Here is a 55444-nt window from a genome sequence, read left to right as displayed (position 1 = left end):
TCCGCCTCGACCACCATCCACTCGCCCTGACCCATCCGGGCGTTGGAGCCATAGGCATGGATGATCCCGCCGTTGATGACCGTGGGGTCGAGCTTGCCGGCATCCAGCAGCGCGGCCACCATGGTCGTCGTCGTCGTCTTGCCATGGGTGCCCGCCACGGCCACGTTGGACTTCAGGCGCATCAGTTCGGCCAGCATCTCGGCCCGGCGCACCACCGGGAGGCCACGCGACCGCGCCGCGTCGAGTTCGGGATTGCCCGGCTTGATGGCCGAGGAGATCACCACGACCTCCGCATCCTTGAGGTTCGCGGCGCTCTGCCCCTCGAAGATGCGCGCGCCGAGGGAGGCAAGGCGGTCCGTTATGTTGGATGGCTTCAGGTCGGACCCCTGCACCGACAGACCATAGGACAGCAGCACCTCGGCGATGCCGGACATGCCGATGCCGCCGATGCCGACGAAGTGGATGGGGCCCGTATGCTGGGGCAGCTTGGTGGGGTTCATAGGTTCTTGCTCGCGGTGTGTTCGGCCAGATCGGCCAGCCGTTCCGCCGCGTCGGGCATCGCGGCCGAAAGGGCGGCGCGGGACATCTGGGTGGCGCCGTTCGGGTTGGAAAGGATGAGGTCCATCTGCTCGGTCAGGGCCTCCGGCGTCAGCCGGCGTTCGGGCACGAGGATGGCGGCGCCCGCCTCGGTCAGGACGCGGGCGTTCGCGGTCTGGTGGTCGCCCGCGGCCACGGCATAGGGCACCAGGATCGCGGGCCGCCCGATGACCGACAGATCGGCCACGGTGGAGGCGCCCGCCCGGCAGACGACGAGCTGCGCGTCGGCCATTCGCGCGGGGATGTCGTCGAAGAAGGGCTGGACGTCGGCGGCGATGCCCGCCTCGTCATAGAAGGCGCGCACGCGGTCGATGTCTTCGGGGCGGGCCTGCTGCGCCACGCGCAGATGGACGCGCAACTCCTCCGGCAGGGCGGCGACGGCGGGGGGCACCACGTCCGACAGGATGCGGGCGCCCTGGCTGCCGCCGACGACGAGGAGGTTCATGGGATAGTCGCCCGGCGGAATGTAGGGCGCCCCCGCCCGCCCCAGGATCGCCGCGCGCACCGGGTTGCCGGTATGGACGGCCTCGGCCCCGTCGGGCAGGTCGGTGGGCCAGATGCCGCAGGCCACCGCATCGACGCGGGTGGCGAAGACGCGGTTGACGCGGCCCGGCACTCCGTTCTGTTCGTGCAGGATGCGCGGCAGCCGCAGCAGCACCGCCGCCGCCATCGCGGGAATGGCCGGATAGCCGCCGAAGCCCGCGACGACGGCCGGCCGGTCGCGCCGGAAGCCACGCAGCGCGCGCAGCACCCCGCCCGTCAGCTTGAACGGCACGCCTGCCTTGGCGCCGAGCCCGCCGCGCGCCGGGGTGGCGGAGGGGACGACCTCGATTTCGACCTCGGCCGGGAAGCCGCTTGCGTAGCGTGCACCGCGCACGTCGGTCGAGAGCTTCACCCGCCAGTCGCGGGCCAGCATCTCCTCGGCCAGGGCCTGCGCCGGAAACATGTGCCCCCCGGTCCCCCCGGCGGCGATGACGATGAGCGGCGAGGCCATGCGAGCCCTTTCAGCGGTATCCGTTCGAGAGCAGGTGATCCCCGATCTCGGCCTGCGGCCGGGTCCGGGTGAAGCACAGCAGCATCCCCGTCAATATCCCCATCGCGATGAGCGAGGACCCGCCGTAGCTGACGAAGGGCAGCGTCATGCCCTTGGCGGGCAGCAGGCGCACCGCCACGCCGAGGTTGATGAACGCCTGGCTGGCCAGAAGCACGGTCAGTCCGGTGCCCGCCAGGCGGATGAAGGTATCCCGCTCCACGCAGAGACGCATCAGGCTGCGCGCGGCGATGAAGGCGAACAGCGCCACCACGAACAGCACCATGACGAGGCCGTATTCCTCGGCCGCGACGGCGATGATGAAGTCGGTGTGCGCATCGGGCAGGATCCACTTGACCCGTCCCTCGTTGACGCCGGTGCCGAAGAAGCCCCCCTCGCGGATCGCGTCGATGGCATAGCCCATCTGCGTGCGTGGATCGACGTCGGGCGACAGGAAACCGTCGATGCGGCGGGCGAAGTGCTGGGAGTTGTTGTAGGCCACGAACCCCACCGCCGCGACGCAGCCCACCACGCCCGTCAGGAGCAGGATCGGCGCGCCCGCGACGAAATAGATGGCCGACCAGGCGACCACGACCAGCATCGCCTGCCCGAAGTCGGGTTGCAGCGCGAGGAAGGCGATGACGACGACGAGGATGGCGAAGCTGATGACCTTGCCCGGCGGGCCATTGGGCTCGGACGCCGAGGCCATCAGCCAGGCGGTCATGATGATGAACACGGGCTTGAGGAATTCGGATGGCTGGAGCGAGATGAACCCCAGCGAATACCACCGCACCGCCCCCTTGCCGAAGTCGGTGCCCAGCACCGGCAGCATCATCAGCGCGGCGGCCGCGACGAAGAAGCCGATCACCCCCAGCCGCCGCACCATGTTGGGCGAGAGCATCGAGGTGGCGAGCATCACGCCGAAGGCGAGCGTGCCGAAGACCGCCTGGCGATAGACGTAGTGGAAGGGCGGCAGGCCGTTGCGTTCGGCTAGGGGCACGGAGGCCGCGAACCCGAGCAGAAGCCCGACGGCGAACAGCAGGACCAGCGCGCCCAGCGTGCCCTTGTCGAGCGTTCTCCACCAACGGGAAACGATGGCCTCGCCCGGGAGGACGGCGACCGCGCCATGCGCGATTTCTGTCATTGATCCGCCTGCAACTTCTGACTGCCCGCCCGGTTTTCCGGGTCTCGTGCGGGCAGTCTAGCGCAGCCTTGCGAATCAGGCCAGAGGCTTTCCCCCGGCCCGGTGCAAAACCGTCCGGGCGTCAGCCCAGCACGGCGGCGATCTTGGCCTTGGCGCTTTCGGGGTCTTCCTGATAGGCGATCAGGTCGACGACGCGGCCCTCGTCGTTCAGCACGAAGATCGAGGCGTAGTGGTCGAGGGTGTATTCGTCGCCGCCCAGCGATTGCTTCTGCCAGTAGACGCGCCACGACCGGGCCATCTCCCAGACGTCCTCGGGCGGGCCGGTGATGCCGAGGATGCGGTCCGACTGCGGCTCCAGATATTCGCGCAGGAACTCGGGCGTGTCGCGCTCGGGATCGACGGTCACGAAATAGGCGCCCACGGCATCGGGGGCCACGTCGAGATCCCGAAGCCAGGTATCCATGTCGTAGACGGTCGTCGGGCAGACCTCGGGGCAATGGGTGAAGCCGAAGAACAGAAGGCTGGGCCGTCCGGTGAAGGCGGCTTCGGTGATCGTCTCGCCGTTCTGGTCGATCAGCGCGAAAGGCGCGCCCAGTTCGGTGCCGGTGACGGAGACGGTGTCGCGGGCGTCCATCAGCCAGCGCAGGCCGAAGCCCCCGCCGAGCGCCAGCACGCCGACCAGAACCGCCGCGATCCAGGTTGTCGTCCGGGTCATGGCCTCAGTTCCCCATCTTGCCGGCGTCCATCCCGGCCTCGCCGGTCGCGGCCCGGATTTCGGCCAGCGTCATGACCGGAAAGTCCATCGTGACCTCGCCCGCGTTCTCGAAGATCAGGGTCACGGGGTGGGACGTTCCCGCCTCCAGCGGGCCGGTCAGACCCATCAGCATCAGGTGCAGCCCGCCGGGCATCAGCGTGACCGTCGCGCCGGCCGGAATCTCGATGCCGCCGTCGACCTGCGCCATCTTCATGACGTCGCCGTCCATCTCCATCCTGTGAAGCTGGACCTCGCCCGCGATGCCGTCGATGGTGGCGGCGGAGATGAGCGTGTCGTCGGCCTCGCCGTTGTTCGTCACGGTCAGGAAACCGCCGGCCACCGGCGCATTGGGGGGCGTGTCGCGCAGCATCGGCGCATCGAGGGTCAGGTCGCCCAGCGTCGTCGTCTGGGCCCCGGCGGGCAGGGCCACGGCCAGCGTCAGGGCGGCGAGGATCGGGAAAATGCGCATGGGGAGTCTCCGTCACGCAGGAATGTGCAGCGGAGACATGGCACCTTCGACGTCCGGTTTGAAGCCCGACATGCCGTCGCACCCGGCGGCAGCCCGCGGGGATCAGCCGTAGGAGGGCAGACGCCCCGTGGGCCCGTTCGACAGGCGCCAGCATCCGGGCGCATGTTCGGGAAACAGGTCGCGCACCAGCGGGTCGTGGCCCGGCACGATCAGGCCGGGCGAGGACGCGAGCCGCCGCAGCGTGGCAAAGCCGTCGAGCATCTCGGTCACGTCCGCCACGATGGGAAACGGCTTGGCGGCCAGGATGTTCTCATAGTAATGCGCGGCGTCGGACGCGAGGCAGAGCCACCCCGCCCCGGTCCGGACCCGCACCGCCTGCAACCCGCGCGAATGGCCGCCGATACGGTGAACGGTGACCCCCTCGGCCACCTGCCCGTCGCCGTCGTGGAACATCACCCGCCCCTGATAGAGGCGGCGCACCGCATGGGCCACATGGTCGCCGGTATAGGGCATCCGCAGCACGTCGTGACACATGCAGGGGCCGGTGGCATAGGCCATCTCGGCCGCCTGCATGTGCAGCGTGGCCTTCGGAAACAGGTGCAGCCCGCCCGCGTGATCGTAATGCAGATGGGTGACGATAACCGTGTCGATCAGGTCGGGTGCGAGACCGAAGGGCTCCAGCGCCTCGCGCGGGTCGAGAAGGATGGGCCTGCCGCGCCGCGCGGCCTCCATCTGGTCGTAGCCGGTATCGACAAGGATCGTCCGGCCCGGTCGGCGCAGCAGCCACATGAAGTAGTCCATGGGATGCGGCGCGTCGTGGGCATCGTCGAAGATGAAGCTGTCGCCGCGTACACGGCCCTCGCGCTCGGCATAGCGCAGGGCGAAGACTTCCCAATCGCTGTCCATCAGGCGTGGAATTCGGAATAGGTGACGACGGACTTGCGGCGGATCATGTCGGCCGTGCCCCGGTCGAAGGTTGCGTAATGCGGGGTCTTGCGGTGCGCGTCGAACCCGGACGCGTCGTCGTAGAGCTCATAGAGGAAGACCTCGCCCGGTCGGTCCGGGTCGGTCGCGACGTCGAACCGCTGGCAGGCGGGCTCCGACACCGAGGCACGGGCGTTCTCCATGACCAGCGGCAGGAAATCCCGCCAGTGGCCGGGATGCACCTCGATGGTGACGGTGACGACGAACATCCTTCCCCTCCCCCATGGCACGACCTACGCTTGCGACACTGGCGCGAGGGGGGGCGCATGTCCAAGACTTTCAACATCGCGGTGTTTTCCGGCGACGGCATCGGTCCCGAGATCATGGCGCCCACCCTGGACCTGCTGCGCGGGCTGGAGCACGATTTCGCCTTCCACGATTGCCCTGCGGGGGCTGCGAGCTATCGCGAGTGCGGCTCCGACCTGCCCGAGCGGTCCCTCGCGACCGCCCGCGCCGCGGATGCCATCCTGCTCAGCGCGTTGGGCGATCCGGCGGTGCGGAAACCCGACGGCACGGAGCTGACACCGCAGATCGACCTTCGCATCGCGCTCGACCTCTATGCCGGGGTGCGACCGGTGCGGATCGTGCCGGGGATGCGGACGCCGCTGGCCCTGCCGGAGGGAAAGACGGTCGACTTCGTCCTGATCCGGGAATCGACGGAAGGTCTGTTCCATACCCGCAATCGGGGCAGGGTCGAGCCCGATCTGGCCGAGGAGACGCTGCGCCTGACGCGGAAATCGACCGCGCGCGTCTGCGACTTCGCCTTCCGCATGGCGCGGGAACGTCTGGCGGAGGGGCATCCGGGGCGCGTCACCTCGGTCGACAAGGCCAATGTCTTCCGCGCCTTCGCATTCTGGCGTGGCATTTTCGACGAGGTGGCCGGCGGATATCCCGACCTGACAGCCGACCACGCCTATGTCGACGCCATGGCGCTCTGGATGGTGATCCGTCCCTGGGACTGGGACGTGATGGTGACCGAAAACATGTTCGGCGACATCCTGTCGGACCTTGGCGCGGGACTGATGGGGGGCCTCGGGATGGCGCCCTCGGCCGATATCGGCGAGGACCACGCCGTCTTCCAGCCCTGCCACGGTTCGGCCCCCGACATCGCGGGGCGGGGAGTCGCCAACCCCTTCGCCATGATCCTGTCGGCGGGCATGATGCTCGACTGGCTGGGCCGGCGGTACGACGTGCCCGACCTGCTGCGCGACGCGGCGCGGGTGCGGGCCGCCGTGGACGGCTGCATCGTGGCGGGAGAGACGACCGGCGACCTTGGCGGCATGCTCGACACGCGGGGCGCCGCGGCTGCGGTGATGGCGCGTCTGTGACGCTGCGCGTGGGCCTGATGGGGTTGGGCTATTTCGCCGGGTTCCACCGCGAGGCCTGGGGCCGGATCGCGGGGGCGGAACTGGTCGCCACCTGCGACAGCGACCCCGCGCGAAGTGCCGATTTCACCACGCTGGAGGAGATGCTGGTTGCCGCCGCGCCCGACATCCTCGACATTGCCACGCCGTCACCGAGCCACGCGCAGGCCATCCGCACCGCCCTGCCCCACAGACCTCGCGCGATCATTTGCCAGAAGCCCTTCTGCACCTCGCCCGAGGAGGCGCTGGCCGTGACCGCGGAAGCGGAAGCGGCCGGCGTCCCCTTGATCGTGCATGAGAACTTCCGCTTCCAGCCCTGGTTCCGCACAATGAAGGCCGCACTGGACGACGGGATGTTGGGCCGCCCGCTGACCCTGTCGTTCCGCCTGCGCCCCGGCGACGGGCGGGGGCCAGACGCCTATCTCGCGCGGCAGCCCTATTTCCGCGACATGCCGCGCTTCCTGATCCACGAGACCGGGGTACACTACATCGACGTCTTCCGGTTTCTGCTGGGCACGCCCGACGGGGTCTACGCCGACCTGCGCCGCCTCAACCCCGCGATCCGGGGCGAGGACGCGGGGTATCTGATCCTCGACTACGGCGCTGGGGCGCGGGCGATGCTCGACGGCAACCGTCTGTCGGACTTCGATACCGACGACCCCCGCCGCACCTTCGGCGAGGCGCTGCTGGAGGGGGACGCTGGCGCCCTGCACCTGACGGGCGACGGGGCGGTGACTTTCCGCGCGACGGGCACGCGGGAGCGGCACGTCCTGCTGGCCGCGCGGAACTGGCCGGGGTTCGCGGGCGACTGCGTCCACGCATTGCAGTCTCATGCCGTGGCAGCGCTGGAGGGTCGCGGCGGGTTCGAGAACACCGCCCGCGATTACCTGACCGTCATCGCGCTGGTGGAGCTGGCCTATGCATCGGCCGGGTGCGGTGCGCGGCTTCCGTTCCAAGGTATCTAAAACCTTCAACGTTTTCCCGGCGACGGTACGCCCCGCTTAACCTCCGGTTGAGGGATCGCCGGCCATACCGCCCCCGAACGAAGGGGGTCCGATGACCGAGGAAGACTTGTTGATCCTGGTGCTCGAAGCACTGCACTCCGGCCCGGACGGGTTCCGGTCGGTCGTCCGCGACCTTGCCGCGTCGCACCCCGCGACGCCCGCCCGACGGCTCGAGGCGGCGTTGCAATCCGCCGCGCGCGAGATGGACGCCACGATCCGCCGCGACGGCTCGCCCACGAACGAGGCGCGGACCGCGCGGCGGCTGGCCGTCCTTCTGGGAATGGACATCGACCGGACGGGCGACAACGTCACGCTGGGCGAACTGATGGAATGGTGGAAGGGCACGGACGACTTCTTCATGCGTCTCTGAACAGGCGCGTGCATGCCGGGGCAAAGCCCCGGCCCCGGGGGCGGACGATCCCGCCCGCCCCCACCCGGTAGAAACCGTCACATGAAGGAGGCCCGCGATGACCGGCCTGCACCTTTTCCGATCCACCAGCCACGCGCGCGATGGCGAACGACTGGTCTTCGCGCTGCTGGCGCTCACGTTCCTCGCCGCCGTGACGCCGGTTGATCGCGTCCTTCCCATCGGTCCGGCCGTAGCCGCCGATGCGCCCCTGCAGAAAGCCACCACGACGTCCTGCATCCCGCCGCTGAGTGCCCAGACCGCCGCGTTCTGCGGCCTGCCGGTGCGTCAGGAAACGGGACGTGCGGCGGACCGGATGGCGCGGATGTTCCTGCCGTAGACGTCCGCATCGGCGACGGAGCCGCCGCGGAACACGGCCGACCCGGCGACCAGCACGTCGGCCCCCGCGGCCACGACCGACGCCGCCGTATCCGGGTCAATACCGCCGTCGGCCTGGATGTGGACGGGCCGGTCGCCGATCATCTGACGCAGTCTGCGGATCTTGTCCGTCTGGGCAGGCAGGAAGCTCTGCCCGCCGAAGCCCGGGTTGACGGTCATCACGCAGACCATGTCGACGTCGTCGAGCAGGGTCGCCACCGCCTCGGCCGGGGTGCCGGGGTTCAGCGCGACCCCCGGCCGTGCCCCCGACGCGCGGATCGCCTGAAGGGTGCGGTGGACATGCGGCCCCGCCTCCACATGCGCGGTGATGACGTCCGCGCCCGCCCGCGCGAAGGCGTCGATGTAGGGGTCCACCGGCGCGATCATCAGGTGCACGTCCATCGTGCCCCGGATATGCGGCCGGAGCGCCGCGCACATGGCCGGGCCGAAGGTGATGTTGGGCACGAAATGCCCGTCCATCACGTCGACGTGGACCCAGTCGGCGCCCTGAGCCTCGACCGCCTCGCATTCGGCGCCGAAGGCGGCGAAATCGGCGGCCAGGATCGACGGGGCGATCTTGAGGGAACGGTCGAAGCTGTCGGTCATGGAAACCTCCGTTGGACTGGGGGCGGGTTACACCTCCGCCCCGGTGCCGAAAACCCCGGCATCGGTCACGATCCAGGGCAGGGTGATGTCGTGGCGACCGGCAGGCACGGCGTCGATCCGCTGCGCCTCCAGCGCGAACCCCACGACGTCGGCATCGCGGAGGCCGGAGAGCGTCCGGTCGTAGAAGCCGCCGCCATAGCCCAGCCGCCCGCCAGCGGCATCGAACCCCACCATCGGCACGATGAGCAGGTCGGGCACGCGCCAGCCGCCGTCGGTGGGGACCGATACGCCGAAGGGCCCGGTCTCCAGTGCGCAGCCCGGCGTCCATTCGCGGAACCGCAGGGGTGCACCCTTGCCTGTCACCACCGGCACGCAGATGCGGTTGTCGCGCGACAGGACGCGCATCACGCCGGTGGGGTCCGCCTCCGACCCGATCGGCAGGTATCCGGCGATGGTCCGGCCGCGCAGGCCCCACATGCGTGCGAACAGGCGTGTGGCCGCCACCGCGCGCGGGTTCGGCCCCACGGCATCGCGCGCCGCGATGCAGGACCTGCGCAATTGCGCCTTGCGCGCCGTCAGACTAGCGTCATCCCCCATGACAGCCTTTGACCACTTCGCCATCGCTGCCGCAACGCTGGATGACGGCGCGGCCTACGTGACCCGGCATCTGGGCCAGCGGATCGGGCCGGGCGGCGGACATGCGCTCATGGGCACGCACAACCGGCTGTCGGGGCTGGGGCCGGGCGAATATTTCGAGGTGATCGCCATCGACCCCGATGCCCCCGCGCCGGGGCGCGCCCGATGGTTCGATCTCGACCGGCGGGCCGGGCCGCCCCGGATCGGCAACTGGATCCTGCGGACGGACGATCTGGACGCGCTGGTCGCGCGCTTTCCACAGGCGGGCCGGCCGCTCGAATTCGTTCGCGGGGCGTTCCGCTGGCGGATGGCGGTGCCCGACGACGGCATCCTGCCCTTCGACGGCTGTTTTCCCGCGCTGATCCAGTGGGACACGCCCGCCCCGAGGTTTTCAGACGAGGGACTTCGGCTGACAGGTCTGACCCTGCGTCACCCGAACGCGGAGGAACTTGGACCCATCGTGGCGGAATTGACTGACGATTCGCGGATCACGATCGAGACGGGAGAGCGTGCCATCGTCGCGTCGATCGACACCCCCGACGGACCGCGCCAGATCGGATGAGCGACTCCGGCGAAGCTCCCGACATCGAGGTGATCCGACGAATGGCGGAGGAGACGCGAGCGGCGTTTCCCGAGCCTTTCGCCGCACTTGCCGCCGAAGTGCGGCTCGTGGTCGAGGATTGGCCCGCCGACGCGCTGCTCGACGACATGGACATCGACGACGGCTATGACCTGAGCGGTCTCTACGAAGGCGTGGCCCTGCCGGAGCGGAGCGTGGACTGGCCCGCACCGCCGTCGACGGTCACGCTGTTCCGGCGGCCGATCCTGGACGAATGGGCCGCGCGGGGCGACGTGACGCTGCAGGCGCTCGTGGCCCATGTGACGGTGCACGAGTTCGCCCATCACTTCGGATGGTCCGATGCGGAGATCGCGTCGATAGACGAATGGTGGACTTGAAGCGTTACGCGAACGTCGGGTCTCAACCCGCTGCAACTGAAAAGGAGCGCCGGTGATGGCGCTCCGCTTCACATGGCGGCCAACCTGTCTCAGGCAGCGGCGCGCGACATCAGGATCTCGTCGACGGCCTTGAGCGCGCCGTCCTCGTCCATCTGGTTCACGGCCGCCAGTTCGCGGGTCAGCCTGTCCAGTGCGGCCTCGTAAAGCTGGCGCTCGGAATAGGACTGCTCGCGCTGTTCGTCGTTGCGGTGCAGGTCGCGGACCACCTCGGCGATGGCGATCAGGTCACCAGAGTTGATCTTGGCCTCGTATTCCTGCGCCCGACGGGACCACATCGCCTTCTTGACGCGGGCCTTGCCCTTGAGCGTTGCCATGGCCTTGGTCACGACTTCGGGCGGCGAAAGCGAACGCATGCCGACGTCGGTCGCCTTGTTGGTCGGCACGCGCAGGGTCATCTTGTCCTTGGCAAAGGAGATGACGAAAAGTTCGAGTTCGAGACCTGCGACCTCCTGCTTCTCGATCGACACGATCTGACCGACGCCGTGGGCCGGATAGACGACGAATTCGTTCGGGCGGAAATCGGATTTCTTGGACATGGAGAGCCTTTCGGTTGGCGCGGCGACCGGCTGCCGGCGGGCCGCAGAAGTGACCGGCCACGAACGGGATCGGGCCGGATCGGGTCACGCGTTGCTTGGGCCGTGGGCAGGAACGGTATGCCCCGGGCGCGGGTTGGCAGAGGGGCCGACAAAGCCGACCTTCCCGTGGATCATATCATAAAAACAGGGCCTGCGAAAGCGTCATGACTCCTGACCCAAATCAGGACGTCAGCCGCCCTCGCCCGGCGCCTCGGAGAACAGGTCCATCTTGCCGGGCTTGCCGTCCATCTCCTCTGCTCCGGGCAGAGGATCCTTCTTCGAGACGATAACGGGCCAGAGTTCCGAATACTTCCGGTTGAACTCGACCCATTTCTCCATTTCCGGTTCAGTGTCCGGGCGGATGGCGTCGGCGGGGCACTCGGGCTCGCAGACGCCGCAGTCGATGCATTCGTCGGGGTGGATCACGAGCATGTTCTCCCCCTCATAGAAGCAGTCCACGGGGCAGACCTCGACGCAATCGGTGTATTTGCAGGCGATGCAGGCGTCGTTGACGATATAGGTCATGGTCGGTGTCCCGTTCGAGTCGAGGGCGATGTATCCATCCCGCCCGCCGGGTTCAAGCAGTCGGTCCCTCCGCGCGGCGCGTCAGTCGGCCGCGCCGTCGCGGGAGGCATCGAGGCGGCGGCGGTCCCGGCCGGTGGGTCGCGGGCCGACGCGGGGGACAGGCGCGGGCGAATGGTCGGAATAGAGCGCCTGCGCCTCGGACGCGGGGCCACGCCGGTCCGCCAGTCCGACGACCTCAACCACGCGGATGCGGTCCGCCTGGCGGAAGGTCAGCGCATCGCCCGGCTCCACACCGTGCGCGGGCTTGGTGACGCGATCGCCGTTGACGCGGACGTGACCCTCCGTCACCTGCCGGGCGGCGAGCGTCCGCGTCTTGAAGAACCGCGCCTGCCAGAGCCAGCGGTCGAGACGCTGGCGCGTCGTCGCCGTCGTCACTTGTCCTTGAGCGCCGCGAGGGCCGCGAAGGGGTTGTCCGGGTCGATGGGCTTGTCCCGCTTCGGCCGGGCCTCATAGGTTTTAGGGCCGCCCTTCGCGCCCTGATCGGCGCGGGGGGTGCCCTTCTTGCCGGCGAATGCGCCCTTGGGCTTGCCCTTGCGCTGAGGTCGGTCGCCCTGCCCCTCGCGGCGCGGACCGCGCGCGTTCTGGCGGCGCGGTGCCCAGGTGAAGGTATAGAACACTTCCGTCTCGGGCGTCTCGACGGGGGCCTCGACCGGGGGCGCGGGCGGCACCTCGGTCGGCTCCTCGACGGGCGTTTCCTGTGGCGTGGGCTCGGGCGTCTCGGTCGGGGTAGGATCGGGTGTCTCGGCCGGGGTGTCGTCCGGCACCTCGGTCGGCGTGGGCGTGGGCAGGTCGGCCGCACGGACCTTCGTGCGCTCCCCGCGTTCGGCGGCATAGCCCAGACCGCCCATCAGGTCGGCGAACTGCTCCAGCGTCATGCCGGTGATCGAGAGCATGTCCGGCGTCGCCTCGAACCCGCCGCGCGAATCGGCAGGGCGCAGCAGGTCCGCCAGACGCTCCAGCATGTCGATACGAATGGCGCGGCTCCCGGCGAGGCGGTAGCCCGCCATGGTATAATACCCCTCGGGCGCCCAATCGACCTTGGGGACCGTGACCAGACCGGGGGGCGGCGCTTCGGGGAACTCCGCCAGGTCCTTCGACAGCGACCACAGCACCAGCCGCAGGCGCGTCGGCGCGGGCTTGAGCAGAAGCTGCTGGAAGATGGTGAACTGCCCGAAGCGGACGCCGTGCTTGCGAAGCTGGGCGCGCGCGTCCTGGTCAAGCTCCTTCACCTCTTGGGCGACGTCCTGGCGTTGCAGGATGCCGAACCCTTCCATCAAACGGAATGCGAATCCGCGGGCGATACCGGTCAGCGTCTCGTCACGCGACATGGCCAGAAGCGGTTCCATCGCGGCGGCGACCTTGCGGTCGATGAAATGCTGCAGACGGCGCGTGACCTTCTGCATCACCTCGGGGCCGGCCTCGTCGTCTACGAAGGCCTCGACCGAGGGCCTGAGCGGATCGGCACCGCGGACGAGCTTGCCCACCGCCTGGTCGCCCCACATCAGGCCCCCCTGCTCGGTGAAGTCCATTTCGGTGTCGGGCGCGTTGTAGAAGCGGTCCGCGCGCAGGTGGAACTCGGGGCGCAACGCCTGGGCCGCAGCCTGACCCACAGTGCGCGCCTCGTCCGGCGAGGTGGTCCCGGTCTGATGGAAGCGGAATCCTTCGAGACGGCCCAGCGTCTCGCCCTCGACGATCACTTCGCCCTTGTCGTTGATCTCGGCCAAAAGGCCCTCCTTCATCTTCAGTCGGCGCAGCAGGACACTGGTGCGCCGGTCCACGAACCGGTTCGTCAACGCAAGGTGGAGCGCATCCGACAGCCGATCTTCTACCGCCCGCGTGGCGTCGCGCCAATGGGCTTCATTGTCCACCCATCCCTTGCGCTGGGCGGCATAGGTCCATGTGCGAATATATGCCAACCGCTTGGACAGCATGTCTATGTCGCCATCGGTGCGGTCGATGCGCTTGATCTGCCGAGCGAACCAGTCGTCCGGCAGGCTGCCGCGTTCGTGCAGGAAGCCGAAGATGCGCGACAAAAGGTTCGTGTGCTCGCCGTGGCTGATGCCCTGGAAATCGGGGATGCGGCAGACATCCCACAAAAGCCGCACGTCGCGGGCGTCGCGCAGGCGGGCGGCCACGCCTTCCAATTCATAAAGCGTGCGAAGCGATGACAGGTCGTCGGCCTCCCGCCCGCGGGTCAGCATCCGTTCGGGACTGGGCGCTTCGAGAGAGGCGATCAGCGCCTCGATGCTGCCGAACTCCAGCCGGTGGTTGCGCCACATCAGGCGGTCGATGGGCTTGAAGCTGTGGTTCTGGATCGCCTCGACGATGCCGTCGTCCAGCGGCTGCGCCTCGCCCGTAACGCCGAAGGTGCCCGGCTGCATGTAGCGCCCGGCCCGTCCGGCGATCTGCGCCAGCTCATGCGGCATCAGCGGGCGGATGCGGCTGCCGTCGAACTTGGAGGTGGCGGAAAAGGCGACGTGCCGGATGTCGAGGTTCAGGCCCATGCCGATGGCGTCGGTCGCCACCAGGTAATCCACGTCGCCGTTCTGATACATCGCCACCTGCGCGTTGCGCGTGCGCGGCGACAGGGCGCCCATGACGACGGCGGCGCCGCCCTTCTGACGACGCAGAAGCTCCGCGATGGCATAGACGTTGTCGACGCTGAAGCCCACGATGGCGGTGCGGCCGGGCATGCGGCTGATCTTCTTCGAACCGGTATAGAGAAGCTCGCTGAACCGCTCGCGCCGGGCGAACTGGACGCGGGGCACAAGCTCCGCGATCGCCGGGCGCATGGTGTCGGAGCCCATGAACAGCGTCTCATGCAGGCCCCGCATGTTGAGCAGGCGGTCGGTGAAGACATGGCCGCGCTCGGGGTCGGCGCAGAGCTGAATCTCGTCGATGGCCACGAAATCGGCGCCGATCCCCTGGGGCATCGCCTCGACTGTGCAGACCCAATAGGCGGTGCGCGCCGGCACGATCCGCTCCTCGCCGGTGACCAGGGCCACGACGGAGGGGCCGCGGACGGCCACGATGCGGTCATAGACCTCCCGCGCAAGCAGACGCAGCGGCAGACCGATGACGCCGGTGCGGTGCGCCAGCATCCGGTCGATGGCGTAATGCGTCTTACCGGTGTTCGTCGGCCCGAGGACCGCCGTCACCCGGCCGGGGGTGCTGTCCATCAGATCCGTCCGGTCAAAGGGTTCGTTCGCCGGTCTGCTGCTGCAACCGTTCGATGGCGCTGTTCACGTTGGGCTCCGCCGGGTGGACCTGCTGCGCCGCCTCATAGGCGCGCAGTGCCGATTCCTCCTCGCCCAGCTGCTCCAGGATGATCCCAAGCCCGGCCAGCGCGCCGAAATGGCGCGGCTCCAGGATGAGGACCTGCTCGATGTCCGACACCGCCTCGCCGTAGCGGTCGGACAGGAAGAAGGCGGTGGCCCGCTGGTTCCAGCCTTCGGCGAAGTCGGGCGCATGGTCGGTCAGCGCGGTCAGATGGGCGATGGCGCGCGGATAGTCGCCGTCTGCGATGGCCTCCATCCCCCGCCGCAGCAGAAGGTCGAGCGTGACGCTGCCCGAATGGGTCCAGCGTTCCAGAACCTCGTTGGCGAGACGCCGCGCCTCGGCCTCGTCGTTCTCGGCAGTCAACGTGCCCAAACGGTTCAGCAGGGCATCGGGGTCGGCCTCCAGCTCCTGCGCGGGCAGGGACGTGGCGTAACCGCAGGCGATTGCCAGCACGAGGGCCTTGAGAGTGACGCGAAGGTCAACCATCCTGTCTTCGACCCCATCCCGCCGTTCCGGCGACCGATCGCAGAGGATTCCCATGAGCGACATCATCAACGAAGCCGTCACCGTCCTTGAGGCAAAGATTGGCACCTTCGACGGCAGCGTCAAGTTCGTGATCGAAGACGAAGGCTCAATCATGCTCGATCAGGCCGGCGTCCGCGAGGGCGACGAGGAGGCGGAGTGCACCATGACCGCCGACGCCGACACCTTCCGCGGCATCCTGTCGGGCGAGACCAACCCGACCTCGGCCTTCATGCAGGGCAAGCTGAAGGTCGACGGCGACATGGGCACCGCCATGAAGCTGGGCGGCGCGCTGTCCTGAGCCGTGCAGGCCGCGCCCTATCACGATGACGTCGCCGCCGGGCCGCCCGGCGGGCACGCCGTCTGGGCCGACACGTCCGACGGGGTGCGGCTGCGCGTAGGGCTATGGCCGGAGGGGACGCGCGGCACGCTTCTGATGTATCCGGGCCGCACGGAGTATATCGAGAAGTATTCCGACGCCGCGCGGGAACTGGCATCGCGCGGCTATGCCAGCGCCGCGATCGACTGGCGCGGGCAGGGTCTGTCACCCCGCTCTCCCCACGATCCGCATCTGGGTCACGTCAACGATTTCCGTGACTTCCAGCGCGACGTCGATGCGTTTCACGCTGCGTGCAAGGGTGCCGACCTGCCCCGCCCCTGGCATGTGCTGGGCCATTCGATGGGGGGGCTGATCGCCCTGCGCGCGCTGCACCGGCGGACCGATATCGGACGTGCCGTGTTCTCTGCCCCGATGTGGGGCCTGCCGCTGACCCCGCATCGGCGGTTCATGGCCTGGGGGCTGTCGTGGGTCGGCTCGACCGTGGGGCTGGGGCAGCGGCTCGCGCCGGGTGCGGGCAAGGTGGCCGACCCCGCTGCCGCGCCTTTCGACGGCAACCTGCTGACGACCGACCGCGAGATGTTCGCATGGATGAAGCGTCAGATCGTCACGCACCCCGAATTGGCGCTCGGCGGGCCGTCGCTGGGCTGGGTCTGGGCCGCCCTGCGCGAGATGCACGGACTGGCCCGCGATGCGGCGCCGCAGGTGTCCTGCCTGGCGTTCCTCGGAACCGATGAGGACATCGTGTCGGCGGATGCGATCCATGTCCGCATGGGGTCCTGGAAGGACGCGACGCTGGAGATGGTCGAGGGCGCGCGCCACGAAGTGCTGATGGAGAGCGAGGCGACCCGCGCCCGGATCTTTGACCGGATCGCCGCACACCTAGACCAGTAGGCCGCCTTCCAGCCGCATCGTCCGGTCCATCCGGGCCGCGAGTGCGAGGTTGTGCGTGGCGATCAGCGCGGACATCCCCGTCTCGCGCACCAGCGCCATCAGCGTTTCGAAAACCGTGTCCGACGTGCCGGGGTCGAGGTTGCCGGTGGGCTCATCCGCCAGCAGCAGCGAGGGCGCATTGGCCAGCGCGCGGCAGAAGGCCGTGCGCTGCTGCTCGCCACCCGACATCTCCGCAGGTCGGTGGTCCAGCCGATGCGAGAGGCCCACGCGACCCAGCAGATCCTCGGCCCGCGCGCGAGCGTCGGCCGCGGATGTCCCGTTCGCGAGTTGCGGCAGGACGATGTTCTCGGCGGCCGTGAACTCCGGCAGCAGGTGGTGGAACTGGTAGATGAATCCGATGCGCTGCCGCCGGGCACGGGTGCGGGCGCGGTCGGACTGTCCGGTCAGGTCGTCGCCCGCCATCGTCACCCTGCCCGCGTCGGGCGTGTCGAGCAGCCCTGCGATGTGCAGGAGCGTCGACTTGCCCGCCCCCGACGGCGCGACCAGCGCGCAGACCTCGCCGCGGGCAAGCGTCAGGTCGGCGCCGTTCAGCACCCGGATCTCGTTCGGGCGGCCGAGGTTGTAGCCCTTTTCGATGCCGCTGAGGTGAAGCGCGTCATTCATAGCGTAGCGCCTCCACCGGGTTCATGCGGGCGGCGCGGCGGGCCGGGAAGATCGTCACGACGAAAGACAGCGCCAGCGACAGCCCCACCGCCGACAGCACGTCCCCGAGTTCCAGCCGCGCGGGAAGCTGCGAGATGTATCGCACCGACTCGTCCCAGACGCCGCCGCCGGCGAGGTAGTTCACGAAATTGAATACCGGGTCGATCCAGATGGCGAAGGCGCAGCCCAGCACCACGCCGATGGCCGTGCCGATCACCCCGATGGAGGCGCCGCAGATGAAGAAAATGCGCAGGATCGTGCCTTCGGTCATGCCCATCGTCCTCAGGATGCCGATGTCGCGGCCCTTGTTCTTGACCAGCATGACGAGGCCCGAGGTGATGTTCAGCGTGGCGATCAGGACAAGGATGGACAGGATGACGAACATGATGTTGTCCTCCATCGTCAATGCCTGCAGGAACGCCCCGGCGCTGTCCTTCCACGTCCAGAGATAGGTGCCGTCGCCCGCCGCCGCCATCAGCGCGGGGGCCATGGCATCCACCGCCTCCGGGTCGGTCACTGTCAGCTGGATCTCGTCGGCCACGCCTTCGCGGTTGAAATAGGTCTGCGCCTCGTCGAAGGGCATGTAGACGCGCACGCCGTCGATGTCGTAGCGGCCGACCTTGAAGACATAGCCCACGCGATAGGCCTTGGTGCGCGGGCTGCGGCCCATGGGTGTCACCTGTCCGTCGGGCGAGATCAGGCGGAGCGTGTCCCCTGCCCCCACACCCAGTTCCCGCGCAACGCCCGCGCCGATGGCGATGCCGCCGTCGAAGTCGTCGAGACTGCCCTGCGATTCCTCCGGGTTCGCCACGCGTGGTACGCGGCGCAGGTCGTCCGGGCGGATGCCCGTTACCTGCACGCCCGCGTTGCGCCCCTGCGCCGAGGCGAGGACCTGGCCTTCGACCACCGGCATGGCGCTGGTTACGTCGGGCACCTGCGACAGACGCTCGGCCAGCGTGTCATAGTCGCGGACGGTGCGGGTCAGGTCGCCGTTGAGCAGCGTCTCGCCATAGCTCAGGACCGAGACGTGAGGATTGGCCCCGACGATGGTGTCCACGAACTCATAGCGGAAGCCCGACCGCACGGCGAGCGTCGCGATCAGCGCGAAAACCGCGAGCGCGATGCCCACGAGGCTGATCCAGGTCATGACCGAGATGCCGCCCTCGGACCGGCGCGCGCGCAGGTAGCGCCAGGCGATCATCCATTCGTATCGGGCGAACATGGGCGGTCCAATCGGTCGGGCGGGGTCAGGGATGGGCGGCGTAGATGTCCCTGAGGCGCGCGATCGCGGCCTCGGGCGACATTTCCTCCGAAGTGCCGGTGCGGCGGGAGGTCAGTTCCACCTTGCCGTTCGACAGCCCCCGCGGCCCCACGGTGATGCGCCAGGGCAGGCCGATGAGATCCATCGTGGCGAACTTGGCGCCCGCGCGTTCGTCGCGGTCGTCGTAGAGCGCGGTCAGACCTTCGGATTCGAGCTGTCGGTAGATGCCGTCGCAGGCGGAATCCGTCGACTGGTCGCCTTGGCGCAGGTTGACGATGCCCACATGGAAAGGGGTCACGCCCTCGGGCCAGATGATGCCGCGGTCGTCGTGGCTCGCCTCGATGATGGCGCCCAGAAGGCGGCTCACGCCAATGCCATGCGATCCCATGTGAATGGGCACCGACTTGCCGTCGGGCCCCTGCACGGTGGCACCCAGTGCATCGGAATACTTCGTGCCGAAATAGAAGATCTGCCCGACCTCGATGCCACGCGCCGACCGGCGACGGTCTTCGGGCACCTCCGCGAACAGAGTCTCGTCGTGTGTCTCGTCGGTGCGGGCGTAGAGGGTGGTGAATTCCTCCATCACGGCGGCGCATTGGGCCTTGTCGTCATAGTCGATGTCGCGCTGCCCCAGCGAGATGTCGGTGACGGCGGAATCGTAGAACACTTCGGATTCGCCCGTCTCGGCCAACACCAGGAACTCATGCGTGTCGTCGCCGCCGATGGGGCCGGAGTCTGCGCGCATCGGGATCGCCTGAAGCCCCATCCGCTCATAGGTGCGCAGGTAGGTGACCAGATGGCGGTTGTAGGCGTGCAGTGCATCCTCGCGCGTCAGGTCGAAGTTGTAGCCGTCCTTCATCAGGAACTCGCGTCCGCGCATGACGCCGAACCGGGGACGCATCTCGTCGCGGAACTTCCACTGGATCTGGTAGAGCGTCAGGGGAAGCTGCTTGTAGCTGCCGATGTTGGAGCGGACGATGTCGGTGATCAGCTCCTCGTTCGTGGGACCGAACAGCATCTCGCGGTCCTGCCGGTCCTTGAAGCGCAGCATTTCGGGGCCGTAGGCATCGTAGCGGCCGGATTCGCGCCACAGGTCAGCCGATTGCAGCGTCGGCATCAACATGGGGATGTGGCCTGCGCGCTGCTGCTCCTCGTGCACGATCCGCTCGATCCTGCGCAGGACGCGGTAGCCCAGTGGCAGCCAGGAATAGATGCCGGCGGAGGCCTGCTTGATCATGCCCGCTCGCAGCATCAGGCGGTGGCTGACGATCTGGGCGTCGGCGGGGGTTTCCTTGAGAACGGGCAGGAAATAGCGGCTGAGGCGCATTGGGCTTGGCTCCGGCAAATGGCCTGCCTGCGCTACCAATGCGGGGCGCCGGGGGCAAGCGGCGGCGCAGGGCCGCCGCCCGCGGGTCACGGTTTCATCAGCACCTTGCCGTCGCGGCCGGGCGTGAGGGACGCCTTCACCGCCTCCCCGATGTCATCCAGCGCGTATTCGCCCGCCGAGGACAGGTCGAGCTTGCCTTCGGACGCGAGGCCCACGATCTCGCCCATCAGGCGCGCCTTTTCGTCGTCGGCCATGTCGGAAATGATGCGCGAGGCCCAGAACCCGCGCACGACCAGATGGTGAGAGATCATCGGCCCCGCGTTCAGGCGCAACGGCTCGCCCGTGGCGGTGCCGAAGACCACGAGGAGACCGTCACGCCCCAGCAGGTCGGCGATGTCGGCCACGATCTTGCCGCCGACCGAGTCGATTGCCGCACGCGCGCCGTCCTCGCCCACGATGCGACGGACCTGATCCTGCCAATCGTCGTCATCGGTCGAAACGACGTGTTGCGCGCCCAGATCACGCATTTCCTTCTTCGCCTCCTCGCGCCGCACGAGGCTCACCAGTTTGATGCCGCGTGTGGGGGCAAGGTCATTCATCAGCTTGCCAACCGTGCCGTTGGCGGCGGTCTGGATCACGAAGTCCCCTTCGGAGACGTTCAGGAATTCGAGCAGGGTCAGCGCGCTGAACGGCATGGCGATCAGTTGCGCCCCGACCTCGTCCGGGATGTCGTCGGGCAGCGGAATGGCGCTTCCGGCGTCGGCCAGGAAATATTCGGCCCAGGTGCCGGTGCCGGCAGTGGCCACGCGCTTGCCGATCATGGCGTCGTCGACACCTTTGCCCACCGCCTCGACCGTGCCGACGCCCTCGGTGCCGCCGGTCGCGGGCAGGTCGGGCTTGTGGCCATAGGTGCCGCGCGCGGTCCAGAGGTCGTGGTTGTGGATGGGCGACAGGATGGTGCGGACGAGAATCTGGCCCTCGCCCGGTTCGGGGCGGTCGATGTCGCTGGCGCGCAGGACGTCGGCGGGTTCACCGAAAGTATCGTAGGTGACGGCTTTCATGGCGCTTCCTTCGTTTGCAGGGGGAGTGCTGCCACATAGGCACCGGCTGGCGGTCGTCCAGTCCGTCAGGCGCGGGCGACCCGGACGATGGGCTCGGCCGACAGGGCGGCGGCGAGCGACCTGAACCGGGCCTCGGCCACCTCGCCATAAAGCGCCTCGCCATCGCCGGGCGGGAGTGTCAAAAGCAGCTCGCCCTTCTTCGGAAAGAGCTTGAGCGTCCCCATGAGCGCGGGATCCTGCGCCGAGAACATCGCCCCGAAGCGCATGGCCTTGCCCACGACCTCCGCCTCACGCGTGTCGCCCTCGTCGAGCAGGGGGGCCAGCGCCTCGAACGGTGACCCCGCGTGCTTGTTGCGATAGCGGTGGAGAAGGGCCAGGCCCAGATAGACCCGCTCCGAATGGGTCAGGCCGCCCAGGTTGGCACGGGTCGCGTTGTCGAAGCAGATCTCCGCGCGGTAGTCGGGATGCGCGCGCCAGCTGACGTCATGCAGCAGGCAGCATGCCCGGATCAGCCGCCGCCGCCGGTCGTCCGCGCGTGAGAACAGCGGCGACACGAACCGATAGAGCACCCGGCCGAAGCCCGGCAGCCGCGCCGATGCCGCCTCCGACGCACGGCAGGATTCGATCAGCGGGTCGCGCGCGCGCAGCAGCTCGGGCATCTGTTCGAACAGCAGGCCCTCGCGGATGCCGTAGCTCGATACCGCTATCTCCTTCGGGCGGAAGGTGCGGACGGTGCGCGACAGCACCTCGGCCGCGATGGGGACGAGCGACATGCGCGCCATGCTGGTTCCGGTGCGCTTGCCCAGATCGGCCATATCGGCGCCCTCGATGAAATCGAGCGTGGCGCGCAGGTCCCTGGGCTGCATGATGTATTCGTGCAGGACGTGCAGCGGATAGCCCCGCCGCTCCATGTCGATCCGCGCGATGGCCCGCCAGGACCCGCCCACCAGATAGAGCCGGTCGTAGCGGTCGCGACCCAGCGCCTCGGCCATCTCGGCCACGCGGGCCTCGATCTCGGTGCGACGGGCGCCCTTGCCGCGGATGTCCTGCAGCTTGAGCGGCCCGACACGGCCGCTGACGGTGGCACCGACCTCGCCGCCCGACAACTCCGCCAGTTCCATGCTGCTGCCGCCGATGTCGCACATCAGCCCTTCGGCGCCGGGCCAGCCGAGCAGCACCCCCTGCCCCGACAGCCGCGCCTCCTGCGGGCCGTCGATGACCCAGAGCTTCAGGCCCGTCCGCGCCGTCACCTCGGCCTCGAAGGCCGGGCCGTCGTCAGCCTCGCGCACGGCGGCGGTGGCGACGGCGGTGAGGGAGTTCACCTCCATCCCCCGCGCAAGGATCGCGAACCGCCGGAGCGCGGCCAGGGCGCGGACGCGGCCTTCGGGGTTCAGCTTGCCGGAATCGGCAAGACCCGCCCCCAGCCCGCAGAGGATCTTCTCGTTGTAGAAATAGGCGGGCGAGCGGGCGGCGCCGTCGAAAACCACCATGCGGACGGAGTTGGAGCCGACGTCGATCACGCCCACCCGGCGCAGGGCGCGCGCCTCCGGGCCATCGAACAGGGGCGCGCCGAAGGGGCCGTATCCCTCCGGGTCCTGGGCGTCGTCCGTCATTCGCAGCATCCCCCGGGGTGGCGGTCGAGCATGGCGGCGGTCTGGCACGCCCGGGGCCGCCGGGTCAATGCGCGACGGCCCGTCAATCCGGGCTGTGCGTCAGTTCCGGAACGTCGCGTGCGCCGGCCGACCCCCGGCCCGAAAGCGACGGGTTCTCCATGAAGAAGCGGTGGCAACTGAAGGGGTTGTCCAGGTCCGTCAGGTCGGGGCGTGACCAGTCGCCTTCCGGGCCCAAGACCCAGCTCTGGGCCACGTCGGCCAGGTTCGCGGCCATGATCTGGCTGACGATCTGCGCCTTGACCGTGGGGTTCACGCATTCCACCAGCGTCTCGACCCGGCGGTTCAGGTTGCGCCCCATCCAGTCGGCGGAGCTGATGTAGACCCGGGCCCGGCGCGATGGCAGGCCGTGACCGTTGCCGAAGCAGACGATGCGCGAATGTTCCAGGAACCGCCCGACGACCGACTTCACGCGGATGTTCTCGGACAGGCCGGTGACGCCGGGGCGCAGCCCGCAGATGCCGCGGATCACAAGGTCGATCCGCACCCCGGCGCGGCTCGCATCGTAGAGCGCGTCGATGACGTCGGGTTCCACCAGCGCGTTCATCTTGGCCCAGATCGCGCCCGGACGTCCGTCGCGCGCATGGTCGGCCTCCCCCGCGATCGAGGCGAGCAGGCGGTCCTTCATCTGCGACGGCGAGATCGACAGGTTCTCCAGCCCGTCGGGCGGCGCATAGCCCGAGATGAAGTTGAACACCTTGGTCGCGTCGCGCGCCAGGCGCGGATCGCAGGTGAACAGCGACAGGTCGGTATAGATGCGCGCGGTGATCGGGTGATAGTTGCCGGTGCCGAAATGGCTGTAGGTCACGAGCCTGTCACCCTCGCGCCGGACGACGGTGGCGATCTTGGCGTGGGTCTTGAGGCGGGTGAAGCCGTAGACGACGTGGACGCCCGCACGCTCCAGCCGCCGGGACTGGCGGATGTTGGCCGCCTCGTCGAAGCGGGCCTTCAACTCCACCAGCGCCGTGACCTGCTTGCCCGCCTCCGCCGCCTCGCACAGGGCGGCCACCACGGGGCTGTCGCGCGAGGTGCGGTAGAGCGTCTGCTTGATCGCCAGCACGTCGGGGTCCGTGGCCGCCTGCGCGATGAAGCGGACGACCATGTCGAAGGTCTCGTAGGGATGGTGCAGCAGCATGTCCTTCTGCCGGATGGCCGCGAACATGTCGCCGTCGTGGTCCTGCACCCGTTCGGGCACGCGGGGGGTGAAGCTGGGCCAGAGCAGGTCCTTGCGGTCGTCCACCACCAGTTCCTTGAGCGCCGCGAGCCCGATCAGCCCGTCGACCGTGATGACCTCATGCTCGTCCACGTCGATCTCCTCGACGATGGTCCGGCGCAGGGAATCCGAGGCGGTGGCGGTGATCTTCATGCGGATGATCTCCCCCCGGCGACGGCGCTTCAGCGCCGTCTCGAACTCGCGGACCAGATCCTCCGCCTCCTCCTCGACCTCGAGGTCGCTGTCGCGCAACACGCGGAATGCGCATTGGCCGCGCAGGACGTAGCCGGGGAACAGCTGCTCGATCTGCATCAGCAACAACTCCTCCAGTGGCAAAAAGCGGATCGTGCCCTCGTCGTCGGGCAGGCGGATGAAGCGGTCGATCTGCGCGGGAATGGGCAGGAGCGCCCGCAGCGTGCGCCGGTCGGACCGGCGTTCCAGTTCGACCGCGACGGCGAAACCCTCGTTCGGGATGAAGGGGAAGGGATGCGCAGGGTCGATGGCCAGCGGCGACAGGATCGGGAAAACCTGTGTCAGGAAATGTTCGGCCATCGCATCCCGCTCGGGGCCCTTCAGGTCGTCCGCCGACAGAAGGCGAATGCCGTTCTCGCCCAATTCGGCCAGAAGGGATTTCCAGACCTCCTGCTGATGCGTCAGCAGGTGCATCGCCGTCTCGTCGATCATGGCAAGCTGTTCGGCGGGGGTGCGGCCGTCGGCGGCGGGCGTCCTGTTTCCGGCGCGCGCCAGTTCGCGCAGGCCCGCCACCCGGACGGTGTAGAATTCGTCGAGGTTCGCCGCCGAGATCGACAGGAACCGCAGCCGCTCCAGCAAGGGCACGCGGGGGTTCTCGGCCTCCTCCAGCACGCGGGAATTGAAGGCGAGCCAACTGCGTTCGCGGTTGAAGAATCGCTTGGGCGTCGTCGTCCGCTCATCGTCCAGCGTCACCGGCGCGGGGATCGGGGCGTTCAGGAAATCGGCGGGCGGAACGGCGGACTTGTCGAGCATGGTTGGCGCCCATCGTCGGTCTGTGGCGGGGATGTCACAGGCTAGGCTGCGCGGAGTCACCTGTCCAGCAGGTCGCGCGCCAGCGCCTGGTTCAGCGCCACGCCCCGTTCCAGCGATGCCGCGTCGAGCCGGTCGACCAGCGCGCGCGCGGCGGCAAAGCTCCGTTCCATCCTCGGCAGAAGGAAGCCGATCAGCGCGGGCTTCACCTGAAGCTGCCGGTCGGCGAAGAGCTTGAGCAGCAGCACCGACAGCAGCGTGTCGTCGGGGTCGTCGATCACGGCCGGCGTCAGCGAGGCGAGCCGGCTTTTCAGGTCAGGCAGGCGCACGGGCCAGTCGGATGGCGGGCGGCGCCCGGTCAGCAGAAGGCCGTGCTCCTGCCCCGCGCAGGCGTTCCAGAGGTGAAACAGCGCCTCCTCGTCCACGCCGCGGTCGGCGTCTTCCAGCACGACGGGGCGGTGGGCCAGTGCGGGCGCGTCGCGGGCCGTCAGGTCGGCGGCGCGCAAACGGGTTGCATCGGCCTCCGCCGCCCAGATGCCGGCCAGATGCGACTTGCCCGACCCTTCGGGCCCGACCAGCGCGAGCCTCCCGCCGGGCCAGTCCGGCCAGGCGTCGACCAGGGCCACGGCCTGCGCGTTCGACGTCGAGACCATGAAATCCTCGCGTCCCCGCGCATCGAGCCGGGGCAGGTCGATGGAGAGCTGTGCCACGGATCAGACCCGCGGATCGGCCGGTGCCGGAAGGGCCGGGTCCGGGGGCTGACCCCGGTAAAGGACGCTCTGCTTGTATTCGGCCACGCCGAACCGCGCGACCACGCCCAGGGCGGCGGCGACGGGCACCGCGACGAGCATGCCAACGAAGCCGTAGATCGACCCGAAGGCCGAAAGCGCGAACAGAAGCCACACCGGATGCAGGCCCACCGATCCGCCCACCAGCTTGGGCGTCAGCACGTTGCCTTCGAGGAATTGTCCCGCCACGAAGATCGCGGCGACGAGGCCGATCGACGTCCAGTCGCCCCAGAACTGAAAGAGGGCCAGCCCGATGGCCAGCACCCCGCCCACCAGGGCACCAACATAGGGAATGAAGGTGATGAGCCCCGCGATGGCCCCCACGACCAGCCCGAACTGCAACCCGACCAGCATCAGCGCGACGGAATAGAACGTCCCCAGGATCAGGCAGACGGTCAACTGCCCGCGTACGAAGCTCGCCAGCGTCCGGTCGATGTCGAGCGCGATGCGCCGGATCGTGCCCACATGGTCGCGGGGCAGCAGGTCGTCGACCCGCGCCACCAGTTCGTCCCAGTCGAGCAGCAGGTAGAAGGCGACGACGGGCACCACGACGATGAAGACGACCGCGTTCACCACCCCGAAGACTCCGGCCAGAACCTGCTGCGCCAGTTGCCCGCCGCGCGCGCGGATCACCTCGCCCAGGTCGGCGAGGCCCGTCTGGACGATGCCGCCTTCGGCGACCAGCGCGGGGAACCGGAGCGTCAGCCAAGCCCGCAGGGCGCTGAAATACTCGGGGGCAAGGCGCACCAGCGCGTTCGTCTGCTCGATCAGGGTGGGAATGAGGAAGGCCACCGCCACGATCAGGCCCGTCACCGCAATCAGCGTGATGATGGCCGTCGCCGCGACCCGGGGCAGGCCGAGGGCCTCCAGCCGGTCGGCCAACGGATCGAGGATATAGGCGATGGCGCCGCCCACGATGAAGGGGAGCAGCACCGGCCCCAGATACCAGAGCAGCACCAGGAAAAGCGCAGCGGCCAATCCCCAGTAGATCACCTGTTGCCGTCTCGACAATGCCATCTCCGCCCTTTCGCCGACCGGCCCTAGATGCCCGCGCACGACCGCCCGTTCAAGGCGGCGCGGAACGCGTCAAGGTTCAGGTCAGGCGGTCCTTGACCATCGGTCCCACGGCGCCGAAGTCGATCTGCCCCGGGTAGCGCGCCTTGAGGACGCCCATGACCTTGCCCATGTCGCGCACCGAGGTCGCGCCCGTCTCGGCCACGGCGGCATCGACGGCGGCGTCAATTTCCGCATCGGACAGCTTTTTCGGAAGGAACTCCTCGATCACGCCGATCTCGTCCAGTTCGGCCTGCGCGAGTTCGAGCCGCCCGCCCTCCTCATAGGCGCGGGCCGATTCCTGCCGCTGCTTGACCATCTTGGCCAGGATCGCCGTGACCTCGGCGTCGCCGACCGTGCGCCCCTCGGTCCGAAGGGCGATATCCTGGTCCTGGATGGCCGCGTTGATCAGGCGCAGCGTTCCGATCCGTCGCGTATCCTTGTCGCGCATCGCCTCCTTGAGGCGTGCGCTCAGCCGTTCTCGCAAGTCCATGAGACTGTCCCGTTCCGCTTTTCCAGGGACCGAGTGTTAGCCCATGCGGCCCCCGTGGGCAAATCCTTCGCGGCCCACTCGCCGGCACGTCCGGGTTCCGATGGTTGACGGGCCGGGGCGCCGTCCATAGAACCCGGCGAGTTTGCCCGCCATCGCCGCCCCTGCCCCGGAGAGCCCCATGCCCCAGAAGCCGACCGCCTGTCTCGCCCTCGCCGACGGGACGATCTTCATGGGCCGCGGGTTCGGCGCGACCGGGGTCGCCGTGGCCGAGCTTTGCTTCAATACGGCCATGACGGGCTATCAGGAGATCATGACCGACCCCAGCTATGCCGGACAGGTCGTGACCTTCACCTTCCCCCACATCGGCAACACCGGCACCACCGAGGAGGACGACGAAGCGGCCGACCCGGTCGCCGCAGGCATGGTCGTCCGGTGGGATCCGACGGAGCCGTCGAACTGGCGCGCCACGCGCGATCTGGAGGGATGGCTGGCCGCGCGCGGGCGCATCGGGATGGGCGGCGTCGATACCCGCCGCCTGACCCGCGCGATCCGCCAGCAGGGGGCGCCGCATGTGGCGCTGGCGCACGATCCCGACGGCGATTTCGACATCGAGGCGCTGGTCGCCCGGGCGCGGGCCTTCCGGGGACTGGAGGGCATGGACCTGGCCGGAGAAGTCACCTGCGCCCAATCCTATCGCTGGGACCAGACGAAATGGGCCTGGCCCGAGGGCTTCGGCACATTGGACAATCCGAGGTTCAAGGTCGTGGCCATCGACTACGGCGCCAAGCGCAACATCCTGCGCTCACTGGCCTCCGTCGGCTGCGACGTCACCGTCCTGCCCGCCACAGCCACGTCCGAGGACGTCAAGGCCTTGAACCCTGACGGTCTTTTCCTGTCGAACGGTCCGGGCGATCCGGCGGCGACCGGCGCCTATGCCGTTCCCATGATCCGCGAGATGGTGGACTCCGCCTTGCCCGTCTTCGGGATCTGTCTCGGGCACCAGATGCTCGCGATGGCGCTCGGGGCGAAGACGGTCAAGATGAACCATGGCCATCACGGCGCGAACCATCCAGTCCAGCGGCGCGCGGACGGCAAGGTCGAGATCACGTCGATGAACCACGGCTTTACCGTGGATGCGCAATCCCTGCCCGAAGGGGTGGAGGAGACGCATGTATCCCTGTTCGACGGGTCGAACTGCGGCATCCGGCTGACGGGGCGGCCGGTGTTCTCGGTTCAGTACCACCCGGAAGCCAGTCCCGGCCCGCAGGACAGCGCCTATCTGTTCGACGACTTCGCCGCGGCGATGGCGACACGGGCGGGGTGAATTGGCCGGGGTCTTAACCAAGCGTTAAGACCCGTCCGACCATGGTCGCGGGAATCGCAATTCCCGAGGTCCAGACATGGCCGCGTCTCCTGTTTCCGCCGCGCTTGCGCCAAATCCCTCTCCGGGCGATGCCGGTCTGTCCCCCGGAGCGCGGTCGCGCGTTTCGCCCTCCCCCGGAGCAGGCGATCAGGGTCTGCTGTTTCGGCGGCAGACCTACGTTCGGCGACCCAAGCTCGGTGAAATCCTGCTGGAGATGGGCGCGGTCGATGCCTCCGAACTGGCCCGCGCGCTGATCCTGCAGCGACGGCTGTCGGCGCGACTTGGAGATGTGCTCCTCCGCCGAGGTCTCGTGTCGGAGGAGACCCTGGCGGAGGCTCTGGGCCGGCAGCGCGGCATGGGCCAGGCGGGCCCAGCGCCCGTGGGATACCCGGCGATGGACACCCTGGCCCGCAGCCTGCCGCTGCACCTCGCCCTCACCTTCCGGGCGCTGCCCTGGAACCGCACCGGCGGGCGCGTCCTGATCGCCACCGCGCGCCCCGAGGCACTGGACGATCTTCGCGCGGCTCTCCCGCCCGAGTTCGACAACTGCCTGTTCGCGGTGGTGACGGATACCGCCCTCGACGCGCGCATGCATGAGGTACATGGCCGGGCGCTGGCTCGAGCCGCGGAATGTCGCGTCCCCGAAGGCATGAGCTGCCGCCTGTTCCGCGCCCGACCCGGTGCGGCACTGTTGGCCATCGCACTGCTGACGACGCTGCTCGCCATCACGATCTGGCCCGCAATGGCCTTGCGGATCGCCACCGCGGCAGGGCTGATGGTGATGTGCGCGAACCTCGGGCTTCGCGTCGCCGCCGTTCTGGCCCTTCGCCGGCGGGGCCCGGGATTCACGTCCGTGCGCCCGGCCGAGGAGGCGGCGCGAAAGTTGCCGGTCATCACCGTCCTCGTGCCGCTCCACAATGAGCCCGACATCGCGGGGCCGCTGACCGAACGGCTCTCGCGGCTCGACTATCCGCGCGAACTTCTGGACATCTGCCTCGTGGTCGAGGAGGGCGACCGCGCCACGCTCGACGCTCTTGGCCGCGCCACGCTGCCGCGATGGATGCGCGTCGTGCCGGTCCCCGACGGGCAGCCGCGGACGAAACCGCGCGCAATGAACTATGCGCTGAACTTCGCGCGTGGCGATATCGTCGGGATCTACGATGCCGAGGATGCGCCCGCCCCCGATCAGCTTCTGACCGTCGCCACGCGATTCCAGGCCGCTCCGGCCCGGGTCGCTTGCCTGCAGGGGCTTCTCGATTACTACAATCCGACCCGGAACTGGATGGCCCGTTGCTTCACCATCGAATACGCCAACTGGTTCCGGCTGGTGCTTCCCGGCATCGCGCGCATGGGTCTCGTGGTGCCGCTCGGGGGGACCACACTTTTCTTCCGGCGGACGGCGCTGGAGCGGATCGGGGCCTGGGACGCGCACAACGTGACCGAAGATGCTGACCTGGGTGTGCGCCTCGCGCGGCTCGGCTACCGGACCGAGATCATCAACACGACGACGCTGGAGGAGGCGAACGCCTCCCCGCTCGCCTGGGTCAAGCAGCGGTCGCGCTGGATGAAGGGCTATATCCTGACCTGGGCCGTCCATTCCCGCCGTCCGGTCCAGTTGTGGCGCGATCTCGGGCCGCGGCGGTTCTTCGGGTTCCATCTGATGTTCATGGGATCGATCCTGAACGCGCTCCTCATGCCGGCGCTCTGGTCCACCGTCGTCATCCCTTTCGGCGTGCATCATCCCATCGTGGACTGGCTTCCCGGCAACGGGCTGCTCGCCATCGGGATCGTCATGGCATCGGGCGGTCTCCTGTCGATGTCGCTCGCATGGATCGGATGCGCGACCCCGCACCATCGGTCGCTGCGAAAGTGGATTCCGACGCTCGAACTCTACTACCCGCTGGCGACCCTGGCTGCGTTGAAGGCCCTGCAGGAAATCGTCGTAAGGCCCTTCCATTGGGACAAGACCAGCCACGGCCACTTCGGCGGTGCCGACGGCGCCGGGATCGGGGCCTTGGAGCAGATGGTATCGCAGGCGGACGGCGGCATCCGCCCCCGGATGATGCACGGCGGATAGGAACGCGGGTCGACCCCTTGCACCGTTGTCGGCTGGCCCGCGCCGCACAGTCGACCGAGGCGCAGGTTGCTTTCCGGAGACCAGCGGCAAGGCACCTTACCGCCACCTAGAGACGTCGGGCCTCTTCCCTCAATCGGGTCTCGAAAGCGCGGCTCAGATGTTCCCGCAGGGCATTCGCCGCGGCATCGCCGTCGCGTCGGGCAATCGCCTCGACGATGGCGCGATGCTCGGACAGAGCAGCCTCTCCCCGGCCCTCGGCCGCGAGCGAGGTCGTGGCCATCAGCGCCATCGACCGATGGACCGTCCCGAGTTGCTGGACGAGATAGCGGTTGTGAGAGGCAAGATGGATCTGGCCGTGAAATCGGCGATTGGCCCGGGCAAGCGCATGCGCGTCGCCCAGCAGCGCCTCGTCCTCGTCGACCATCTGACGCAGGACGACGATTTCCTCGCGGGCCGCATGTTGCGCGGCCAGCCGCGCGGCCAATGCCTCAAGCTCCGTCCGCACGGCGTAAAGTTCCGCCATCTGATCGTGGTTCAACGTCGCCACGATCAGGGAGCGGCCGTCGCGCATCAGAACGGCCTGCGTCTCTAGTCGCTGCAACGCCTCGCGCACCGGGGTCCGCGATACGCCGAAACGATCGGCAAGCTCGCTCTCCACGAGACGGTCGCCCGGACGAAAATCGCCCCGGTCGATCGCATCGAGGATCAGCGCATGTGCATCCTTCTGCGCGATCTGGACCATGGCACCCCGTCGTCTGGCCGCCCCTCTGTCGGGCGATGAACGCTATCGCCCCGCCGCGCGCCCGGCAACCGTTCGGAGCCTTGACCGCCCGTGACCGGCCCGCCAAACCCGGCCCGAGACATTCGCAAGGTTCGCCGTCGATGCCCTTCGATCACATCACCACCTGGGTCTTCGACCTGGACGAGACCCTCTATCCGCCCTCCGCCCCGCTTTTTCCGCAGATCGAGGCGCGGATGGTCGGCTGGATCGTCTCGGCCCTCGACGTGTCGCTGGCCGAGGCCGACCGGCTGCGGGCGCGGTGGTGGCACGATCACGGCACGACGCTCGCAGGATTGATGCGTGAGCATGGCGCCGACCCGGCACCGTTCCTGGAGGATGTGCACGACATCGACTTTTCGGTCCTGTCACCCGACCCGGACCTGCGAGCCGCCATCGTAGCCCTGCCCGGCCGCAAGGTCATCTACACCAACGGGACGGCCCCCTACGCCCACCGGGTTCTGGCCGCACGCGGGTTGGACGGTCTCTGGGACGCGATCCACGGGATCGAACATGCAGGCTACGCACCCAAGCCCGACCGGGCCGCCTATCGGCGTGTGTTCGGCCGCGACGGTCTCGACCCGACCCGTGCCGCGATGTTCGAGGACAGCGCCCGCAACCTGCTTGTGCCTCACGAGATGGGTCTGGCGACGGTTCACGTCGCGCCCCTGCGCGCGGATGTTGCCCATGTGCATCATCACGCACCCGACCTGACAGGATTCCTGCGCGGCATTCTGGCCTCTGGAACCTGAAGCCCGCGCGGCCTAGCTGTCGCGCATGACATTCGACACCGATATCCTGATCGCCGGGGCCGGGCCCTCCGGACTGGCCGCCGCCTGCGCCTTGGGCGCGGAGGGTCATCGCGTCGTCCTGGTGGACCCTGCCCCCCCGGTCACGGGCGAGGACGCGCCGGGCGCTGACCTTCGGACCACCGCGCTGCTGCAACCCGCCCGCACCATGCTGGAGCGGGCCGGTGCCTGGGACGGGCTGGCGCCGCGCGGCACCGCGCTTTGGAAGATGCGGATCGTCGATGCGGCGATGCCCGATCCGGTGGTTCGCGACTTCGATGCCCGCGACATATCCGACGCGCCCTTCGGCTGGAACTTTCCGAATTGGGCGCTGCGGGGTGCATTGCTCGACCGGGCCTCCTCGCTCGACACCGTCGATCTGAGGTTCGGCCTTTCGGTTACGGCGATGCTCCGCCGCAATGCCGCGGCGCGCGTCACCCTGTCGGACGGGACGCGCCTGACCGCGCGGCTTGTCGTGGCCTGCGACGGGCGCGACAGCGCTTTGCGGCGGATGGCGGACATCCCCGTGCGGCGGGTGGATTATGGCCAGACCGCGATCGTCTTCGCCGTCGCCCATGATCGCCCGCACGAGGATGTCTCGGTCGAGGTGCATCGCTCGGGCGGCCCCTTCACACTCGTGCCGCTGCCGGATCGGGAGGGGGAGCATCGGTCGGGCGTGGTCTGGATGGACGATGCCGCGATCCAGCAGGCCCGGATGGAGATGTCCGATGCGGACTTCGCGGCTGCTGCGAACGAGCGGTCTGCGGATGTTCTGGGTCATCTTCGCCTGGTGCCCGGGCGCGCCGCATGGCCGATCCTGTCGGTGCTGGCCGGGCGGTTCACGGCGCGGCGCCTTGCCTTGGTGGCGGAGGCCGCGCACGCGATGCCCCCTATCGGCGCACAGGGATTGAACACCTCGTTGAAGGACATCGCCACGTTGCGTGACCTTGCGGCGACGGGAGAGATCGGATCGGACTCGATGCTCGATGCCTACGCGCGGGCGCGCCAGGCCGACGTGGCGCTGCGGATGGCGGGGATCGACCTTCTCAATCGAAGCTCCATTGCCGGACTGGTGCCGGTGCAACGGCTGAGGCGCGCGGGCGTCGCGGCGTTCCACGACGTCCCGCCGATCCGGCGGGCGCTCATGCACCTTGGGCTCGGTGCGACGGAGACCCCGCAGGGCCGCCGACCCGATGTTCAGTCGGCGAAGACCTGATCGACCACCCTGCCGAGACGGTTCACCGTGGCGTCCACGTCCTTGAGCTTGTCCAACCCGAACAACCCGATGCGGAAGCTCGAGAAGTCAGCCGGCTCGTCGCATTGCAGCGGCACGCCGGCCGCGATCTGCATCCCATGCGCCATGAAGGCCTTGCCCGACTGCACTTCGGGCGACGGGGCATAGCTGACGACAACGCCGGGTGCGCCGAAGCCTTCGGCCGCGACGGACCGGATGCCCTTGGCGGCCAGCATCTCGCGCACGCGGGTTCCAAGTTCCCATTGCGCCGACTTGAGGCGGGCGAAGCCGTAGTCCCGCGTCTCCTCCAGTGTGTCGCGGAAGGCACGCAGCGCATCCGTTGGCATGGTCGCGTGATAGGCGTGGCCGCCGTTCAGATAGGCCTGCATGATCACGTGCCATTTCTTCAGGTCGATCGCGAAGCTGTCGGAGGTGGTTCCCTCCATCCGCTCCACGGCGCGGTCGGACATCATCACAAGACCGGCACAAGGCGAGGCGGACCAGCCTTTCTGCGGTGCGGACAGAAGGATGTCGACGCCGGTGTCCTTCATGTCGACCCAGACGCAGCCCGAGGCGATGCAGTCGAGCACCATCAGGGCGCCGACCTCATGCGCGGCCTCCGCCATCGCGCGGATGTAGTCGTCGGGCAGGATCACGCCCGCCGAGGTCTCGACGTGCGGGGCGAAGACGACGTCGGGGCGCATCTCGCGGATACGCGCGGTGACATCGGCGATGGGGGGCGGGGCGAAAGGGCTGCGACTGTCGTTGCCGGACTGGCGCGCCTTGACCACCTCGGTCCCTTCGGTGAAGGCCCCGGCCTCCAGGATCTGCGACCAGCGATAGCTGAACCAGCCGTTCCGCACGATCAGCGCCTTGGCGCCCTGCCCGAACTGCCGGGCAACGGCCTCCATCCCGAAAGTGCCGCCGCCGGGGACGATCACGACGTGGTCGGCGTTGTAGACTTCGGCCAGCCCAGCATGAAGGTCGCGCATGACCTGCTGAAAGGCCTGGCTCATGGAATTGAGGGACCGGTCGGTGAAGACGACCGAGAATTCGTCCAGACCCTGCGGGTCGATGGTGTCGAGAAGGGCCATGTCGGATCTCCGCTGCTTTTGGCGCACTGTTTCACGGGGCGCGGGCGGAAGCAAAGGGGCCGCGGGGATTTCGCGCGGGCCGTCGCGCGCGTGGCCTAGATCGGGCCTGGCAGGCGTTCCTCGGACAGAAGGACGTTGGCCTCCACCTCGCCCACGCCGGGCAGGGCCATGATGCGACGGCGCAGGACGCGCTCGAAATCGGGCAGGTCGCGGGCGGTGACGCGCAGGCGGTAGTCGTAGCGCCCCAGAACGTGATCGACGCGGCGCACTTCGGGGATGGCCGAGACCGCCCGCTCGAAATCGTCGAGCGAGACGCGGCCCCGCGTGGCGAGCTTGATGCCCAGAAAGACAGTGACGCCGAATCCCAGTTTCTCCAAGTCGAGCGACAGTTCCCGCCCGCGCAGCACGCCGGTGTCACGCAGGCGGCGCAGGCGACGCCAGGCGGCCGGTTGCGACAGGCCGACCGCGCGCCCGACCGCTCCGGCCGACAGGGTCGCGTTTGTCTGCACGACGCGGAGGATCGCGCGGTCCTTGGGGTCGAGCGGTTCCATCAGATCGGCAGCGTCTGGTCGGTCTTGACGGTCGCGACATGCATCAGCGCCTCGATCTCGGCGATATGCGGCAGGGTCAGGATCGCATCGCGGTAGAGGCTCTGCCAATGCGCCATGTCGCGGGCGATCACGGTCAAGCGCAGGTCGACGCGGCCGAGGAACGTCTGCATCTCGGTGACTTCGGGCACCTTGCGGGCCGCGGCCATGAAGGTGTCGAAGGCGCGCGGTGCCGTCTTGTCGAGCTGGACACGAAGCGAAACCTCGACCGCATAGCCAAGGGCCGTCCAATCGATGACGCTATGCACGCCGCGCAGCACCCCGGCCTCGCGCAGACGTTCGATCCGACGTGCGACGGTTGCCGCCGGCAGGCCGATGGCCGCCGCGAGGTCGGCCGCCGTCATGTCGGGGTCCGCCTGCCAGCGACGCAGGATGCGGCGGTCGATGTCGTCGAGCATGATCTTCTTGTTTCTGATCCAATCAAAGAATGACTATTCCACCCGACAGCTGAATACCACGTCGGGTTCTTCTCTGCATCCCGCGTGCAGGCCGCTACCCATGTCGCAGCATCAACACAAGGAAACCGAGACATGCGCGTTTACTACGACCGAGATTGCGACGTGAACCTCATCAAGGACATGAAGGTCGCCATCCTGGGCTACGGCAGCCAGGGCCATGCCCATGCGCTGAACCTGCGCGATTCGGGCGCGAAGAACGTCGTCGTCGCCCTGCGCGAAGGCAGCGCCAGCCGCGCCAAGGCCGAGGGCGAGGGCCTGAAGGTCATGGGAATCGAGGAGGCCGCCGCCTGGTGCGACCTCATCATGTTCACCATGCCCGACGAACTTCAGGCCAAGACCTACCGCGATCATGTGCACGATCACCTGAAGGACGGCGCGGCCATCGCCTTCGCCCATGGCCTGAACGTCCATTTCGGCCTGATCGAGCCGAAGAAGACCGTCGACGTCATCATGATGGCGCCGAAGGGCCCCGGCCACACGGTCCGCTGCGAATACCAGAAGGGCGGCGGCGTACCCTGTCTCGTCGCGGTGGACAACGACGCCTCCGGCCGCGCGCTGGAGATCGGGCTGTCCTATTGCTCCGCGATCGGCGGCGGCCGGTCGGGCATCATCGAGACAAACTTCCGCGAGGAATGCGAGACCGACCTGTTCGGTGAGCAGGCCGTGCTTTGCGGCGGCTTGGTCGAGCTGATCCGCATGGGGTTCGAGACGCTGGTCGAGGCGGGATATGCGCCCGAGATGGCCTATTTCGAGTGCCTGCACGAGGTGAAGCTGATCGTGGATCTGATCTACGAGGGCGGCATCGCCAACATGAACTACTCCATCTCGAACACGGCCGAGTATGGCGAATACGTCAGCGGGCCGCGCATCCTGCCCTACGACGAGACCAAGAAGCGCATGAAGGAGGTCCTCACCGACATCCAGACCGGCAAGTTCGTGCGTGACTTCATGTCCGAGAACGCCGTGGGCCAGCCCAGCTTCAAGGCCACCCGTCGTCTCAACGACGAGCATCAGATCGAGCGCGTGGGTGAGAAACTGCGCGAGATGATGCCGTGGATCTCGGCCGGCAAGATGGTTGACAAGACGCGGAACTGAGCAAGGGGCGGAGCCGTTCGCCCGAACGGCTCCGCGCTCCGGTCGATCCGGATATTTGGACCCCGCTACGGACGACCGTCAGGGTTGGTTATGCAACATGAGAGAGTTCGGAGAAAGTCATGGCGAAAGCGATATCCGAAATGTCCGACAATCAGCTGGATGCGGAAATCGCCAACCACGAACGTCTCGGCGAAACGCGAAGACCCAGGTACGATGACCTTCTGGAGGCCCGCGGACGACGATCCGGTCTCGATTTCGAGACGTCGCTTGCGTTGATCGCCAGGGCCGCGGCCGAGGGTCGGTATCTGAGCTATGGCGAGGTCGCAGACGAAAACGGTGCGGACTGGAACGCCATCCGACATGCGATGAATGCCCACCTGGGGGATCTTGTCCGCTGGGCGCACCTGCGTGGCTTGCCGATGGTCAGCGCAATCGTGGTCAACAAGCGGCATATCGGGACGGGCGACATGGATCCCTCCACCTTGAAAGGGTTCTCGGTCGCCGCTCGACAACTCGGTTACGACTTCGACGATGCCGACGCATTCCTGCGCGATCAGCAATCGGCGGTGTTCGCTCATTATTCGGAATGACGACGCAATCCATAGCCTGTCGCATCCGCGCAGTCGGGACATTCGTGCCATGAGCGCCACGACCGACACCCCCGTATCGGCCCCGACGCCGGGAAACTGGGCATCGGTGATCGGCCTGGGGCTGATCTGGGGCGGTACGTTCATGGTCGTGACCATCGCGCTGCGCGGATATGGGCCTGTCACGGTCGCCACGGCCCGGACGACGCTCGGGGCGCTGGCGTTGCTGTCGCTGGTTGCGGTCACAGGACGCTCCGCGCCACGCATGACCCCGACGCTCGCGGGGTTCGTCCTGACCTTGGGCGTATTGACTTCGGCCCTGCCGTTCATGCTGCTGTCCTGGGGGCAGCAATACGTGCCTTCGGCCTTCGCGGGGCTGTCGATGGCGGTGCTTCCGCTGTTCGTCCTGCCCATGGCGCACTGGTTCGTCCCGGGCGACCGACTGACGGCGCGCAAGGCGATGGGTTTCGGCCTGGGGCTCACCGGAGCGCTGGTGCTGCTCGGGCCCGGCATCGCACTTGTCGGCGACGGCGACCTCGTGGCGCTCGGCCGACTCGCGTGCATCGCGGCGACCGTCAGCTATGCCCTCGGTTCCATCCTGACACGCCGGTGTCCGCCGGTCGATGCGATATGGCTCTCGGCGCTGACGCTGCTGGTCGGCGCGGGGATCCTGCTGCCGGCGATGTTGCTGGTCGAGGGGATGCCGGGCCTGGCCAGCCCTGGCACAATGGCGGCGATCGTGTTTCTGGGCCTGGTCCCCACGGCCCTTGCGACGCTTCTGCGGGTGCAGGTGATCCGAAGCGCCGGACCTTCGTTCATGACGCTGGTGAATTATCAGGTGCCGGTCTGGTCGATGCTCTGCGGCGCGTTGCTCCTGGGCGAGGACCTGCCCGGCCGGTTCTTCGCGGCACTCGCGCTGATCGGCTGTGGCCTCGCGGTCAGCCAGTCGGGGCATCGCGGACCGCGAAAGTCGAAGGCCCCACGCCGTCCTTGACACCTGCTGCAGCGCGACGGACACGGACGCGATGCTGGACGTGCGCCCTGTCGGATATGTGATCGGCCTGCTTCTGCTGGCGCTCGGGGGGTCGATGGCCCTGCCGATGATCGCCGACATCGTCGCCGGCAACGGCGAATGGCCGGTCTTCGTCGAGGCCGGGACCATCACCCTCCTGATCGGTATGTGCCTGTCGCTGGCGACGTCGAACGCCGTGCCCGAGCGGTTGAGCCGACAACAGACGTTCCTTCTCACGACCTGCGTGTGGCTTATGCTGCCGGTGTTCGCGGCCTTGCCGCTGATGATCGGCGCGACGCAACTCAGTTATACGGATGCCTTCTTCGAGGCGATGTCGGGCCTCACCACCACCGGGTCGACGGTCGTCACGGGTCTCGATGCCCTGCCGGAAGGGATCCTGCTCTGGCGCGGCCTGCTTCAGTGGTTCGGCGGCATCGGAATCGTCGTCGTGGCGATGGTCTTCCTGCCCGAACTGCGGGTCGGCGGCATGCAGATCTTCCGCTCCGAGGCCTTCGACACGGGCGGCAAGGTCCTGCCCCGCGCGGCCGAGATCGCCTCGACCATATCGACCATCTACCTCGCGATCACGGTGGCATGCGGGCTCGCGTATCGTGCGGCCGGGATGGACCCCTTCGACGCCATCGTTCATTCGATGACCACGGTCTCGACGGGGGGGTTCGCCAACTACGACGCGAGCTTCGAGCGGTTCCAAGGGCCGATCGAGTACATCGCGACGTTGTTCATGCTCATCGCCGCCTCACCATTCGTCCTTTACGTCCAGATGGTGAACGGGAATGGAAAGCCGTTGCTGACCAACAGCCAGTTACGCGCCTTCCTGGGCACGGTCGTCGTGCTGGTGGGCGTGACCGCGGCCACGCTGATGCTGGTGGACGGCTATCACCCGGAACAGGCGATCCGCGAGGCGATGTTCAACATCGCGTCGATCCTGACGGGAACGGGCTATGCCAGCGTCGACTACATGCTCTGGGGCGGCTTCATCATCGCGCTTTTCTTCTTCTGCGGGCTGATCGGGGGATGCGCGGGGTCGACGTCGTGCTCGGTCAAGATCTTCCGATATCAGATCCTGTTCGCGGCGATGAAGGCGGAGCTGCAGCGGGTCCATTCACCCCACGGCATCTTCCGCCCCCGCTACGAAGGCCGCCCGGTCGGCACCGACGTGCTGTCTTCGGTAATGGCGTTCTTCGTCCTGTTCGTTGTCACGCTGGGCGTTTTCGCCGTGCTTCTCGCCATGACCGGGCTGGACTTCGTCACCTCGATCTCCGGCGCGGCGACGGCCATCGCCAACATCGGGCCGGGCCTTGGCGACATCATCGGGCCCGCGGGCAACTTCTCGATGCTGGGCGATACGGCGAAGTGGCTGCTCGCCGCGGCCATGCTGATCGGGCGGCTTGAACTCGTGGTGGTCTATGTGCTGTTCACCCGCCGCTTCTGGCGCGGATGACAACGGTCATTTCCAGCAACCGACCAGCACCGTCATGCCGATGGCGAGCGTGGTGAGGTCTTCGGGCGCGACGGCGCCGCTCCCGGTTCCAGGCGGGGTGGAGTCGATGCCCGCGTCCTCCAGCAACCGGGCGACCGCGGACGCTTTGAGGGCGAAGGTGAGGTCCGCCGGCAAGGCCCGGTCGTCGCCTGCCGGTCGAGGCAGGAGCAGGCCCGCGACCCGTCCCGACGCATCGAGGACGGGGCCGCCCACGTCACCCGCGCGTGCCGCGAGCGACAACCGCAGCAGATCGCCCTCGCCCTCCAGTCCGCGCACATCCTCCAGCGACCCGAAGGTCAGCGTCGCATCCCCCAGGATACCGCCGTAGGGAAAGCCACCGACCGCGACCCGGCTTTTCAGGCGCCCCTCCGCCGGTGCAAACGACGCCGTCGCAAGGGGGACGAGCCGGTCGATTGGCCGAAGCACCGCGACGCCGTCCCGCGACAGGATCACCTCGGCTTCGTGCCTTCGGTCGATGGTGACGCGTCCGCAGCCCTCGACGGTGCCCGATGCCGTGACGACGACGCCGCTCCGGTCGACGAAGAAGCCGGAGGCGGAGCGCAGCGGTTGCCGAACTTCCAGCCCGGACACCATGTCGAAGCTCTGCTCCGCAGGCTCGAACCCGGTGTCAGGCGAGAGGGCCGGTCCGGTCGATGTGAGCGTCCGCTCCATCTCGGGCAAAGCGCGCGCGGCCAGCTTATCCTGCGCTTCAGGCCAGCTGAGGATATAGCCCAGGATGTTGCCGTTTATCAGCCGAGCGGAGACCCGCGTCGTCCGATCGGGTGCGATCCCCGTGATCTGGAACGCTTCCTCCGAACGGGAGCGGTCACCGAGCGTCGGAACGATGTCGAGCGTCTGGATGATCTCGTAGAGCCCGGCGAGCGTCGCCGCGTCGCCCGGCTGCGAGATCAGTGACATGCGGACGCCGCTGCCGTCCTTCTCGGCATAGTGGACGAAGGGCGCCTCGATCCGGTCGAATGTGACGAGCCCCATGGGTGCGGTCAGCGAGATGCCGGCCTTGTCCACCGCCAGCGGTTCAAGGCCCAGTTCGGCCTGCGCCGCCGTGTAGTCCTCCATCAGACGGGACCGTTGGCGCGTCGTCAGGATGCCGGTCACATCGGCGACCCCTGCGGAGACCTGCCAGCGACCCATCGAATTGCGCGTGCCGGAACCATAGCTGCCGTCGATTGCGCCCTCGTAGAAGCCGAGCCATTGGAGCGCGCGCTGGATGTCCATCTTCGCCTCCCGCGTCAGGAGGGACTCGGAGCGGCGTGCCTCCCGCGCCGTCTCCTCCGGCTCGGGGGTTTCGGGGACCGGGACCACGGAGTCCGGCACGGCGGAGTCCGGCACGGCGATGCCGGCGGTCTGCGTGTTGCCGGTCGGCCTGTCCGATATGACGGTTTCCGACGCGCCGCCCACGGGCCAGAAGCGCTCGCCGTAGGTGTCGCCTTCGGTGACATAACTGTCGCGCGGGATCAGACCCTCATTGCGCAGACGGGCAAGGCGAACGACGGCCGTGTCGGGGTCATAGGGCCCGAGCGCGATCCCGTACCAGCCGCCGCCCAGCGAGAACCCGTTGATATCGGTGACGATGCCGCCATAGGCGCGCGCCCGGCTCATGGCCTCGACCAGACTGGGATGTGCCTCGATCTGGACGAAGGCGCGATCCTGCGCGGCGGCGATCCCGGCGAGGACGGACAGGACGATGGAAATCAGGGCCAGACGCATGACACCTCTCGTAGGGGACAATCCTTGACGCTTCCTTATCAACCGGACCGCTCAAGGAAAGGCCTGCGCCACCCGGGAAGGCCGAGACGCGCCGCGTTGACGGGCAGAGTGTTGCCGCATAGACGCGGTGCCGACCCCGCAGCCGGAGACGAAGCCCCATGTCCGACGCCCCCCGCTCGTTCCAGGAGATCATCCTGCGGCTTCAGTCCTACTGGGCGGGCAAGGGATGCGCCGTGCTGCAACCCTACGACATGGAGGTGGGGGCGGGCACGTTCCACCCCGCCACGACGCTGCGCGCGCTCGGGCCGAACCCCTGGACCGCGGCCTATGTCCAGCCGTCGCGGCGGCCGACGGACGGGCGCTACGGCGAGAACCCGAACCGCCTGCAGCATTACTACCAGTATCAGGTCCTCATCAAACCCAGCCCGCCCGACCTGCAGGACCTCTATCTCGGATCGCTGCGCGCCATCGGCATCGACATGGACCTGCACGACATCCGCTTCGTCGAGGACGACTGGGAGTCGCCGACCCTCGGTGCCTGGGGCCTGGGCTGGGAGGTCTGGTGCGACGGGATGGAGGTGAGCCAGTTCACCTATTTCCAGCAGGTCGGCGGCCATGACTGCCACCCCGTGTCGGGGGAGCTGACCTATGGGCTGGAGCGTCTGGCGATGTATGTGCTGGGCATCGATCACGTCATGGACATGCCGTTCAACGCCTCCGACGCGACTATTCCCCTGACCTACGGCGATGTCTTCCGCCAGACGGAGGAGGAATACGCTCGCTGGAACTTCGACACCGCCGACACCGCCATGCTGCTGGAGCATTTCAACCAGGCCGAGGCACATTGCGCCGAAATCCTGTCGCGCCCCGCGCTGGACCCGAAGACCGGCAAGCGGATCGTCATGGCCCATCCGGCCTATGACCAATGCATCAAGGCCAGCCACATCTTCAACCTGCTCGATGCCCGGGGGGTCATTTCAGTGACCGAACGGCAGGCCTATATCGGACGGGTGCGTACGCTGGCCAAGGCCTGTGCCGACGCTTTCCTGCAGACGCGGGCCGGCGGCTGGACCGACGCGGCCTGAGGAAGGAACCGGACCATTGGGCAAGTTCGCAGTTATCGCCATCCTGCTGTCGGCGCTGCTGGTCGGCGGTGGCATCTGGTACGCGCAGACGCGGGGCTACTACGCCACCGTGGACGGGCCGGTGACGCTGACGCTGGCGGCGCCCGACGGGTCGCTGACCACCCTGCCCGTCGTATCGCTCGAGGCCATCGCGTCCTCATCCTCACCATTGGGCTTCCGCGCCTGCTTCGTGACCGACATCGACCAGACGGCCCTCGGCGGCGAAATCCCGGTGGAGGTGCGTGCGGCCCCTGCCCCGACCATCGCGCCGCCCTGGTTCGACTGCTTCGACGCGGGCGTGGTGGACGGCCTGCTGCAGGCAGGCGAGGCGACGGCCTATACCGCCTATCATAATGCGCAGTACGGCGTGGACCGCATCGTCGCGCTGACGCCCGACGGGCGCGGCTGGGCCTGGCATGAGTTGAATGACTGCGGCGACAAGGCCTATGACGGCACCCCTGTGGGCGAGGAATGTCCCGACCGTGCGAGTTTTGAACCCCTGATCGAGGGAAGCCTCTGATGTCCGACCTTCTGATCGAACTGCTGTCCGAGGAAATCCCGGCCCGGATGCAGCGGCGCGCGGCCGATGACCTGCGCCGGCTGGTGACCGACGGGCTGGTCGACGCGGGGCTGACCTATGCCGGCGCGGTCGCCCATTGCACCCCGCGTCGGCTTGCCCTGTCGGTGCAGGGCCTGACCGACCGCAGCCCGACCACGACCGAGGAGCGGCGCGGCCCGCGCACCGACGCGCCCGACAAGGCCATCGACGGCTTCCTCCGCGGCGTCGGCATGACGCGCGATCAGCTCGACATCGTGGACGACAAGAAGGGTCAGGTCTATCTTGCCCGCATCACGCGAAAGGGGCGCGATGCTCCCGCCATCGTGGCCGAAGTTCTGGAAGCGACGATCCGCGATTTCCCCTGGCCCAAGTCGATGCGTTGGGGCAGCGGCAGTCTGCGATGGGTGCGGCCGCTTCGGTCGATCCTGTGCATCCTCACGAACGACGAAGGCGCGCAGGTCGCGCCGCTGGACGTGCATGGGATCGTCGCGGGCGACACGACCGAAGGCCATCGCTTCATGGCGCCAGACCGGTTCCGCGTGACGTCCTTCGACGATTACGAGGCGCGGCTGAAGCGTGCGAAGGTGGTGCTGTCGTCGCAGGACCGCGCCGATGCGATCTGGCAGGAGGCGACCAACCAGGCCTTTGCGGCCGGGCTGGAGGTGGTCGAGGATGCGGGCCTTCTGGCCGAGGTGGCGGGCCTCGTGGAATGGCCCGTCGTCCTGATGGGCCGGATCGACGAGGCATTCCTGGGCCTGCCGCCCGAGGTGTTGCAGACCTCGATGAAGGAGCATCAGAAATTCTTTTCCGTCCGCGATCGGGACGGCCGGATCGTCCGCTTCATCACCGTCGCCAACCGTGAAACGGCCGACGACGGCGCGACGATCCTCGCGGGCAACGGCCGTGTGCTGTCCGCCCGGCTGGCCGATGCGCGGTTCTTCTGGGAAAACGACCTCCGCGTCGCGCAGGACGAGAAGATGGAGCCCTGGATCGCGTCGCTGGCCAACGTCACCTTCCACGCCAAGCTGGGCAGCCAGAGGGAGCGGATCGACCGCATTGCCGCGCTGGCGCGCGAAATTGCCCCCGCCGTCGGCGCCGATCCCGATCTGGCCGAACGCGCCGCGCGGCTGGCCAAGGCCGACCTGTCCTCGGAAATGGTCTACGAGTTTCCCGAGTTGCAGGGCCTGATGGGCCGCTACTATGCCGAAGCCGCGGGCGAGGCCCGCGAAGTCGCCGCCGCCGCGCAGGAGCATTATTCGCCGCTCGGCCCCTCGGACGATGTTCCGACCGCGCCTGTGTCGGTGGCCGTGGCGCTGGCCGACAAGCTGGACACGCTGGCGGGGTTCTGGGCGATCGATGAGAAGCCGACGGGGAGCAAGGATCCTTATGCGCTGCGGCGGGCGGCTTTGGGGGTGGTGCGGTTGATCCTGAGCAGTCAGACGTCAGCGAATCTGAGACCGATTATTGTCCGCGCTTCGCGCCAAGACATTGAATGGCAAAGGCTCAAGGGACGTGCCGATGCAACGCGGAAAGCCCCTTCAGAAGCTGCTGATGCCACTCTTCCGCAACAACAGCTTCAGCATGCCTCTTCAGGTGATGATTGCGAACCGGAAGAGTACGGGGCAATCTTGGCACAAGACCTCCTCACCTTCCTCCACGACCGCCTCAAGCAGCACCTCCGCGACGAGGGCATCCGCCACGACGTCATCGACGCCTGCCTGACCGGCGACCGGACCGACGACCTTGCCGATCTCGTCGCCCGCGCCCGTGCGCTCAATGCCGTGCTGGCAACGCCCGACGGCGAAAACCTGGTGCAGGGATACAAGCGGGCCGCGAACCTGCTGGCGCAGGCGGAAACGGCAGACGGGGTCGAATACAGCTATGGCGCGGAGCGCAAGCTGGCCGAGACCGACGAGGAACGCGCGATGTTCGACGCGCTGGAAGCCGCGCGCCCGAAGATCGATGCGGCGCTGGCGGCGGAGGATTATCCGGCGGCCATGGCTGCGCTGGCGGACCTACGCGGTCCTATCGACGCCTTCTTCGAGGCGGTGCAGGTCAACTCCGACAACGCCATCGTCCGGCGCAACCGATTGAACCTGCTGTCGGAAATCGTGCGGACCTGCACCCGGATCGCTGACCTGTCGCGCATCGGCGGTTGATCTCCGGTCGGGCATCGCGGCAACACCCGAAGCGGCGATGCCCAACGGGGCCTATGCAGACGTTGCGGAACGAATAGGCTTCCAGCGTGTATTGTCGATATGCTGCAGCGCAACATGACGCTATGCTGCAACCGCAAAGCAACCGCGAAGGCAAGATCATGCTCGACACTCCCGGCTTCGTCGAGGTCACGCCCAAGGCCGACGTCCGCACGGACCGGCATGGAAATCGTGCGAAATGCCTTCAGCGGCTGATGCGGATGGAGCTTCCGGTTCCGCAAACCGTCGCCATGCCCTTCCAGACCGTGCGCGATATCGCCGACGGCCGGATGCCCGATCTGGCCACGATGATCGGCCTGTTCGATGGCACGCCGCTTCTCCTCTCTGTCCGGTCGAGCAGCGAGACATCCGATTGGGGCGGGCCGGGCGCGGTGCTGAACATCGGCCTCAACGACGCCACCCACGCGTGGTTCGCCCAGACGCTGGGCCAAGGGGTGGCCGACAAGCTCTACCTGCGGTTCATCCGCTCCTTCGCGACCGAGGTGATGCGCCTCGATGAGGAACCTTTCGACGCCGCGACCACGCCGGCGGAGGCCCGCGCCGTCTACGAGGCCGAGATGGAGGAAGCCTTCCCGCAGGAAACCGCGGACCAGCTTGCCGCCGTCCTGCGCAGCATGGCCCGCGCTTGGGAAGGCACCTCCGCGCGCCTTTTGCGCCAGGCGCAGGGTGCGCCGAGCGACGCGGGGCTGGGGCTCGTCGTCCAGAAGATGGCGAACGGCATGGGTCCGGGCCAATCGGGATCGGGGGTGATCCAGTTCATCGACCCCGCCACCGGAGAGCCGGTCGTCACGGGCCGTTATCTCGGCCAGGCGATGGGGCGCGACGCGCTGCGGGACCGCGACCGCGCGATCTATCTCACCCGCGACGTACGCGGCCCATCGTTGGAGGAATTGCTGCCCGAGCTCTATCGGGAGCTGATCGAGGTGGGGCATCTCTGCCGCCGCCATCTGCGGGAGGAGATGCAGATCGAGTTCACCGTCGATCAGGGGCGGCTCGCCATACTCGACGCCGTGCGCTGCCCGCGCGAGGCGCGCGCCTCGGTGGCGGTCGCGGCGGCGCTTGCGCGCGACGGGATCATATCGCGCGCGGACGCGCTGTTGCGGGTGTCGCCCGCCGTGCTGGGCCGCCTTCTGCACCGGCAGATCGACCCCGGAGCGAAGCGCAAGGTCCTGGCGCGGGGCATCGCCGCCTCGCCCGGTGCGGCGGCGGGCCGGATCGTCTTCGACTCGGCGGCCGCGCAGGCAAACCTCGCGCGGGACGAGCCCTGCATCCTGGTGCGGCGCGAGACGACGCCCGACGACGTGCGGGGCATGCATGCGGCCGACGGTGTACTGACCGAACGCGGCGGCACCACGAGCCACGCGGCGGTCATCGCGCGCGGGCTGGGCCTGCCCTGCGTGGCCGGCGCGACGGGTCTGAAGGTCAGCCACCGCACCCGCTGCGTGACCCTGGCCGACGGCACGGTCCTGAAGGAAGGCGACGAGATCACCATCGACGGCTCCTCCGGAGAGGTGATGGCCGGGCGCGTGGCCACGACGGAGCCCACGCTGGACGGTGCCTTCGGCGACCTGATGGCGTGGTCCGACGACGTGCGCGACATCGGCGTGCGCGCCAATGCGGACACGGTAGCCGACGCCACGCTGGCCCGGACCTTCGGGGTGGACGGCATCGGGCTTTGCCGGACGGAGCACATGTTCTTCGAAAGCGGGCGCCTGACCGTCATGCGCGAGATGATCTTTGCCGAGACGCCCGCCGACCGGGCCGCCGCACTGGAACGCCTCCTGCCGATGCAGCGCGACGATTTCACCGGTCTGTTCGATCTGATGTCGGGGCTTCCCGTCTGCATCCGGCTGCTCGACCCCCCGCTCCACGAGTTCCTGCCCTCCGAGACCGAAGGCATGCGTGCCCTGGCGGAGGCGCTGAACCGGCCGCTGTCGGAGGTCAGGAGCCGCATCGAATCGATGCAGGAGTACAACCCCATGCTCGGCATGCGCGGTGTCCGCCTCGGGATCGCAGTGCCCGAGATCTATGAGATGCAGGCGCGCGCCATCTTCGAGGCCGCGGTCGCCGTGCGCGCCAAGGGTGTCGAGGTGACGCCGGAAATCATGATCCCCCTGGTCACCGCCCGCCGTGAGGTCGAACTGGTCAAGCGCCGCATCGACGCCGTGGCAGCAGCCGTGCAGCAGGAACACCGTACCGACTTTTCCTATCGTCTGGGCGTCATGGTCGAGACGCCCCGCGCCGCCCTGCGTGCGGGCGAGATCGCGGAGACCGCGGCCTTCCTGTCCTTCGGCACCAATGACCTGACGCAGATGACCTATGGCCTGTCGCGCGACGATGCGGGTCACTTCATGTCCGCCTACGTCAACGAGGGGGTCTATCCCGAAGACCCCTTCACGACGCTCGACGTGGACGGCGTGGGTGAGCTTCTTCTGCTGGGCGCGGCACGCGGGCGCGCCGCCCGGCCCGGCGTGACGCTGGCACTTTGCGGCGAGCATGGGGGAAACCCTGAATCCATCGCCTTCTGTCGGCTGGCCGGCTTCGACTACGTCAGCTGCTCGCCCTTCCGAGTGCCTGTGGCAAAGCTGGCAGCGGCGCAGGCCACCTTGCTCGGCAAGGCCGGCAAGACGGAGTGAACCGCGTCTTCACCTTTCCCTAACGTCCCTGAGCTAGGTCCACCCCAAACGGGCGAGGAACGGAGTGGGGATGGCGGCCTGGTGGCACAATCTGATCGTGGCGGTCCTGCTGCTCCTCGCGGCGACGTCCGGCCCGGCCCAGGCACAATCCCTGGCTGCAGGGGGCGTCGGTCTGCGCGCCTTCGGACGGATGGCTTCGCTCGCCCCCTCCGACGTGGCCCGCGGCCCGCTGCGGGGCTCGGCGCGGCCGCTCGCCGATCAGGGCGCGCCGCGGCCCGAGGACTATTCCCGCAATCCGGTCGTGCGGAACGACACCGCCATGGCCGCCGGCTCGCAGGGCGCGCCCGGCGACAGCCTGCGCTGCCTGATCGAAGCCATCTATTTCGAGGCACGGGGCGAACCGGTCGAAGGCCAGGTGGCGGTGGGGGAGGTCGTGCTGAACCGTGTGGATGCCGAAAACTACCCGGATGCCGTCTGCGCCGTCGTTCGACAGGGCACGGGGCGCAAGCATGCCTGCCAGTTCAGCTATACCTGCGACGGCATCCCGGAGGCCGTGACGGAACCCAGAGCCTGGACCGTCGCCGCTGACATCGCGCGGCGACTTCTCGACGGCGCGCCGCGCCGCGTGACGCATGACGCGACCCATTATCATGCCAACTACGTTCATCCGCATTGGGCACGGGTCTATCCGCGCGTGGCGACGGTCGGGCGGCATCTGTTCTATAAGCAGATTCCCGGCGCCTGACCTCCCGTGGGTCTTTCGTCACGGCGCACATCGTGGTCTGACAGACGACGAAGCCCACCGGAGGTCCGTCATGTCCCCCAGTCCCGCCGCCGCCCGCGCGACGCCGTCCGATCAGGAGGCCCTGCGCCTTGCCTTCGCCGCGCCCATCGACCGCGCCCGGGCGACCGGCCTGCCGCTCGATCGCATTTCGCTGCGCGACCACATCCGCGACGTCGAGATCGGCGCGTTCCAGGCCGAGCGCGGCGTGACCCAGCGTGTCCGCTTCGATATCGTGGCCGAGGTCGTGCCGGATGCCGATGCCGTGGCAAGCGACGACGTGGACGGCATCCTGAGCTACGACACCCTGATCGAAGCCATCGGACTCGAGCTGGAGGCCGAGCGCCTGAACCTTCTCGAGACCCTTGCCGAACGGATCGCCGCCCGCGTCCTGCTCCACGAAAGGGCCGCGCGCGTCTTCGTGCGGATCGAAAAGCTCGACCGCGGTCCGCATGTCCTCGGGGTGGAGATCGTACGCGCCCGCACCCAGGCCCCGGCGATCACCCTGGCCGACGATGCCCCCCGCCCGCGTGTTGTGCTGCTGCCTGCGGGGGCGCAGGACGATGCGGAGTTGTCGGCACTGCTCGACCGCCTCGATGGCCATGCGGAGCCGACGGTCCTGATCGCCACGCCCGACTTCGTGCCCCCCGTCGCGGCGCAGACGCAGGCGCAGCGGCGCATCGACCTTCTGACGCTGGAACAGGCGGCCTGGCGGCTGGCCGCGCGCGACCGGCGCTGCGTGGTGGTCGACAGCCGGACCGAACTCGACTGGTCGATGCGGCGCGGGGGGCTGACGGTCTGGGCGCCATCGCGCCTGGTGCTGGATGCGACCCATCCGCCGGAGTCCGAAGACCCAGTGACCCTGGCCCGCTGGTTCGCGGCCGCCTTCCACGCCGTCGAACTCTTCCTGCCCGCCGACCCACGGCCCGGCCCCGTGCCGGAGCGTCGGATCACGGATCTATCGGACGTCGCATGAGATACCTTCGTCCCCTTCCCCACCCGGCCGCCGACGGACCACGGCTCGCCGGCGGATGGCTGCGGTTCGACCGCGTGGCTGTCCACGAACGCGGTCACCCGGTTCGGATACGGCCGGTGACCGAGATCGCGGAGGCGGACCTCGAACCGTTTCTGACGCCGCGCGCGCCCATCGCCGGCATCGACTTCGACCGGCCGTCGATCATGGGCATCCTGAACGTCACGCCGGACAGCTTTTCCGACGGCGGCCGCTTCGACGACACCGCAGCGGCGGTCGCACAGGCCGAGGCGATGCAGGCCGCCGACATCCTCGACATCGGCGGCGAAAGCACGCGGCCCGGTGCGGCCGGTGTGGAGGCGGAAACCGAAATCGCCCGCATCCTGCCGGTGATCATGGCGCTGGCCGGCCGGCGCCTTTCCGTCGACACCCGCAAGGCTTCGGTGGCGCGGGCTGCCATGGACGCCGGTGCGGTGCTGGTCAACGACGTGTCTGCCATGACCTTCGACGGGGACATGGCGGCCACGGTCGCCGCGGCGGACGCGCCGATCTGCCTGATGCACGCGCAGGGATCGCCCGAGACGATGCAGGCCGACCCGCGCTACGACGATGTGTTGCTCGACGTCTACGATGCGCTCGTCGCCCGTATCGCCGCTGCCGAGGCGGCGGGTGTGCGGCGAAACCGCATCCTGATCGACCCCGGCATCGGCTTCGGCAAGACGATGGAGCACAACCTGACGCTGCTGCGCGGGATCGGCCTGTTCCATGGGTTGGGGGTTCCGATCCTGCTTGGGGCCTCGCGCAAGGGGTTCATCGGCACGCTGGGCGATGCGCCCCGCGCCGCGGATCGCATGGGCGGAACGCTGGCGATCACCCTGGCGGCCGTGGCACAAGGCATCCAGATGCACAGGGTTCACGACGTGGCGCAGGTCGCGCAGGGATTGGCGCTGTGGCGCGTGACGGGGGGATATGATGGCGCTCTTTGGAACTGATGGGGTGCGCGGGCGCGCCAACGAGGGCAACATGACCGCCGAGATGGCTTTGCGTCTCGGGGCTGCTGCCGGACGGTATTTCCGGCGCGACGGAACGGGCGGCCATTCCGCCCACCGCGTCGTCATCGGCAAGGACACGCGGCAGTCGGGTTACATGCTGGAGAACGCGCTGACCGCGGGACTGACCAGCACGGGGATGAACGTCCTGTTGCTGGGGCCCGTGCCGACGCCCGCCGTGGGCCTCCTCGCCCGCTCGATGCGGGCCGATCTGGGGGTCATGATCTCGGCCAGCCACAATCCGGCCGACGACAACGGGATCAAGTTCTTCGGACCCGACGGATTCAAGCTCTCCGACGATGCGGAGGCGGAAATCGAGCGCATGGTCGAAACCGGCGTCCGGCTGGCCGACGCCCCCAACATCGGTCGCGCCAGGCGCATCGACGACGGGCGCGGGCGGTATGTGGAATACGCCAAGACAACCATTCCCTCCGGCATGACGCTGGAAGGGCTGAAGGTCGTGATCGACTGCGCCAACGGCGCTGCCTATCGCGCGGCGCCGGACGTGCTGTCGGAACTGGGCGCCACGGTCATCCCCGTGGGCGTCTCGCCCAACGGGCGCAACATCAACCTCGACTGCGGATCGACGCATACCGACACCTGCGCGGCCGCCGTGGTCGCGCATGGGGCGGACGTGGGCATCGCGCTCGACGGCGATGCGGACCGGGTGATGATCCTCGATGCCGAAGGGCGCGTGGCCGACGGCGACCAGCTGATGGCCCTGTTCGCCAGCCGTTGGGCCGCCGAGGGACGCCTGCGCGGCGACACGCTGGTGGCCACGGTCATGTCCAACCTCGGGCTTGAACGATTCCTGGAGGCGAAAGGCCTGTCGCTGCACCGCACCCGCGTCGGCGACCGCCATGTGGTCGAGGCGATGCGTGCGGGCGGCTTTAACCTGGGCGGCGAGCAGTCGGGGCACATCGTCATGACCGACCACGCCACCACCGGCGACGGACTGATCGCGGGGTTGCAGTTCCTGGCCGAGATGGTGCGGACGGGTCTGCCCGCCGCCGACCTGATGCAGAGCTTCGACCCGGTGCCGCAGCGGTTGGAAAACGTGCGGTATGAGGCGGGGGCAGACCCGCTGGAAGACGCGAAGGTGAAGGCCGCGATCCGTCATGCCGAAGCGCGGCTCGAAGGCTCGGGCCGCCTCCTGATCCGCGCGTCGGGGACTGAGCCGCTGATCCGCGTGATGGCGGAGTGCGAGGATATCGGCCTGCTGGACCGCGTGGTGGACGATGTGGCCGATGCAGTGCGGGACGCGACCTAGATCATGTGGAGCGCCGCGCCCGCCAGCGCGGCCAGCACGAGCGTTTCGACAAGCCCGCGCCGCAGGATGAGGAGCCAGCCGAACGCGAAGACGGCGAGCGCCAGCGCGCGGACATCGAGCGTAGTCGGGTCGGGCATCGGCGGCGGGCCCGGTCGGACGTCGGGAAAGAGGACATGAACCGCAAACCAGAGCGACAGGTTCGCGATGACGCCCGCCACCGCTGCGGACACCATGTCGAGCGCGCCGCGCAGCCGGGGCTGTGCGGTCAGCCGTTCCAGATGGGGTGCACCCGCGAAGATCCACAGGAAGCAGGGCGCGAAGGTCGCCCAGAGCGTCACCAGCGCCGTCGTCATCGCCGTACCCAAACCGACCTGCGCGCCGCCAAGCCAGCCGGTGAAGACCGTCACCAGGATGAGGGGGCCGGGCGTGGTTTCGGCCAGGCCCAGGCCATCGACCATCTGGTCAGGCGTCAGCCAGCCGCGCGTGTCGACCGCCGTCTGCGCGAGCGCGGCGAGAACGGCATAGGCACCGCCGAAGCTCACCGTGGCGAGCCAGCTGAAGAACAGGCCAGCCTGGGCAGGCACCGACCCGGGCGCCACCGCGAGCAGGAGAAGGAGCGGCGCCCACCAGACGCCGAGCCAGATCGCCACCGTCCGGCCCGTGCCCGCCGGTCGGGCGGGAGGCAAGTCGGCGGTCTGTCCCCCGCCCCGCGCAAAACCGAGCAGCAGCGCGGCGCCGAGGACGACCCAGAACGGCACGCCCCACACGAACAGGGCGCCAAAGGCCAAGAGCGCGACGCCCAACGCGACCGGCCCCTTCAACGCCTTTGCGCGCAATTTCCAGAGCGCCCCCGCGACGATGGCCATGGCGGCCGCCTTGACGCCGAGGAACGCCGCCTCGACCGTCGGCAGGCGCCCGAAAGCGAGGTAAAGCGCCGAGAGGGCGATCATCACCGCCGCGCCGGGCAGAACGAACAGGAGCCCGGCGAGCACACCCCCGGCCGCCCCCCGCAGGCGCCAGCCCGCGAAGGTGGCGAGCTGCATCGCCTCCGGGCCAGGCAACAGGGTGCAGAATCCCAGTCCGCGCAGGAACGTGTCGTCGTCGAGCCAGGCCCGATCCTCGACCAACTCCCGGTGCATCAACGCGATCTGCGCCGCCGGACCACCGAAGGACAGAAGGCCGATCCGCCCGAACGTGCGGATCATGTCGGACCAGGGAGGCGGGTTCATCGCCTTGCTCCCGCCAGCCAGTCGTCGATGAGGTCGAGCGAGGCTTCGGCGTCCACCCCCCGCCTGCGCCGCCCTGCCAGAAGTCGTTCCAAGAAGAGAGGAAGGGACAGGTTGTCGACGATCGGATGGTCCAAAGCGGCCAGCCGCGCCATTTCTTTCGCCGTTCCGGGCAAAGCGCAGGCTTCCCAGACGGTGCAGGCCGCGCCGACCTGATCGCGTCCGACGGCGCGGAGCGGTGCAGCCCGATCGACCAACCGACGCAGCACCCACAAAGCGGCCAGTTCGCTCGCGCCCGGGTCGAGAGGCACGATCCAACGCGCGGAGGGCGGCGGGAGCGCCTGCACGGGCAATCCCGCCGCGACCCATCCGAGATGGCCGCCGGCCAGGACCAACGCCCGCCCGCCCCGTCGCCGCAGCGCATCGGCGCCAAGCTGGCTGATCTTGCCGCCCTTCTGGCAATAGACCACTGCGCGGTCCGGCACGGGGGCGGACTCAATTTGGGACAGCGTCAGTCGCTGGGCGCCGGGCAGCCGCGTGGGATCGGTCGTCGCATCGTCATCCCTACGAACGTCGAAGACCACCGGCGCGTCGGGCAGGTGAAGGCGGGGGAACAGGCGGTCGGGCGTGATGAAAGCGTGGTCCAAGGGGCATCCTCCGCCGGAACGGGTTTCAGGATGCGCTGCTTGGGCCGAAGCCTTGCGGACGGGCCGCATCGGGGTGCGCGCGACCCCGGACCAAGGCTAGAAGGTTCCCAGGCGCTCCGTCAACCGCCGTGGATCAACGTGCCGAACAGGCGGGGTTCCAGGGTGTCGGCGGCAAACAGGTCGCCATGGGTCAGGACCGAGACGGCATCGTGGCTGTGCAGGCTTTCCTGATGGCTCGCCACGATGCGGAAATCGGCGACGCCGTCCAACCGCTCCAGACCTTCTGCGAACAGGCGGGCCGCGTCCTCGACGAAGATCGGGTTGGCTGCGTTGAGTTCGGCGAATGCCTGCTCGTCCTCGCGCTTGACCATCACCTGCGTTTCCGTCGGAACCTGCGCGCGGCACATGTCGATGACGTCCTCGACCGTCACGTCGCTCGTGACCTCGACCGAGAGGCGGGCGACGGACCGCTGCGAATGGGGCGTGGCCAACTGCCCGCGCGTGCGCCGGGCATGCTCCGACAGCTCCAGCGAACAGGGGCAGGTGGACGAATAGACGTAGTCGACATGCAAGATCCGGCGGCGCGTTTGACCCGTCTGGGTCACTTCCATGGCGACGTCGTAATACTGCCATCCGATCAGCCCGGATCGCAGGCTGTTTACCTGCAAGGGAAGGGAATACCGCAGCAGAAGCCTCGCATCGAAGCTGCCGAGGTCGGCCAGATAGTCGTCGAGCGCCGCTTCCACCACGTCGAACCCCACCGAACGGGCGGCATGGGCATAGAACGACCGCATGATGCGGGACATGTTGATGCCCTTGCGCCCGGCCTCCAGGCTGACGGTGCCCGTGACGGATGCGTCCACGGAGCGCGCGCCATCGCGCGTCGCGACCTGAAGGGGCAGCCGGAAGTTCGAGATGCCCACATGCTGGATGCGCCGGTCCGCGCCGCGGATCAGGCTGGCGGGGCCGTTCTGAAGGTCGGGGAGCGTCGCGCGATAGGCGTCGTCGACCACATGGTCGGGAAAGCTCGCGGAAAGGGCAGGATAGAGGCCGGCGCGCGCGTCCTGTCCGGTTTCGGCATAGCGGCGCAGCAGGTTCAGGGCCGCCTGCGCCTCCGCCTCGGTCGGATCGCGGTCAATATCCGGTGCGTGGATGGTCATGCATCCCTCCCCCTCGGTTCGCGCAGAAACCAGACGTGGGCGATCCGCCGCGCCACATCAAGCCCCAGCATACCGTATACGCGCCAGCGCGCCCAGCGGATCGACCTCGGTCAGGCCTGGTCGAGCGCCGACAGGACATCCGCGATGAGGTCGTCCGCATCCTCCAGGCCGCACGACAGACGGACGAGGCCGGGCGTGATGCCCAGTTCGGCCTTTTGCTCCTCTGGCAGGCGCTGGTGCGTGGTGGTGGCCGGATGCGTGACGATGGACTTCGCGTCGCCCAGGTTGTTCGAAATCAGGACGATCTCCAGCGCGTTCAGGAACCGGAA

The 55444-nt window shown here is 68.4% G+C and carries 56 protein-coding genes (2 of these 56 running past the window's edge); 24 read left to right on the top strand and 32 right to left on the bottom strand.

Annotated elements, in window-relative coordinates:
- From murC to JAN5088_RS05640, 7 genes are all read right to left on the bottom strand, one after another.
- A protein-coding gene (gene murC, locus JAN5088_RS05670) for a UDP-N-acetylmuramate--L-alanine ligase (protein ID WP_055681841.1) crosses the window boundary here: on the bottom strand, positions 1 to 500 show its 5' portion. It extends 910 nt beyond the left edge of the window; 500 of the gene's 1410 nt are visible here — the first part of the coding sequence; its start codon is at positions 498 to 500; the stop codon falls past the left edge of the window.
- A complete protein-coding gene (gene murG / locus JAN5088_RS05665) occupies positions 497 to 1591 on the bottom strand; it encodes an undecaprenyldiphospho-muramoylpentapeptide beta-N-acetylglucosaminyltransferase (protein ID WP_055681840.1) in 1095 nt (364 codons plus the stop codon). Before murG ends, murC begins: the two co-directional genes overlap by 4 nt.
- A 10-nt stretch (positions 1592 to 1601) precedes the next feature.
- Positions 1602 to 2771, bottom strand: coding sequence for a peptidoglycan glycosyltransferase FtsW (locus tag JAN5088_RS05660; protein WP_055681839.1), 1170 nt, complete (start codon positions 2769 to 2771; stop codon positions 1602 to 1604).
- A 121-nt stretch (positions 2772 to 2892) separates the two neighbouring features.
- A complete protein-coding gene (locus tag JAN5088_RS05655; protein ID WP_055681838.1) occupies positions 2893 to 3486 on the bottom strand; it encodes an SCO family protein in 594 nt (197 codons plus the stop codon).
- A gap of 4 nt (positions 3487 to 3490) precedes the next feature.
- Positions 3491 to 3994: a copper chaperone PCu(A)C gene (locus JAN5088_RS05650; RefSeq protein ID WP_055681837.1), complete on the bottom strand. Its 504-nt coding sequence runs from the start codon at positions 3992 to 3994 to the stop codon at positions 3491 to 3493.
- A gap of 102 nt (positions 3995 to 4096) precedes the next feature.
- The gene (locus tag JAN5088_RS05645; protein WP_055681836.1) at positions 4097 to 4900 is read right to left on the bottom strand and encodes an N-acyl homoserine lactonase family protein; all 804 of its coding nucleotides are present in this window, start codon (positions 4898 to 4900) and stop codon (positions 4097 to 4099) included.
- The gene (locus JAN5088_RS05640; RefSeq protein WP_055681835.1) at positions 4900 to 5187 is read right to left on the bottom strand and encodes a putative quinol monooxygenase; all 288 of its coding nucleotides are present in this window, start codon (positions 5185 to 5187) and stop codon (positions 4900 to 4902) included. The genes JAN5088_RS05645 and JAN5088_RS05640 overlap by 1 nt, the downstream gene beginning before the upstream one ends.
- A 57-nt stretch (positions 5188 to 5244) precedes the next feature.
- Here JAN5088_RS05640 and JAN5088_RS05635 point away from each other — a divergent pair, with 57 nt between their 5' ends.
- From JAN5088_RS05635 to JAN5088_RS05620, 4 genes are all read left to right on the top strand, one after another.
- Positions 5245 to 6306 (top strand): isocitrate/isopropylmalate dehydrogenase family protein, encoded by a 1062-nt coding sequence (locus JAN5088_RS05635; protein WP_055681834.1) that lies wholly within the window; start codon positions 5245 to 5247, stop codon positions 6304 to 6306.
- Positions 6303 to 7307, top strand: coding sequence for a Gfo/Idh/MocA family protein (locus JAN5088_RS05630; protein WP_233489723.1), 1005 nt, complete (start codon positions 6303 to 6305; stop codon positions 7305 to 7307). The genes JAN5088_RS05635 and JAN5088_RS05630 overlap by 4 nt, the downstream gene beginning before the upstream one ends.
- 91 nt (positions 7308 to 7398) lie before the next feature.
- Complete coding sequence (locus tag JAN5088_RS05625; protein ID WP_055681833.1) at positions 7399 to 7716, top strand: hypothetical protein; 318 nt, start codon at positions 7399 to 7401, stop codon at positions 7714 to 7716.
- A 97-nt stretch (positions 7717 to 7813) separates the two neighbouring features.
- Complete coding sequence (locus JAN5088_RS05620) at positions 7814 to 8092, top strand: hypothetical protein (RefSeq protein ID WP_055681832.1); 279 nt, start codon at positions 7814 to 7816, stop codon at positions 8090 to 8092.
- On the opposite strand, the gene rpe is transcribed toward JAN5088_RS05620, so the two are convergent.
- Positions 8041 to 8736 carry a ribulose-phosphate 3-epimerase gene (gene rpe / locus JAN5088_RS05615; protein ID WP_055681831.1) on the bottom strand — a complete coding sequence of 232 codons (696 nt, stop codon included), beginning with the start codon at positions 8734 to 8736 and terminating at the stop codon, positions 8041 to 8043. The genes JAN5088_RS05620 and rpe overlap by 52 nt on opposite strands.
- Before the next feature lie 27 nt (positions 8737 to 8763).
- Positions 8764 to 9333 (bottom strand): 5-formyltetrahydrofolate cyclo-ligase, encoded by a 570-nt coding sequence (locus tag JAN5088_RS05610; RefSeq protein WP_074962610.1) that lies wholly within the window; start codon positions 9331 to 9333, stop codon positions 8764 to 8766.
- On the opposite strand from JAN5088_RS05610, the gene JAN5088_RS05605 reads away from it, so the two are divergent.
- Together JAN5088_RS05605 and JAN5088_RS05600 are read left to right on the top strand one after the other, a co-directional pair.
- Positions 9332 to 9934, top strand: a complete 603-nt coding sequence (locus tag JAN5088_RS05605) for a VOC family protein (protein ID WP_055681830.1) — start codon at positions 9332 to 9334, stop codon at positions 9932 to 9934. The genes JAN5088_RS05610 and JAN5088_RS05605 overlap by 2 nt on opposite strands.
- Positions 9931 to 10329, top strand: a complete 399-nt coding sequence (locus JAN5088_RS05600) for a metallopeptidase family protein (RefSeq protein WP_055681829.1) — start codon at positions 9931 to 9933, stop codon at positions 10327 to 10329. Before JAN5088_RS05605 ends, JAN5088_RS05600 begins: the two co-directional genes overlap by 4 nt.
- Before the next feature lie 89 nt (positions 10330 to 10418).
- Here JAN5088_RS05600 and JAN5088_RS05595 read toward each other — a convergent pair whose 3' ends face one another.
- From JAN5088_RS05595 to JAN5088_RS05575, 5 genes are all read right to left on the bottom strand, one after another.
- Positions 10419 to 10925, bottom strand: coding sequence for a CarD family transcriptional regulator (locus JAN5088_RS05595; RefSeq protein WP_055681828.1), 507 nt, complete (start codon positions 10923 to 10925; stop codon positions 10419 to 10421).
- A gap of 228 nt (positions 10926 to 11153) precedes the next feature.
- A complete protein-coding gene (fdxA, locus tag JAN5088_RS05590) occupies positions 11154 to 11489 on the bottom strand; it encodes a ferredoxin FdxA (protein WP_055681827.1) in 336 nt (111 codons plus the stop codon).
- Between the two features lie 81 nt (positions 11490 to 11570).
- The gene (locus JAN5088_RS05585) at positions 11571 to 11924 is read right to left on the bottom strand and encodes an RNA-binding S4 domain-containing protein (RefSeq protein ID WP_055681826.1); all 354 of its coding nucleotides are present in this window, start codon (positions 11922 to 11924) and stop codon (positions 11571 to 11573) included.
- Complete coding sequence (locus tag JAN5088_RS05580) at positions 11921 to 14728, bottom strand: helicase-related protein (protein WP_055681825.1); 2808 nt, start codon at positions 14726 to 14728, stop codon at positions 11921 to 11923. The genes JAN5088_RS05585 and JAN5088_RS05580 overlap by 4 nt, the downstream gene beginning before the upstream one ends.
- Before the next feature lie 13 nt (positions 14729 to 14741).
- Positions 14742 to 15314 (bottom strand): tetratricopeptide repeat protein, encoded by a 573-nt coding sequence (locus tag JAN5088_RS05575; protein WP_074962617.1) that lies wholly within the window; start codon positions 15312 to 15314, stop codon positions 14742 to 14744.
- Positions 15315 to 15366: 52 nt separating this feature from the next.
- Between JAN5088_RS05575 and JAN5088_RS05570 the strand changes: the two genes are divergently transcribed.
- Positions 15367 to 15651, top strand: a complete 285-nt coding sequence (locus JAN5088_RS05570; protein ID WP_055681824.1) for an SCP2 sterol-binding domain-containing protein — start codon at positions 15367 to 15369, stop codon at positions 15649 to 15651.
- A 3-nt stretch (positions 15652 to 15654) separates the two neighbouring features.
- Complete coding sequence (locus tag JAN5088_RS05565) at positions 15655 to 16581, top strand: alpha/beta fold hydrolase (protein WP_055681823.1); 927 nt, start codon at positions 15655 to 15657, stop codon at positions 16579 to 16581.
- On the opposite strand, the gene JAN5088_RS05560 is transcribed toward JAN5088_RS05565, so the two are convergent.
- The 9 genes from JAN5088_RS05560 to JAN5088_RS05520 form a co-directional block, all read right to left on the bottom strand.
- The gene (locus JAN5088_RS05560; protein ID WP_055681822.1) at positions 16570 to 17244 is read right to left on the bottom strand and encodes an ABC transporter ATP-binding protein; all 675 of its coding nucleotides are present in this window, start codon (positions 17242 to 17244) and stop codon (positions 16570 to 16572) included. The genes JAN5088_RS05565 and JAN5088_RS05560 overlap by 12 nt on opposite strands.
- Positions 17237 to 18505 carry a lipoprotein-releasing ABC transporter permease subunit gene (locus JAN5088_RS05555; RefSeq protein WP_055681821.1) on the bottom strand — a complete coding sequence of 423 codons (1269 nt, stop codon included), beginning with the start codon at positions 18503 to 18505 and terminating at the stop codon, positions 17237 to 17239. Before JAN5088_RS05555 ends, JAN5088_RS05560 begins: the two co-directional genes overlap by 8 nt.
- Positions 18506 to 18530: 25 nt before the next feature.
- The gene (gene proS / locus JAN5088_RS05550; RefSeq protein WP_055681820.1) at positions 18531 to 19871 is read right to left on the bottom strand and encodes a proline--tRNA ligase; all 1341 of its coding nucleotides are present in this window, start codon (positions 19869 to 19871) and stop codon (positions 18531 to 18533) included.
- 86 nt (positions 19872 to 19957) lie between these two features.
- Positions 19958 to 20932 carry a zinc-binding dehydrogenase gene (locus JAN5088_RS05545; RefSeq protein WP_055681819.1) on the bottom strand — a complete coding sequence of 325 codons (975 nt, stop codon included), beginning with the start codon at positions 20930 to 20932 and terminating at the stop codon, positions 19958 to 19960.
- Positions 20933 to 20997: 65 nt separating this feature from the next.
- Positions 20998 to 22554, bottom strand: coding sequence for a Ppx/GppA family phosphatase (locus JAN5088_RS05540; protein ID WP_055681818.1), 1557 nt, complete (start codon positions 22552 to 22554; stop codon positions 20998 to 21000).
- A gap of 73 nt (positions 22555 to 22627) precedes the next feature.
- A complete protein-coding gene (locus JAN5088_RS05535) occupies positions 22628 to 24820 on the bottom strand; it encodes an RNA degradosome polyphosphate kinase (RefSeq protein WP_055681817.1) in 2193 nt (730 codons plus the stop codon).
- 56 nt (positions 24821 to 24876) lie between these two features.
- Positions 24877 to 25527 carry a P-loop NTPase family protein gene (locus JAN5088_RS05530; protein ID WP_233489722.1) on the bottom strand — a complete coding sequence of 217 codons (651 nt, stop codon included), beginning with the start codon at positions 25525 to 25527 and terminating at the stop codon, positions 24877 to 24879.
- 3 nt (positions 25528 to 25530) lie between these two features.
- Positions 25531 to 26622, bottom strand: a complete 1092-nt coding sequence (locus tag JAN5088_RS05525) for an AI-2E family transporter (protein ID WP_055681816.1) — start codon at positions 26620 to 26622, stop codon at positions 25531 to 25533.
- Between the two features lie 76 nt (positions 26623 to 26698).
- Positions 26699 to 27151, bottom strand: coding sequence for a GatB/YqeY domain-containing protein (locus JAN5088_RS05520; RefSeq protein ID WP_055681815.1), 453 nt, complete (start codon positions 27149 to 27151; stop codon positions 26699 to 26701).
- 178 nt (positions 27152 to 27329) lie between these two features.
- Between JAN5088_RS05520 and carA the strand changes: the two genes are divergently transcribed.
- Positions 27330 to 28475, top strand: a complete 1146-nt coding sequence (carA, locus tag JAN5088_RS05515) for a glutamine-hydrolyzing carbamoyl-phosphate synthase small subunit (RefSeq protein ID WP_143114814.1) — start codon at positions 27330 to 27332, stop codon at positions 28473 to 28475.
- Between the two features lie 76 nt (positions 28476 to 28551).
- Positions 28552 to 30591: a glycosyltransferase gene (locus tag JAN5088_RS05510; protein WP_082429833.1), complete on the top strand. Its 2040-nt coding sequence runs from the start codon at positions 28552 to 28554 to the stop codon at positions 30589 to 30591.
- A gap of 106 nt (positions 30592 to 30697) precedes the next feature.
- Here the strand turns inward: JAN5088_RS05510 and JAN5088_RS05505 are convergent, their stop codons facing one another.
- Entirely contained in the window at positions 30698 to 31333 is a 636-nt protein-coding gene (locus tag JAN5088_RS05505) for a GntR family transcriptional regulator (protein WP_055681813.1), read from the bottom strand.
- 140 nt (positions 31334 to 31473) lie between these two features.
- Between JAN5088_RS05505 and JAN5088_RS05500 the strand changes: the two genes are divergently transcribed.
- On the top strand, positions 31474 to 32121 hold the full coding sequence (locus JAN5088_RS05500) for a pyrimidine 5'-nucleotidase (protein WP_055681812.1): 648 nt from the start codon (positions 31474 to 31476) through the stop codon (positions 32119 to 32121).
- 25 nt (positions 32122 to 32146) lie between these two features.
- Positions 32147 to 33373, top strand: coding sequence for an FAD-dependent monooxygenase (locus JAN5088_RS05495; protein WP_055681811.1), 1227 nt, complete (start codon positions 32147 to 32149; stop codon positions 33371 to 33373).
- On the opposite strand, the gene JAN5088_RS05490 is transcribed toward JAN5088_RS05495, so the two are convergent.
- From JAN5088_RS05490 to JAN5088_RS05480, 3 genes are all read right to left on the bottom strand, one after another.
- Entirely contained in the window at positions 33355 to 34485 is a 1131-nt protein-coding gene (locus JAN5088_RS05490; RefSeq protein WP_055681810.1) for an aminotransferase class V-fold PLP-dependent enzyme, read from the bottom strand. The two genes, JAN5088_RS05495 and JAN5088_RS05490, sit on opposite strands and share 19 nt — an antisense overlap.
- Before the next feature lie 95 nt (positions 34486 to 34580).
- On the bottom strand, positions 34581 to 35036 hold the full coding sequence (locus tag JAN5088_RS05485) for an Lrp/AsnC family transcriptional regulator (protein WP_055681809.1): 456 nt from the start codon (positions 35034 to 35036) through the stop codon (positions 34581 to 34583).
- Positions 35036 to 35491: an Lrp/AsnC family transcriptional regulator gene (locus JAN5088_RS05480; protein ID WP_055681808.1), complete on the bottom strand. Its 456-nt coding sequence runs from the start codon at positions 35489 to 35491 to the stop codon at positions 35036 to 35038. The genes JAN5088_RS05485 and JAN5088_RS05480 overlap by 1 nt, the downstream gene beginning before the upstream one ends.
- 84 nt (positions 35492 to 35575) lie before the next feature.
- Here JAN5088_RS05480 and ilvC point away from each other — a divergent pair, with 84 nt between their 5' ends.
- The 4 genes from ilvC to JAN5088_RS05460 all read left to right on the top strand — a co-directional run bounded on the left by ilvC (position 35576) and on the right by JAN5088_RS05460 (position 39707).
- Complete coding sequence (gene ilvC / locus JAN5088_RS05475) at positions 35576 to 36646, top strand: ketol-acid reductoisomerase (protein ID WP_267885366.1); 1071 nt, start codon at positions 35576 to 35578, stop codon at positions 36644 to 36646.
- Positions 36647 to 36765: 119 nt separating this feature from the next.
- Positions 36766 to 37236 carry a hypothetical protein gene (locus JAN5088_RS05470; protein WP_055681806.1) on the top strand — a complete coding sequence of 157 codons (471 nt, stop codon included), beginning with the start codon at positions 36766 to 36768 and terminating at the stop codon, positions 37234 to 37236.
- A 49-nt stretch (positions 37237 to 37285) separates the two neighbouring features.
- On the top strand, positions 37286 to 38227 hold the full coding sequence (locus tag JAN5088_RS05465; RefSeq protein ID WP_055681805.1) for a DMT family transporter: 942 nt from the start codon (positions 37286 to 37288) through the stop codon (positions 38225 to 38227).
- Between the two features lie 31 nt (positions 38228 to 38258).
- A complete protein-coding gene (locus JAN5088_RS05460; RefSeq protein ID WP_055681804.1) occupies positions 38259 to 39707 on the top strand; it encodes a TrkH family potassium uptake protein in 1449 nt (482 codons plus the stop codon).
- A 6-nt stretch (positions 39708 to 39713) separates the two neighbouring features.
- Here JAN5088_RS05460 and JAN5088_RS05455 read toward each other — a convergent pair whose 3' ends face one another.
- Positions 39714 to 41474, bottom strand: coding sequence for a serine protease (locus JAN5088_RS05455; protein ID WP_055681803.1), 1761 nt, complete (start codon positions 41472 to 41474; stop codon positions 39714 to 39716).
- Positions 41475 to 41632: 158 nt separating this feature from the next.
- On the opposite strand from JAN5088_RS05455, the gene JAN5088_RS05450 reads away from it, so the two are divergent.
- From JAN5088_RS05450 to glmM, 8 genes are all read left to right on the top strand, one after another.
- Positions 41633 to 42559 (top strand): glycine--tRNA ligase subunit alpha, encoded by a 927-nt coding sequence (locus JAN5088_RS05450; protein WP_055681802.1) that lies wholly within the window; start codon positions 41633 to 41635, stop codon positions 42557 to 42559.
- A 16-nt stretch (positions 42560 to 42575) separates the two neighbouring features.
- Positions 42576 to 43118 carry a DUF6446 family protein gene (locus JAN5088_RS05445; RefSeq protein WP_055681801.1) on the top strand — a complete coding sequence of 181 codons (543 nt, stop codon included), beginning with the start codon at positions 42576 to 42578 and terminating at the stop codon, positions 43116 to 43118.
- Entirely contained in the window at positions 43118 to 45316 is a 2199-nt protein-coding gene (gene glyS / locus JAN5088_RS05440) for a glycine--tRNA ligase subunit beta (protein WP_055681800.1), read from the top strand. Before JAN5088_RS05445 ends, glyS begins: the two co-directional genes overlap by 1 nt.
- A gap of 158 nt (positions 45317 to 45474) precedes the next feature.
- Complete coding sequence (locus JAN5088_RS05435) at positions 45475 to 48009, top strand: putative PEP-binding protein (protein WP_055681893.1); 2535 nt, start codon at positions 45475 to 45477, stop codon at positions 48007 to 48009.
- Positions 48010 to 48079: 70 nt separating this feature from the next.
- Positions 48080 to 48754, top strand: a complete 675-nt coding sequence (locus JAN5088_RS05430) for a cell wall hydrolase (RefSeq protein WP_055681799.1) — start codon at positions 48080 to 48082, stop codon at positions 48752 to 48754.
- A gap of 70 nt (positions 48755 to 48824) precedes the next feature.
- Positions 48825 to 49766, top strand: coding sequence for a dihydroneopterin aldolase (locus JAN5088_RS05425; RefSeq protein ID WP_055681798.1), 942 nt, complete (start codon positions 48825 to 48827; stop codon positions 49764 to 49766).
- Positions 49763 to 50755, top strand: coding sequence for a dihydropteroate synthase (gene folP / locus JAN5088_RS05420; protein ID WP_055681797.1), 993 nt, complete (start codon positions 49763 to 49765; stop codon positions 50753 to 50755). The genes JAN5088_RS05425 and folP overlap by 4 nt, the downstream gene beginning before the upstream one ends.
- Positions 50736 to 52082, top strand: a complete 1347-nt coding sequence (gene glmM / locus JAN5088_RS05415; protein WP_082429829.1) for a phosphoglucosamine mutase — start codon at positions 50736 to 50738, stop codon at positions 52080 to 52082. Before folP ends, glmM begins: the two co-directional genes overlap by 20 nt.
- Here glmM and chrA read toward each other — a convergent pair.
- From chrA to metZ, 4 genes are all read right to left on the bottom strand, one after another.
- On the bottom strand, positions 52079 to 53311 hold the full coding sequence (gene chrA / locus JAN5088_RS05410; RefSeq protein WP_055681795.1) for a chromate efflux transporter: 1233 nt from the start codon (positions 53309 to 53311) through the stop codon (positions 52079 to 52081). The genes glmM and chrA overlap by 4 nt on opposite strands.
- Positions 53308 to 53955: a rhodanese-like domain-containing protein gene (locus tag JAN5088_RS05405; RefSeq protein WP_055681794.1), complete on the bottom strand. Its 648-nt coding sequence runs from the start codon at positions 53953 to 53955 to the stop codon at positions 53308 to 53310. The genes chrA and JAN5088_RS05405 overlap by 4 nt, the downstream gene beginning before the upstream one ends.
- 119 nt (positions 53956 to 54074) lie before the next feature.
- Positions 54075 to 55115: a GTP cyclohydrolase FolE2 gene (gene folE2, locus JAN5088_RS05400; protein WP_055681793.1), complete on the bottom strand. Its 1041-nt coding sequence runs from the start codon at positions 55113 to 55115 to the stop codon at positions 54075 to 54077.
- A gap of 110 nt (positions 55116 to 55225) precedes the next feature.
- Positions 55226 to 55444 carry the end of an O-succinylhomoserine sulfhydrylase gene (gene metZ / locus JAN5088_RS05395; protein ID WP_055681792.1) on the bottom strand. 975 nt of this gene lie beyond the right edge of the window, so only the last 219 of its 1194 coding nucleotides appear in the window; its start codon lies beyond the right edge, outside the window; it ends in the stop codon at positions 55226 to 55228.

Source organism: Jannaschia rubra (assembly GCF_001403735.1).
In the GTDB taxonomy this organism is placed as follows: domain Bacteria; phylum Pseudomonadota; class Alphaproteobacteria; order Rhodobacterales; family Rhodobacteraceae; genus Jannaschia; species Jannaschia rubra.
The sequence above is the reverse complement of the archived record's forward strand: the minus strand, read 5'-3'. Positions and strand labels throughout refer to the sequence as shown.

What these genes read in the sequence shown, in the direction of transcription:
- JAN5088_RS05650 (WP_055681837.1), bottom strand. Translation starts at nt 3,994, where the DNA reads ATGCGCATTTTCCCGATCCTCGCCGCCCTGACGCTGGCCGTGGCCCTG.
- JAN5088_RS05480 (WP_055681808.1), bottom strand. Translation starts at nt 35,491, where the DNA reads ATGCTCGACGACATCGACCGCCGCATCCTGCGTCGCTGGCAGGCGGAC.
- JAN5088_RS05595 (WP_055681828.1), bottom strand. Translation starts at nt 10,925, where the DNA reads ATGTCCAAGAAATCCGATTTCCGCCCGAACGAATTCGTCGTCTATCCG.
- JAN5088_RS05430 (WP_055681799.1), top strand. Translation starts at nt 48,080, where the DNA reads ATGGCGGCCTGGTGGCACAATCTGATCGTGGCGGTCCTGCTGCTCCTC.
- JAN5088_RS05470 (WP_055681806.1), top strand. Translation starts at nt 36,766, where the DNA reads ATGGCGAAAGCGATATCCGAAATGTCCGACAATCAGCTGGATGCGGAA.
- carA (WP_143114814.1), top strand. Translation starts at nt 27,330, where the DNA reads ATGCCCCAGAAGCCGACCGCCTGTCTCGCCCTCGCCGACGGGACGATC.
- JAN5088_RS05425 (WP_055681798.1), top strand. Translation starts at nt 48,825, where the DNA reads ATGTCCCCCAGTCCCGCCGCCGCCCGCGCGACGCCGTCCGATCAGGAG.
- glmM (WP_082429829.1), top strand. Translation starts at nt 50,736, where the DNA reads ATGGCGCTCTTTGGAACTGATGGGGTGCGCGGGCGCGCCAACGAGGGC.
- JAN5088_RS05435 (WP_055681893.1), top strand. Translation starts at nt 45,475, where the DNA reads ATGCTCGACACTCCCGGCTTCGTCGAGGTCACGCCCAAGGCCGACGTC.
- JAN5088_RS05645 (WP_055681836.1), bottom strand. Translation starts at nt 4,900, where the DNA reads ATGGACAGCGATTGGGAAGTCTTCGCCCTGCGCTATGCCGAGCGCGAG.
- JAN5088_RS05580 (WP_055681825.1), bottom strand. Translation starts at nt 14,728, where the DNA reads ATGGACAGCACCCCCGGCCGGGTGACGGCGGTCCTCGGGCCGACGAAC.
- JAN5088_RS05520 (WP_055681815.1), bottom strand. Translation starts at nt 27,151, where the DNA reads ATGGACTTGCGAGAACGGCTGAGCGCACGCCTCAAGGAGGCGATGCGC.
- JAN5088_RS05560 (WP_055681822.1), bottom strand. Translation starts at nt 17,244, where the DNA reads ATGAATGACGCGCTTCACCTCAGCGGCATCGAAAAGGGCTACAACCTC.
- JAN5088_RS05620 (WP_055681832.1), top strand. Translation starts at nt 7,814, where the DNA reads ATGACCGGCCTGCACCTTTTCCGATCCACCAGCCACGCGCGCGATGGC.
- rpe (WP_055681831.1), bottom strand. Translation starts at nt 8,736, where the DNA reads ATGACCGACAGCTTCGACCGTTCCCTCAAGATCGCCCCGTCGATCCTG.
- JAN5088_RS05510 (WP_082429833.1), top strand. Translation starts at nt 28,552, where the DNA reads ATGGCCGCGTCTCCTGTTTCCGCCGCGCTTGCGCCAAATCCCTCTCCG.
- JAN5088_RS05540 (WP_055681818.1), bottom strand. Translation starts at nt 22,554, where the DNA reads ATGCTGCGAATGACGGACGACGCCCAGGACCCGGAGGGATACGGCCCC.
- JAN5088_RS05500 (WP_055681812.1), top strand. Translation starts at nt 31,474, where the DNA reads ATGCCCTTCGATCACATCACCACCTGGGTCTTCGACCTGGACGAGACC.
- JAN5088_RS05660 (WP_055681839.1), bottom strand. Translation starts at nt 2,771, where the DNA reads ATGACAGAAATCGCGCATGGCGCGGTCGCCGTCCTCCCGGGCGAGGCC.
- JAN5088_RS05655 (WP_055681838.1), bottom strand. Translation starts at nt 3,486, where the DNA reads ATGACCCGGACGACAACCTGGATCGCGGCGGTTCTGGTCGGCGTGCTG.
- JAN5088_RS05575 (WP_074962617.1), bottom strand. Translation starts at nt 15,314, where the DNA reads ATGGTTGACCTTCGCGTCACTCTCAAGGCCCTCGTGCTGGCAATCGCC.
- JAN5088_RS05635 (WP_055681834.1), top strand. Translation starts at nt 5,245, where the DNA reads ATGTCCAAGACTTTCAACATCGCGGTGTTTTCCGGCGACGGCATCGGT.
- folP (WP_055681797.1), top strand. Translation starts at nt 49,763, where the DNA reads ATGAGATACCTTCGTCCCCTTCCCCACCCGGCCGCCGACGGACCACGG.
- JAN5088_RS05535 (WP_055681817.1), bottom strand. Translation starts at nt 24,820, where the DNA reads ATGCTCGACAAGTCCGCCGTTCCGCCCGCCGATTTCCTGAACGCCCCG.
- murG (WP_055681840.1), bottom strand. Translation starts at nt 1,591, where the DNA reads ATGGCCTCGCCGCTCATCGTCATCGCCGCCGGGGGGACCGGGGGGCAC.
- proS (WP_055681820.1), bottom strand. Translation starts at nt 19,871, where the DNA reads ATGCGCCTCAGCCGCTATTTCCTGCCCGTTCTCAAGGAAACCCCCGCC.
- folE2 (WP_055681793.1), bottom strand. Translation starts at nt 55,115, where the DNA reads ATGACCATCCACGCACCGGATATTGACCGCGATCCGACCGAGGCGGAG.
- JAN5088_RS05455 (WP_055681803.1), bottom strand. Translation starts at nt 41,474, where the DNA reads ATGCGTCTGGCCCTGATTTCCATCGTCCTGTCCGTCCTCGCCGGGATC.
- glyS (WP_055681800.1), top strand. Translation starts at nt 43,118, where the DNA reads ATGTCCGACCTTCTGATCGAACTGCTGTCCGAGGAAATCCCGGCCCGG.
- JAN5088_RS05545 (WP_055681819.1), bottom strand. Translation starts at nt 20,932, where the DNA reads ATGAAAGCCGTCACCTACGATACTTTCGGTGAACCCGCCGACGTCCTG.
- chrA (WP_055681795.1), bottom strand. Translation starts at nt 53,311, where the DNA reads ATGAACCCGCCTCCCTGGTCCGACATGATCCGCACGTTCGGGCGGATC.
- JAN5088_RS05610 (WP_074962610.1), bottom strand. Translation starts at nt 9,333, where the DNA reads ATGGGGGATGACGCTAGTCTGACGGCGCGCAAGGCGCAATTGCGCAGG.
- JAN5088_RS05505 (WP_055681813.1), bottom strand. Translation starts at nt 31,333, where the DNA reads ATGGTCCAGATCGCGCAGAAGGATGCACATGCGCTGATCCTCGATGCG.
- JAN5088_RS05555 (WP_055681821.1), bottom strand. Translation starts at nt 18,505, where the DNA reads ATGTTCGCCCGATACGAATGGATGATCGCCTGGCGCTACCTGCGCGCG.
- JAN5088_RS05640 (WP_055681835.1), bottom strand. Translation starts at nt 5,187, where the DNA reads ATGTTCGTCGTCACCGTCACCATCGAGGTGCATCCCGGCCACTGGCGG.
- JAN5088_RS05460 (WP_055681804.1), top strand. Translation starts at nt 38,259, where the DNA reads ATGCTGGACGTGCGCCCTGTCGGATATGTGATCGGCCTGCTTCTGCTG.
- JAN5088_RS05465 (WP_055681805.1), top strand. Translation starts at nt 37,286, where the DNA reads ATGAGCGCCACGACCGACACCCCCGTATCGGCCCCGACGCCGGGAAAC.
- JAN5088_RS05600 (WP_055681829.1), top strand. Translation starts at nt 9,931, where the DNA reads ATGAGCGACTCCGGCGAAGCTCCCGACATCGAGGTGATCCGACGAATG.
- JAN5088_RS05525 (WP_055681816.1), bottom strand. Translation starts at nt 26,622, where the DNA reads ATGGCATTGTCGAGACGGCAACAGGTGATCTACTGGGGATTGGCCGCT.
- JAN5088_RS05605 (WP_055681830.1), top strand. Translation starts at nt 9,332, where the DNA reads ATGACAGCCTTTGACCACTTCGCCATCGCTGCCGCAACGCTGGATGAC.
- JAN5088_RS05570 (WP_055681824.1), top strand. Translation starts at nt 15,367, where the DNA reads ATGAGCGACATCATCAACGAAGCCGTCACCGTCCTTGAGGCAAAGATT.
- JAN5088_RS05490 (WP_055681810.1), bottom strand. Translation starts at nt 34,485, where the DNA reads ATGGCCCTTCTCGACACCATCGACCCGCAGGGTCTGGACGAATTCTCG.
- fdxA (WP_055681827.1), bottom strand. Translation starts at nt 11,489, where the DNA reads ATGACCTATATCGTCAACGACGCCTGCATCGCCTGCAAATACACCGAT.
- JAN5088_RS05625 (WP_055681833.1), top strand. Translation starts at nt 7,399, where the DNA reads ATGACCGAGGAAGACTTGTTGATCCTGGTGCTCGAAGCACTGCACTCC.
- JAN5088_RS05485 (WP_055681809.1), bottom strand. Translation starts at nt 35,036, where the DNA reads ATGGAACCGCTCGACCCCAAGGACCGCGCGATCCTCCGCGTCGTGCAG.
- JAN5088_RS05495 (WP_055681811.1), top strand. Translation starts at nt 32,147, where the DNA reads ATGACATTCGACACCGATATCCTGATCGCCGGGGCCGGGCCCTCCGGA.
- JAN5088_RS05450 (WP_055681802.1), top strand. Translation starts at nt 41,633, where the DNA reads ATGTCCGACGCCCCCCGCTCGTTCCAGGAGATCATCCTGCGGCTTCAG.